General features: G+C 46.5%; 48 protein-coding genes and 1 tRNA gene (2 of these 49 only partly in view). 28 read left to right on the top strand and 21 right to left on the bottom strand.

Annotation, left to right across the window (positions count from 1 at the left end):
* From EXU57_RS13220 to EXU57_RS13175, 10 genes are all read left to right on the top strand, one after another.
* Positions 1 to 608, top strand: the final stretch of a protein-coding gene (locus EXU57_RS13220) for a sulfite reductase flavoprotein subunit alpha (RefSeq protein ID WP_133268689.1). The gene continues 1,102 nt to the left of window position 1, outside the view; the window shows 608 of its 1,710 coding nt (coding positions 1,103-1,710); its start codon lies beyond the left edge, outside the window; the stop codon is at positions 606 to 608.
* Positions 609 to 790: 182 nt separating this feature from the next.
* Positions 791 to 2,449: an NADPH-dependent assimilatory sulfite reductase hemoprotein subunit gene (locus EXU57_RS13215; RefSeq protein WP_133268688.1), complete on the top strand. Its 1,659-nt coding sequence runs from the start codon at positions 791 to 793 to the stop codon at positions 2,447 to 2,449.
* Positions 2,450 to 2,594: 145 nt separating this feature from the next.
* A complete protein-coding gene (locus tag EXU57_RS13210) occupies positions 2,595 to 3,029 on the top strand; it encodes an RrF2 family transcriptional regulator (protein WP_133268687.1) in 435 nt (144 codons plus the stop codon).
* A 369-nt stretch (positions 3,030 to 3,398) separates the two neighbouring features.
* Positions 3,399 to 6,365, top strand: coding sequence for a TonB-dependent receptor (locus tag EXU57_RS13205; protein ID WP_133268686.1), 2,967 nt, complete (start codon positions 3,399 to 3,401; stop codon positions 6,363 to 6,365).
* A 9-nt stretch (positions 6,366 to 6,374) separates the two neighbouring features.
* Positions 6,375 to 6,445: transfer RNA gene (locus EXU57_RS13200), tRNA-Cys, on the top strand.
* Positions 6,446 to 6,636: 191 nt separating this feature from the next.
* On the top strand, positions 6,637 to 7,419 hold the full coding sequence (locus tag EXU57_RS13195) for a DUF2490 domain-containing protein (protein ID WP_165958132.1): 783 nt from the start codon (positions 6,637 to 6,639) through the stop codon (positions 7,417 to 7,419).
* Positions 7,420 to 7,467: 48 nt separating this feature from the next.
* Positions 7,468 to 9,003: a TSUP family transporter gene (locus EXU57_RS13190; RefSeq protein ID WP_133268684.1), complete on the top strand. Its 1,536-nt coding sequence runs from the start codon at positions 7,468 to 7,470 to the stop codon at positions 9,001 to 9,003.
* A 100-nt stretch (positions 9,004 to 9,103) separates the two neighbouring features.
* Positions 9,104 to 9,529 carry an OsmC family protein gene (locus tag EXU57_RS13185; RefSeq protein ID WP_133268683.1) on the top strand — a complete coding sequence of 142 codons (426 nt, stop codon included), beginning with the start codon at positions 9,104 to 9,106 and terminating at the stop codon, positions 9,527 to 9,529.
* Positions 9,530 to 9,571: 42 nt separating this feature from the next.
* The gene (locus EXU57_RS13180) at positions 9,572 to 10,741 is read left to right on the top strand and encodes a trans-sulfuration enzyme family protein (RefSeq protein WP_133268682.1); all 1,170 of its coding nucleotides are present in this window, start codon (positions 9,572 to 9,574) and stop codon (positions 10,739 to 10,741) included.
* 136 nt (positions 10,742 to 10,877) lie between these two features.
* Complete coding sequence (locus tag EXU57_RS13175; RefSeq protein WP_133268681.1) at positions 10,878 to 11,210, top strand: hypothetical protein; 333 nt, start codon at positions 10,878 to 10,880, stop codon at positions 11,208 to 11,210.
* A gap of 122 nt (positions 11,211 to 11,332) precedes the next feature.
* Here EXU57_RS13175 and EXU57_RS13170 read toward each other — a convergent pair whose 3' ends face one another.
* From EXU57_RS13170 to EXU57_RS13160, 3 genes are all read right to left on the bottom strand, one after another.
* Positions 11,333 to 11,785, bottom strand: a complete 453-nt coding sequence (locus tag EXU57_RS13170; RefSeq protein WP_133268680.1) for a DUF983 domain-containing protein — start codon at positions 11,783 to 11,785, stop codon at positions 11,333 to 11,335.
* A gap of 251 nt (positions 11,786 to 12,036) precedes the next feature.
* The gene (gene trxA / locus EXU57_RS13165) at positions 12,037 to 12,357 is read right to left on the bottom strand and encodes a thioredoxin (protein WP_133268679.1); all 321 of its coding nucleotides are present in this window, start codon (positions 12,355 to 12,357) and stop codon (positions 12,037 to 12,039) included.
* A gap of 72 nt (positions 12,358 to 12,429) precedes the next feature.
* Positions 12,430 to 13,704, bottom strand: a complete 1,275-nt coding sequence (locus EXU57_RS13160) for a UDP-N-acetylmuramoyl-tripeptide--D-alanyl-D-alanine ligase (RefSeq protein WP_165958131.1) — start codon at positions 13,702 to 13,704, stop codon at positions 12,430 to 12,432.
* Positions 13,705 to 13,955: 251 nt separating this feature from the next.
* Between EXU57_RS13160 and EXU57_RS13155 the strand changes: the two genes are divergently transcribed.
* From EXU57_RS13155 to EXU57_RS13140, 4 genes are all read left to right on the top strand, one after another.
* Positions 13,956 to 15,512 carry an SUMF1/EgtB/PvdO family nonheme iron enzyme gene (locus tag EXU57_RS13155; protein ID WP_133268677.1) on the top strand — a complete coding sequence of 519 codons (1,557 nt, stop codon included), beginning with the start codon at positions 13,956 to 13,958 and terminating at the stop codon, positions 15,510 to 15,512.
* A gap of 1,477 nt (positions 15,513 to 16,989) precedes the next feature.
* Entirely contained in the window at positions 16,990 to 18,345 is a 1,356-nt protein-coding gene (locus EXU57_RS13150; protein ID WP_133268676.1) for a DUF1080 domain-containing protein, read from the top strand.
* Between the two features lie 98 nt (positions 18,346 to 18,443).
* Entirely contained in the window at positions 18,444 to 19,799 is a 1,356-nt protein-coding gene (locus EXU57_RS13145; RefSeq protein ID WP_133268675.1) for a Gfo/Idh/MocA family protein, read from the top strand.
* 38 nt (positions 19,800 to 19,837) lie between these two features.
* On the top strand, positions 19,838 to 20,884 hold the full coding sequence (locus EXU57_RS13140) for a PmoA family protein (protein WP_133268674.1): 1,047 nt from the start codon (positions 19,838 to 19,840) through the stop codon (positions 20,882 to 20,884).
* Between the two features lie 30 nt (positions 20,885 to 20,914).
* Here the strand turns inward: EXU57_RS13140 and EXU57_RS13135 are convergent, their stop codons facing one another.
* Positions 20,915 to 21,232 carry a hypothetical protein gene (locus tag EXU57_RS13135; RefSeq protein WP_133268673.1) on the bottom strand — a complete coding sequence of 106 codons (318 nt, stop codon included), beginning with the start codon at positions 21,230 to 21,232 and terminating at the stop codon, positions 20,915 to 20,917.
* Between the two features lie 333 nt (positions 21,233 to 21,565).
* On the opposite strand from EXU57_RS13135, the gene EXU57_RS13130 reads away from it, so the two are divergent.
* The 3 genes from EXU57_RS13130 (at position 21,566) to EXU57_RS13120 (ending at position 25,713) form a co-directional block, all read left to right on the top strand.
* On the top strand, positions 21,566 to 22,696 hold the full coding sequence (locus tag EXU57_RS13130) for a glycoside hydrolase family 88 protein (RefSeq protein ID WP_133268672.1): 1,131 nt from the start codon (positions 21,566 to 21,568) through the stop codon (positions 22,694 to 22,696).
* Between the two features lie 79 nt (positions 22,697 to 22,775).
* Positions 22,776 to 24,218 (top strand): hypothetical protein, encoded by a 1,443-nt coding sequence (locus EXU57_RS13125; protein ID WP_133268671.1) that lies wholly within the window; start codon positions 22,776 to 22,778, stop codon positions 24,216 to 24,218.
* A 46-nt stretch (positions 24,219 to 24,264) separates the two neighbouring features.
* Entirely contained in the window at positions 24,265 to 25,713 is a 1,449-nt protein-coding gene (locus EXU57_RS13120; RefSeq protein WP_207955474.1) for an arylsulfatase, read from the top strand.
* A gap of 342 nt (positions 25,714 to 26,055) precedes the next feature.
* Here EXU57_RS13120 and EXU57_RS13115 read toward each other — a convergent pair whose 3' ends face one another.
* From EXU57_RS13115 to EXU57_RS13085, 7 genes are all read right to left on the bottom strand, one after another.
* Positions 26,056 to 26,823 (bottom strand): DUF6250 domain-containing protein, encoded by a 768-nt coding sequence (locus EXU57_RS13115; protein ID WP_133268670.1) that lies wholly within the window; start codon positions 26,821 to 26,823, stop codon positions 26,056 to 26,058.
* Between the two features lie 74 nt (positions 26,824 to 26,897).
* Positions 26,898 to 27,518 (bottom strand): NUDIX hydrolase, encoded by a 621-nt coding sequence (locus tag EXU57_RS13110; RefSeq protein ID WP_133268669.1) that lies wholly within the window; start codon positions 27,516 to 27,518, stop codon positions 26,898 to 26,900.
* A 180-nt stretch (positions 27,519 to 27,698) separates the two neighbouring features.
* Positions 27,699 to 28,583 carry a sugar phosphate isomerase/epimerase family protein gene (locus EXU57_RS13105; protein ID WP_133268668.1) on the bottom strand — a complete coding sequence of 295 codons (885 nt, stop codon included), beginning with the start codon at positions 28,581 to 28,583 and terminating at the stop codon, positions 27,699 to 27,701.
* 15 nt (positions 28,584 to 28,598) lie between these two features.
* Positions 28,599 to 29,162 carry a gluconate 2-dehydrogenase subunit 3 family protein gene (locus tag EXU57_RS13100; protein WP_133268667.1) on the bottom strand — a complete coding sequence of 188 codons (564 nt, stop codon included), beginning with the start codon at positions 29,160 to 29,162 and terminating at the stop codon, positions 28,599 to 28,601.
* A gap of 19 nt (positions 29,163 to 29,181) precedes the next feature.
* Positions 29,182 to 30,648, bottom strand: a complete 1,467-nt coding sequence (locus tag EXU57_RS13095) for a Gfo/Idh/MocA family protein (protein WP_133268666.1) — start codon at positions 30,646 to 30,648, stop codon at positions 29,182 to 29,184.
* A gap of 94 nt (positions 30,649 to 30,742) precedes the next feature.
* Positions 30,743 to 32,419: a GMC oxidoreductase gene (locus EXU57_RS13090; protein ID WP_133268665.1), complete on the bottom strand. Its 1,677-nt coding sequence runs from the start codon at positions 32,417 to 32,419 to the stop codon at positions 30,743 to 30,745.
* A gap of 111 nt (positions 32,420 to 32,530) precedes the next feature.
* Positions 32,531 to 33,445, bottom strand: a complete 915-nt coding sequence (locus tag EXU57_RS13085) for a hydroxypyruvate isomerase family protein (protein ID WP_317130032.1) — start codon at positions 33,443 to 33,445, stop codon at positions 32,531 to 32,533.
* 657 nt (positions 33,446 to 34,102) lie between these two features.
* Here EXU57_RS13085 and EXU57_RS13080 point away from each other — a divergent pair.
* The 6 genes from EXU57_RS13080 to EXU57_RS13055 all read left to right on the top strand — a co-directional run bounded on the left by EXU57_RS13080 (position 34,103) and on the right by EXU57_RS13055 (position 39,126).
* Positions 34,103 to 35,263 carry a Gfo/Idh/MocA family protein gene (locus tag EXU57_RS13080; protein ID WP_243745588.1) on the top strand — a complete coding sequence of 387 codons (1,161 nt, stop codon included), beginning with the start codon at positions 34,103 to 34,105 and terminating at the stop codon, positions 35,261 to 35,263.
* Between the two features lie 58 nt (positions 35,264 to 35,321).
* Entirely contained in the window at positions 35,322 to 36,377 is a 1,056-nt protein-coding gene (locus tag EXU57_RS13075; protein ID WP_133268664.1) for a sugar phosphate isomerase/epimerase family protein, read from the top strand.
* Positions 36,378 to 36,412: 35 nt separating this feature from the next.
* Positions 36,413 to 36,814 carry a c-type cytochrome gene (locus EXU57_RS13070; protein WP_133268663.1) on the top strand — a complete coding sequence of 134 codons (402 nt, stop codon included), beginning with the start codon at positions 36,413 to 36,415 and terminating at the stop codon, positions 36,812 to 36,814.
* A 1-nt stretch (position 36,815) separates the two neighbouring features.
* Entirely contained in the window at positions 36,816 to 37,544 is a 729-nt protein-coding gene (locus tag EXU57_RS13065) for a DUF1080 domain-containing protein (protein WP_133268662.1), read from the top strand.
* Between the two features lie 179 nt (positions 37,545 to 37,723).
* Entirely contained in the window at positions 37,724 to 38,464 is a 741-nt protein-coding gene (locus EXU57_RS13060; protein ID WP_133268661.1) for a ThuA domain-containing protein, read from the top strand.
* A gap of 254 nt (positions 38,465 to 38,718) precedes the next feature.
* The gene (locus tag EXU57_RS13055; protein ID WP_133268660.1) at positions 38,719 to 39,126 is read left to right on the top strand and encodes a TlpA family protein disulfide reductase; all 408 of its coding nucleotides are present in this window, start codon (positions 38,719 to 38,721) and stop codon (positions 39,124 to 39,126) included.
* A gap of 174 nt (positions 39,127 to 39,300) precedes the next feature.
* On the opposite strand, the gene EXU57_RS13050 is transcribed toward EXU57_RS13055, so the two are convergent.
* The 5 genes from EXU57_RS13050 to EXU57_RS13030 form a co-directional block, all read right to left on the bottom strand.
* On the bottom strand, positions 39,301 to 40,377 hold the full coding sequence (locus tag EXU57_RS13050) for a branched-chain amino acid aminotransferase (RefSeq protein ID WP_133268659.1): 1,077 nt from the start codon (positions 40,375 to 40,377) through the stop codon (positions 39,301 to 39,303).
* Positions 40,378 to 40,543: 166 nt separating this feature from the next.
* The gene (locus EXU57_RS25635; protein ID WP_133268658.1) at positions 40,544 to 45,124 is read right to left on the bottom strand and encodes a PKD domain-containing protein; all 4,581 of its coding nucleotides are present in this window, start codon (positions 45,122 to 45,124) and stop codon (positions 40,544 to 40,546) included.
* 160 nt (positions 45,125 to 45,284) lie between these two features.
* Positions 45,285 to 46,124: a DUF2911 domain-containing protein gene (locus tag EXU57_RS13040; protein WP_133268657.1), complete on the bottom strand. Its 840-nt coding sequence runs from the start codon at positions 46,122 to 46,124 to the stop codon at positions 45,285 to 45,287.
* Between the two features lie 238 nt (positions 46,125 to 46,362).
* Positions 46,363 to 47,595, bottom strand: coding sequence for a carboxypeptidase-like regulatory domain-containing protein (locus EXU57_RS13035; protein ID WP_133268656.1), 1,233 nt, complete (start codon positions 47,593 to 47,595; stop codon positions 46,363 to 46,365).
* Positions 47,588 to 48,157, bottom strand: a complete 570-nt coding sequence (locus tag EXU57_RS13030; protein ID WP_133268655.1) for an RNA polymerase sigma factor — start codon at positions 48,155 to 48,157, stop codon at positions 47,588 to 47,590. The genes EXU57_RS13035 and EXU57_RS13030 overlap by 8 nt, the downstream gene beginning before the upstream one ends.
* 256 nt (positions 48,158 to 48,413) lie before the next feature.
* Between EXU57_RS13030 and EXU57_RS13025 the strand changes: the two genes are divergently transcribed.
* On the top strand, positions 48,414 to 49,469 hold the full coding sequence (locus EXU57_RS13025; protein WP_133268654.1) for a carboxypeptidase-like regulatory domain-containing protein: 1,056 nt from the start codon (positions 48,414 to 48,416) through the stop codon (positions 49,467 to 49,469).
* A gap of 18 nt (positions 49,470 to 49,487) precedes the next feature.
* Positions 49,488 to 51,413: a vWA domain-containing protein gene (locus tag EXU57_RS13020; protein ID WP_133268653.1), complete on the top strand. Its 1,926-nt coding sequence runs from the start codon at positions 49,488 to 49,490 to the stop codon at positions 51,411 to 51,413.
* Positions 51,414 to 51,639: 226 nt separating this feature from the next.
* On the opposite strand, the gene xerD is transcribed toward EXU57_RS13020, so the two are convergent.
* Positions 51,640 to 52,548, bottom strand: coding sequence for a site-specific tyrosine recombinase XerD (gene xerD, locus EXU57_RS13015; protein ID WP_133268652.1), 909 nt, complete (start codon positions 52,546 to 52,548; stop codon positions 51,640 to 51,642).
* Between the two features lie 90 nt (positions 52,549 to 52,638).
* Between xerD and EXU57_RS13010 the strand changes: the two genes are divergently transcribed.
* Positions 52,639 to 53,160: a YkgJ family cysteine cluster protein gene (locus tag EXU57_RS13010; protein WP_133268651.1), complete on the top strand. Its 522-nt coding sequence runs from the start codon at positions 52,639 to 52,641 to the stop codon at positions 53,158 to 53,160.
* Between the two features lie 654 nt (positions 53,161 to 53,814).
* Here the strand turns inward: EXU57_RS13010 and EXU57_RS13005 are convergent.
* A complete protein-coding gene (locus EXU57_RS13005; RefSeq protein ID WP_133268650.1) occupies positions 53,815 to 54,168 on the bottom strand; it encodes a YraN family protein in 354 nt (117 codons plus the stop codon).
* Positions 54,169 to 54,201: 33 nt separating this feature from the next.
* Here EXU57_RS13005 and manA point away from each other — a divergent pair, with 33 nt between their 5' ends.
* Together manA and EXU57_RS12995 are read left to right on the top strand one after the other, a co-directional pair.
* On the top strand, positions 54,202 to 55,398 hold the full coding sequence (manA, locus tag EXU57_RS13000; protein WP_133268649.1) for a mannose-6-phosphate isomerase, class I: 1,197 nt from the start codon (positions 54,202 to 54,204) through the stop codon (positions 55,396 to 55,398).
* Between the two features lie 83 nt (positions 55,399 to 55,481).
* Entirely contained in the window at positions 55,482 to 56,057 is a 576-nt protein-coding gene (locus EXU57_RS12995) for a DUF6580 family putative transport protein (protein ID WP_133268648.1), read from the top strand.
* A gap of 98 nt (positions 56,058 to 56,155) precedes the next feature.
* Here EXU57_RS12995 and EXU57_RS12990 read toward each other — a convergent pair whose 3' ends face one another.
* From EXU57_RS12990 to EXU57_RS12980, 3 genes are all read right to left on the bottom strand, one after another.
* Entirely contained in the window at positions 56,156 to 56,821 is a 666-nt protein-coding gene (locus EXU57_RS12990) for a diphthine--ammonia ligase (protein ID WP_133268647.1), read from the bottom strand.
* 87 nt (positions 56,822 to 56,908) lie between these two features.
* Positions 56,909 to 57,388, bottom strand: coding sequence for a ribonuclease HI (gene rnhA, locus EXU57_RS12985; RefSeq protein ID WP_133268646.1), 480 nt, complete (start codon positions 57,386 to 57,388; stop codon positions 56,909 to 56,911).
* A gap of 2 nt (positions 57,389 to 57,390) precedes the next feature.
* Positions 57,391 to 57,671, bottom strand: the 3' portion of a protein-coding gene (locus tag EXU57_RS12980) for a PhzF family phenazine biosynthesis protein (RefSeq protein ID WP_133268645.1). 502 nt of this gene lie beyond the right edge of the window; only the last 281 of its 783 coding nucleotides appear in the window; its start codon lies beyond the right edge, outside the window; the stop codon is at positions 57,391 to 57,393.

Below are 57,671 nucleotides of genomic sequence, written 5' to 3'. Positions count from 1 at the left end.
CACACAGTGGAGAAGTACATCTTACCGTTGAAAAGGACGAGTTTCACCTGGATGGTGAAGAACGTTATGGCTTATGCTCCACCTATCTCGGTGATATGGAGGCTGGTGCGGAAGTGAAATTTTTTGTCCAGAAAAACAAGCGCTTCAGGTTGCCTGCAGATGATAAAGACGTGATAATGGTTGGACCTGGTACCGGTATTGCGGCGTTCAGATCTTTCCTTGCAGAACGGGATGCAAAAGGCGCGTCGGGAAAAAACTGGCTCTTCTTTGGTGAACAACAATTTGCTACAGACTTCCTTTACCAAACTGAAATTCAGAACTGGGTAGACATTGGCGTGCTGAACCAGGTAAACGTCGCTTTTTCGCATGACCAGGCGGAAAGGTTATATGTGCACCATAGGATGTTGCAGCATGGGGCACAACTATACGAATGGTTGCAGTCGGGCGCTTACCTGTACGTGTGCGGACAAAAAGATCCAATGAGTGTTTGGGTTGAAAATGCCTTACTCGAGATCATTGAATTACATGGGCAGAAATCAAAAGATGAAGCTAAAGAATACTTTAACCAGCTGAAAGAAGAAGCAAGGTATTCGAAGGATGTATACTAATGCAGAGGTTTTACCGATCGCACATTGGTATTCTTTCAGCAAGGGTGGGGTTTTTACTATTGCAGCAGCCCGGATGCAAAATGAACAAAAAGTAGAAGTGAGTGACACAACGATGTTGCCCAAAGCACTATCGTTGGTCCCCAAAAAAAAGTACATGCCTGAAGGCAACTGAACATATAATCATGAGCAATTTATCGCATATAGAGAAAGTAAAGGAGAGCAGCCTGGGTTTGCGTGGATCGATTACAGAGAGTTTGTCCGATGAACTTACAGGAGCCATCCGCGAAGATGACCAGGCACTGATCAAGTTCCATGGCATGTACCAGCAGGATGATCGTGACAGACGCGAAGAGCGGGCTGCAAAAAAGCTAGACCGCCTTTACACGTTCATGGTACGCCTGCGTTTACCTGGTGGTTTCTTAACAGCTGATCAATGGATCGCAATGCACGACGTAGCCGGCGAACATTCAACCGGTGTGATCAAAATTACTACCCGCCAAACGATACAGTTACACGGCATCTATAAGTCGAAGATCAAGCCAACTATGCAGGCATTTAATGCGGCAAAACTTGATTCCATTGCCACCTGCGGCGATATCAACAGGAACGTTTTATGTAGTGCACATCCAAAGCAATCTGCTATTCACGAAGAGATTTTTGCTTATGCAGACAAGATTAGCACCTTGTTAATGCCGAAAACAAAAGCATGGTACGAGATCTGGCTGGATGATGAAAAGGTGTATGACCGCAAGGAAGAAGTTGACCCATTATACCAGGAAAGGTATATGCCCCGCAAGTTTAAAATTGCGATTGCTATACCGCCAAATAATGATGTAGACGTTTATGGAAATGACATAGGGTTAATTGCGATAATACAGGATAATCAACTAAAAGGATTTAACGTAGCAATCGGTGGAGGCTTGTCTACAACCCATGGTAATCCGGAAACCTATGCGCGACTTGCAACGGTAATTGGCTTTGTGGAAGCGGGCGATAAAACACTAAAAGCGATTTACGAGATACTTACTGTACAGCGTGATTACGGCAATCGTAGTGATCGCAAGATGGCCCGTCTGAAATATACGGTCGACCGCCTTGGTGTAAAGAAGTATAGAGCTGAAGTGGAAGAGCGTATGGGCTTTAAATTTGAAGACCCACGTATTGCGGAATTTAACAGCCGGACGGATTATTATGGATGGGAGCAAAACCATGAAGGCCTTTGGTACTATACCGTATTTGTAGAAAATGGTCGGATATTAGATGATGAGCAGGTTGCTTTAAAAGAAGCCCTGTTGCAGGTTGCAAAAACAGGGAAAGTAACATTCAGGTTTACGACCAATCAAAATGTAATCATCAGCGATGTTCAACCTGCTGATAAAGCATTGATCGATTCAATTTTACAGGAGTTCAAAATAATCGAACATACCAATGGTGCATCGGCATTACGTAAAAATGCCATAGCGTGCGTAGCCTTACCTACCTGCCCGCTTGCGCTTGCAGAGGCACAACGTTATTTGCCAAGCCTGCTTTCTAAAATAGAACCATTGCTTGAAAAACACGGGCTTACTAACGAGAACATTATTACCCGGATGACCGGCTGCCCAAATGGTTGCGGGCGGAGCTATATATCTGAAATTGGTTTTGTTGGAACAGGTCCCGGCAGGTATAACCTTCACCTTGGTGGCGATCATGAAGGCGAGCGCCTTAACCGGGTATATAAGGAAAACCTGGATGAGGAAGCAATCCTTCTTGAGCTCGACCAGGTTTTTGAGCGTTTTAGCCGTGAACGTTTTACAGCTGAGAAGTTTGGAGATTTTGCACGGAGAAAGCAGCTTGTGTAATATCTGAAAGCGTTGAAGCATACGATTGGGGGTCGTGGAGTAAAGGGTTGGAAGACGATGATTATGTTATAATTGATCGCTTACAACCATACACTGCATGAGATGTATTATATTTTGCTAATTTCCGCAGTTAAATTACCGGACTATGCTTTCGATGAAAACGCAATATGCTTTCCAGGCGCTAATGTACATGGCGCAGCAACAACACAACAGGCCGGTATTGATCGCGGAAATCTCTGAGCAAAAGCTTATTCCCATAAAGTTTCTTGAAAACATTTTATTACAATTGCGCAAAGCCGGTTTGCTCGAAAGCAAAAAAGGAAAAGGCGGAGGGTACTACTTTGCAAAGCAACCGGCAGACATCAAGCTCTCTTCTGTTATGCGACTACTTGATGGTCCGATCGCATTGCTGCCATGCGTGAGCCTGAACTGGTATACAAAATGTAAGGGCTGTGAAGAAACGTGTTGTGGTTTAAACAAAGTGATGAAAGATGTTCGTGATGCCTCGCTAGCCATTCTTGAAACAAGTACGGTTGCCGATATTGCGGGTACATCGCTGGCAAAAACACCGTGTATCTAGGCTTCCGTTTTAACCCTTTCTAATTTACCTTCCTGGTAAGGCGCGCAATGCATGCCTGCGTTAGTGTGCCCTCCTAATTAAATCGTTTCCCTCCATTTAATTTCTTACAAAAAACAATTCAACAAAAATCATAAAAAATTTTGCAGGAATACTTTTGGGCTATACATTTGTCTACCTAATTAGTAGACTTTATATCTCACTCCTGCTAACTAGTTGCTGAGCTGCCTCCCATGTGAATATGATTAGTTTCTATTACCAACGATAATTTCATATGTCTTCTATAACAAAGCTGTTTATTGTTTTTCCGCCCTGCTGTGGAAGCCGCGTTCTCTAGAAAATCATTCCCACCTTAAAAAAGCTTACAGTTACATGGAACAAAGTGCTTCAACAGCCAACACAACTTTAGACTTGCGCACCCATTACGTACAACGTATACTTGTTGCAGCCCTCAGTTTTATTGTTCTTAATTTTTGTACTTCTGTCGTCAGCGCACAGGGCACTAACATTATTGAAATCTCCGGTAAGGTTATTAATGAACAAAGCAAGGAAGCCCTTGGCGGGGTAAGTGTGCAGATTAAGGGTACCATTGCGGGTACAATCACCGGTAATTCGGGTGAGTTTGTTATTCGCACCAAAAATAAGTTTCCGCTTACGCTCGTCTTTTCTTCCATCGGCTTTCAGCAACAGGAGTTTGAAGTAACGAGTATAGCCTCTAAACTGAATATTGCTTTAGTTACGCAAACTATGCTTGGTAAAGAGGTCGTGGTTACCGCATCGCGTGTAGCAGAGAGCATATTGAAATCACCCGTTGCTATCGAGAAGTTGGATATCAGGGCAATCAGGGAATCTCCCGCACCCAGCTTTTACGACGCCCTTGAAAACGTAAAAGGGGTACAAATGACTACCTCGAGCCTGACGTTTAAAGTGCCCAATACAAGAGGATTCAATATCCCAAATAACTTCCGGTTTATGCAACTGGTAGACGGGGTAGACATGCAGGCGGCAACGCTTGGTGTTCCCCTGGGTAATGCAATTGGCCCGACCGAACTCGACATTGCCAGCGTAGAAATTACGCCTGGTGCAGCCTCAGCGCTTTACGGTATGAATGCGATAAACGGGATGGCAAACCTGATTACCAAAAGCCCGTTTTTATACCAGGGTTTAAGTATATATTCTAAAACCGGGCTTAACCACACAGGTGGTACCGGAAGAGAATTAAGCAATCTTACGGAGACCGCGATACGTTATGCAAAAGCGTTCAACAACAAGTTTGCATTTAAGATCAACGCCAGCTATATGCGGGGCACCGATTGGCTCTCGAACACCACCACCGACCAAAATCCTAACACCCTTAATACTGCCAATCCGGGTTTTCCTGAATTGAATGGCATTGAAAACAATCCTGCTTACGATGCATGGAACAAGTACGGCGACGACAATGGGAGCAACGCGGTAACCATTAGTGGTATCAACAATATTCCAGGTCGGGGCAGTAATCAAAGCATTATCGTTCGGCGGACCGGTTACTGGGAAAAAGATGTGGTTAGTCCAACCGTTGACAACCTGAAAGTCGATGCTGCATTGCACTACCGGCTTAATGATAATGCTGAACTTTCTTATACCTACCGGGTAGGTAAGATGGACGGGGTTTTTCAACGCGGAAACAAAATTCAGCTCGATAATGTAGTGGTTCAAAATCATAAGCTCGAGCTCAAGGGTCATAACTATTTTATACGCTCATATGTATCGGTTGAAAACACCGGGGACTCTTACAACATCAAACCGCTTGTTGATAACCTTGATATCAGCAGCGGCGGAACAAATGCTGTTTGGGCAGGCAGGTTTAAAAGTGCTTTACAAACCGCAATCAATAATGGCACCGACCTGGCTACGGCATTGAAGTTGGCACGGGCCGACGCAGACAATAGCCGGGTTGAACCGGGTACACCGGAATTCAACAGGTTGAAGAATACAATAGTTAAGATCAACAACTGGGACAATGGTGCGGTTATCGCCGGGGCCCCGGCAACCGGTGGAGCATGGTTGCGGCAAATGAGCCGGGTTTACCACACCGATGCACAGTGGGACCTTTCCAACAAGATCAAATTTTTCAATCTCCTGGTGGGTGCTGATGCCAGAATTTACGAGGTGATACCTGATGGAAACAATTTTGTTGATTTTAAACGACCCGCTGCAGACAGGAATAAGGCTTTGGCAGATGGAGGTTTCGGGGAAAATGTTTACTACAAGAAATATGGCGGGTTTGTACAGGCAACAAAAACTTTCTTCGATGAGCGCCTGAAACTTTTTGGATCGTTACGCCTCGATTATAACCCTGAGTTTGAACCAAAGATTAACCCGAGAGTTGCAGCAGTTTATACCATCGCACAAAAGCATAACCTGCGCGCCTCCTTTCAAAACGGCTATCGCTTTCCCGCCCTGTTTGAAGCGTTGTCTTTTGTAAACAATGGAAACATTCGCCGGGTTGGTGGATTGCCGTATATCAATGAAGGTCTTGGATACCTTGATAACTCTTATACCCTTACCTCGATCAATGAATTTAATGCGGCGGTAAATAAAGATCGTGCTGCTGGTCTCGCCGTAAATGATGCTGCGTTAAAAAACAGGAACCTGCTCGACCCCACGAACCTTACGGCAACCCGCCCCGAGCGAATCAATTCTTTTGAGGTAGGCTATAAAAGTGTGCTGCTGAATAACAAGCTTGTTCTCGATATCGATGCTTACAGTAATGTTTACAATGGTTTTCTCGGGCAGGTAGAAGTATCTGTTCCCAAAAATAATACGGTAAAGGTTGGTACTGACGAAGCGGTAATCGCGATGGTAGCAGCAAACCGCGACGCGCAGCAAACCCGTTACCGCGTATACACCAACGCAAGAAACAATTACCGGAATTATGGGTCATCACTTGGCGTGAACTATAACTTTTATAAGAAGTTCACCATTTCGGGAAACATCAACTACAACAACATCACGGAGAACAAGCAAAAGGACGTGTTTGTAACCGGCTTCAATACGCCAAAGTGGGCCACGAACCTCTCGGTTGGTAACCGGGAGATTGTAAAGAACTTAGGTGTTAATATCGTGTGGAGATGGCAGGATGCATTCTTATGGGAAAGCCCGTTGGTGAATGGGCAGGTAGACGCTTACAGTACCATAGACGCCCAGGTTACTTATCACATTCCCGACGTAAAAGCAAGTATCAAAGTTGGGGGAGCAAATCTTTTGAATCGTAAATATATCCAGTATGCAGGAGGGCCAACCATTGGAGGTTTGTATTATGCTGCTATAACTTTTGATGGTTTGCTGAATAAATAAATATCATACAGTTGCGTGGCCGAGTGGTTAGGCAGGGGTCTGCAAAACCTTTCACGGTGGTTCGAATCCACCCGTAACGTCTTCAATAAACGGCAAGCAATCGTTTAGCGGAGTGGTGTTTTTACACTACTCCTTTTGCGTGAATACAAGTGTTTGTTTTTTTATGCTCCCGGCAATCGAGCGCTATTTAGCATCGTTGCGTCGCACTCTTGTACGGCAAATCAATATGCATCGAACAGAATCTAATTATTTAACCAGAACCGTAAGATCAATGATTAAAACATTACTCCAGAATTTACCACGAATGAACCAGGTACGATTAGCCCTGCTATCCGGCCCTGCTATCATGCTATCCCTGACCGCCGGTGCACAAAAGAATACTGCGCATCAACAACAGGTGTGGCTTGGTTACTTTAATCAAACACGACTAACAAATAAATTGGGTTTTTGGCTGGATGCTCACCTGCGTACAAAAGAAGATTTCTTTACCGACCTTTCGCAGGCTATCGGCCGTGTTGGTGTTACGTATTACATCAACGACGCTACTAAGTTAACGGCCGGATATGCGTTTGTTAATCATTTTCCCGCCGATAACCACCGAAATATCTCGCAACCCGAACACCGGGCATGGCAACAGGTGCAGTGGCACACGAAGTATGGTAATAAGCGCATGATGCAATGGATCAGGCTGGAGGAAAGAAACAGGCGAAAAATACTAAACGACTCTACCCTTGCTGATGGATACAGTTTTAATTATCGTATCAGGTATAACCTGATGTATGAAATTCCGCTGACAAAAAACGCCAGTTTACCAAACAGTACTTCTTTTATAATAAATGATGAAGTCCATATAAATTTTGGCAAACAGGTAGTATATAATTCTTTCGACCAGAACCGTTTTTTTGTTGGATTTAAATACCAGGTAAATAAAACCGATAACCTGCAGTTTGGATATATGAACCTGTTTCAGCAATTGCCCGCAGGTAACAATTACCGGTCGTTACATACCGGAAGAGTTTTTTATTTTCACAACCTTGACCTCCGAAAGAAATAAATTTGCCATTGCCAACAAATCAGGTTGGGAGCGGCACCAATTAGTTATATGAACGAAATTAATTCAGCAACCGTGGCAGAACAGGTTAATCTAAGTACAAGTGAACCGGGTAATAACCTGTTCCCTGTTTTTATCAAACTCGAGAAACTTCGTTTGCTGATTATTGGCGGAGGTTATGTTGCACTGGAGAAATTACATGCTGTATTGCAGAACTCACCGGCGACACAAGTTACCATGGTAGCTACGCTATATAGCGACGACACGAGAAAAGCAGCTGAAGCGCATGAGAATGTAGTCATGATAGAACGCCCTTATGAAACCGACGACCTGGAAGGCGCTGATATTATCATCGCGGCTGTAAATGACATTCCCACGAGCGAGCGTATACGCCTGGAAGCGCATGCATTGGGCAAGCTCGTGAATGTTGCTGATAAACCCGACCTGTGCGATTTTTACCTGAGTTCCGTTGTAAAAAAAGGAAACCTTAAAATTGCGATCTCTACAAATGGCAAGTCCCCAACGATTGCTAAAAGATTAAAGGAAACTTTCAATGAAGTACTGCCGGCAGAACTAAATGAAGTGCTGGATAATATGGAAACCATCCGCAACAAAATGCGTGGCGACTTCACCACCAAGGTAAACAGGCTGAATAAAATTACCAAGGTGCTGACGACGGAAGACGAGCAGGACAAAAAAGGGGAGACCCGTTGGCGGCGTATTGCATCCTACTTTGTTTTTGCATTTTTCTTTATGCTGCTTGGTCACATAGTATTGTCGTTTGTGCCCTTTCGTGATATCTGGGGAGGGCTGGTTGATGTCTCCCAAAATCTCGACAAACATTTTTACCTGATGATCCTTGCCGGCTTTCTGGCCCAGTTGGTCGACGGTGCTTTGGGTATGGGCTATGGCGTAACTTGTACAACAGTGCTGTTGTCGATTGGGATCAACCTCCCCGCAATAAGCGGAAGCATTCACACGGCTGAAATGTTTTCCAGTGCCGCTTCAGGTTATAGTCATTACCGGTTTGGGAACGTGAATAAGAAATTGTTTAAGGTTCTGCTCATACCAGGGATAATCGGGGCGGTGGTTGGCGCCTGGTTACTCAGCAAGTTCGGTGATGAGTATGCACCTTTTATCAGGCCCATATTAGCTAGCTACACATTGATACTTGGACTGAAGATTCTATTTACCGCTTTCAGGAAGAAAAGAAAACCAACTAAGGTTAAACATGCAGGCTGGCTTGCGGGGGCAGGTGGTTTCCTGGACTCGTTTGGCGGTGGTGGCTGGGGACCTCTGGTAACAAGCACCCTGATATCAAAAGGCAGAACACCACGTTATGTAATTGGAACAGTGAGCATCACTGAATTTTTTGTTACCCTCTCCAGTGCCATAACATTCTTTTCTTTAATCGGGCTGAGTCATTGGCAGGTTATCCTGGGGTTGATTATTGGCGGTGTGGTCGGTGCACCCTTGGCAGCCCGGTTATCGGGTAAACTTCCACTAAAAACGATGTTTATCTGTGTTGGTGCAATGGTCATATTATGGAGCCTGCGTATACTTTTTAAATCCATGGGAATTTTCTAGCACCTGGGCTAAAGTCAGGTTTATATGATATACGATTAATATTATTGGCTGCCCCTTTAAATGGTTCCGATCGAATACATTTGCAAAAAATGCCTACCAGATGGTTACGATTTCAATAAACAGGGTTGAAGGTGACTTTGGCTTTGAAGCATCGGATACAAACGGTCATGTAGTTCGTCTTGACACCAGCGCCGAAACTGGCGGTAACAATTATGGTGCACGCCCGATGCAAGCGGTGCTGATGGCACTCGGTGGCTGCAGTGGGATTGATGTTGTTTCAATCTTAAAAAAGCAGCGGCAGGTTATTGAAGGTTTTGCAATGCGGATCGAAGGTGAACGGGAGAAAGGGAAAGAACCTGCATTGTGGGAGACGGTAAATATCGACTTCGAACTTAGCGGCAACATAGATGAGGATAAAGCTTACCGCGCATGCGCATTATCCATTGATAAGTATTGTTCGGTTGCCGAAACACTTCGCCGCGGCGGAACAAAGATTACCTGGAAAGTTCAGGTAAACAAACCTTAACTAGCCCTGGCAAGGCTTTTCACTAAAGACTTTTTCACAAAGATGGAATTACACCCGATTACCCAGGCTATACGCATACAAACGGAACGTTCAGGTCAAAAGGAACACTCAACCCCACTGTTTTTAACCAGCAGTTTTACTTTCGACAACGCTGAAGATATGCGTGCGGCCTTTGCCGACGAAACAGATGACAACATCTATAGCCGGTTTAGCAATCCCAACGTAACAGAATTCATCGATAAAATAGTTGCACTTGAAGGCGCAGAAGCAGGCTACGCTACCGCTACCGGTATGGCGGCGGTTTTTGCGTCTTTTATGGCCGTGTTAAAGCAGGGCGATCACCTGCTTTCGTGTAATGCGGTGTTTGGCAGTACCCATAATATCATCAAAAAGTGGTTGCCACGCTATGGCATCGAGGCTAGTTATGTAAGCGCAAACAACCCGGCTGAATGGGAGGCTGCAATCAGGCCTAATACAAAGATGATCTATCTGGAAACCCCAACTAATCCGGGGCTGGAATTGATTGACCTTGAATTTGCAGCTGCGCTTGCAAAAAAGCACAACCTGATATTAAATGTCGACAACTGCTTTGCTACACCGCTTAATCAACGGCCCATCGACTTTGGTGCGCACCTGGTAGTGCATTCTGCCACCAAGTGGATCGATGGACAGGGTAGGGTACTGGGTGGAGTAATCGTTGGTGATAAACAACTGATACACGATATCTATCTTTTTTGCCGGAACACGGGCCCTGCTCTTGCGCCCTTTAATGCCTGGGTGCTTAGCAAAAGCCTCGAAACGCTTGATGTGCGTATGGAGCGCCATGCAAAAAATGCCCTGCATATCGCCTCTGCGCTCGAAAGTCATCCCAAAATTTCCTGGCTCAAATATCCCTATCTGCCCAGTCATCCTCAACACGAGATTGCACTAAAACAGATGAAAAATGGCGGCGGCATATTGTGTTTCGAACTCAAGGGTGGTCTTGAAAGCGGCCGTACCTTTCTGAATAGCCTTAAGCTTATGACGGTGACTGCCAACCTGGGGGACAGCCGAAGCATCGCTTCACATCCGGCAAGTACCACTCATGGCAAGCTGACCGACGAAGAACGGCTTGAGGTTAATATTACTCCGGGGCTGATCCGAATTTCCGTAGGTCTTGAATATGCTGACGACGTGTTAAACGACATATTACAGGCACTCGAAAGCTGCTAGGACCTGTTTACTTAAGTCCCGCGAAAATCTCATTGATATCAGCATTCTGATGAGCTCAATCAATGTGGGTTTAAACCCTTTAATTGAGGAGTAACAAATTGTAGACAATACTGCACTTTGGTGCAGCAAGCCTTTTATGCCTGTTAAAAAGAAGCGTTCGCCGGTACCCTATGCATTTGCATCAGTACTTTGCCTTGTTCCCCCGATGCTCATTCAATTTCTTTGGATGAATTCCACCGGTGAGTCTTTGGGCATCAGCAGCCGGATAGGGGAGTTTCTCTCATTTTTCCCCATTTTCCTGCAACGTTTTACAACAATTAACTTTATCTCAATTGCTTTTTGTGCAGGTGGGATACTACTGGCGTGTATAGCGTTTCGTAACCGGGCCGCGTCATCCACGGCACTTGCCATGTTGTTGGTTACAACAGGGCTGATCCTGATGATCCTGTCCGTATTCAGGTTGTTGTAAGGCTTAAAAGTGTAGTTCTTTTTCTTCAAGGAGAATTCAGAATAACAACCCCTTAATGCATTGAATCGTTGAGGCTTAAATTGAAGTGGTAATTGGTTCTGCCTTCTCATTACTGTCTGCCCTTACCAGTTATTCATATGTTCTTTATTGATCCGCTCGTATTTGTCCAGCTCTTTCTGCTTCCAATCCGGATCATATTTCACAAACCAGCTTAGCCACAGGCTTCGCGATAACCGCATAAGCGGCGGTTGAAGTACAATCAGCAGTACCGCATTTACCCCCAGGTAATAAAACAAGCTGTTGTCGGATATTGAAAACCCGAGGATTACCCACCAGGCTACAAATAACGCAACCGAGAGGGCTACACCAAGTGCATAGCTTACATAACTGGTACCATAATAAAAACCAACTTCTATTTCTGTTGGCTGGCCACAAACAGGGCAGCTTTCATTCATTTTCACGCTGTGCTTCAGCTCATATGCACTCTTCGACACAAATAGATCGCCCTCCCTGCACCTTGGGCACTTATTGGTTAGAACACTCCAGATATATGGAGGTTTGCGGGTATTGCTCATAAGCGTGTATTAGAACTCATTCGGGTAGTTATTCAAAAATGTTTGTACACTACTTCTTACAAAAGAATGGATGACACGGTTCTATTTGTGTAAACAACAGAATACGGTTTAGAAGACAAGGCTCAAACAGGATAAGGATACAAAGTAATCTTAACGGACCGTTTTAGTCAATTATCCTTGTTAATCCGGACTTTGGCCAATCCTTTTTGTACGTCATCGACTGGGCGCCTGCTTACCGCCGCGCACTGTATTTAGGCGAGTGCTTTTTGTTGAATGATGCTTTCGAGTTGCCGGGCGTTTACAACACCGGATTGCCGCCACAATTGTTGTCCCTTCTTATAGAGTATCAATGTGGGCACCCCGGAAATCTGTAGCGAATTTGAAATCGCCTGGTTACGATCGATGTCAATTTTCAATATCCTTATTTTATCACCCATCTTTTGCCGCAATTCTTCCAGCACTGGTTTCATCATCTTGCAAGGGCCGCACCATTCTGCATAAAAGTCCACCAGAACTGGCGTTTCGCCCTGGATTATATCGCCGAGTGTTTCTTTCTTTGGAACAGTAGACATAAAAGGTGTTTAGGTTAACCAGCACAATTTCCATACCTGTAAACAGGAGGTGACAGAAAGCGCAAATAGAGGTTATTGCAGGATCTTTTCCATCTGCATACTTCGGCTGCCTTTTACCAAAAACCATGTGTTTTCAAAACTTTGCCCCTGGTACCAGCTTTTTGCCAGCATCACATTGTCAAAATACAGGAATGGGTGTTTTACCTGGCTAAAGTCGCCACCAACAAGTACAACCGTACCCGGGTTCAGGCTAACGAGCAGGTCTGCAATCTTCTGGTGCTCTATTATACTTTCTTCGCCAAGCTCCATCATGGCCCCCAGCATCACTACTTTGTTGCCGGCGGAAATGGTAGCAAAGTTCTCAATTGCAGCTTTCACGCTTGTTGGGTTGGCATTATACGCGTCAAGAATGTACTTGTTTGAGCCCGTCTCAACCAGTTGTGACCGGCTGTTGGTTGGAGTATAATGCTCAATGGCCGTTTTAATTTTATGGCCAGGTACGTTGAAGAAAGCGCCGATTGCTACAGCACAAAGCACGTTGGGGAGGTTGTATTCGCCCACCAGCCGGGTTTCAATATGGGCTGCCCCGTCAACAGATGTGGCTACGGAAAGAAAGGGATGGTTGGCGGTTACCCGACCGGTCAGCTTTGCATTGCCTGACCCATAAGTAAATACGTTTTGAATTCCTTGTGCCATCTCCTGCAGGTAGTCGTATTCATTATAGATGAAAGCAGTTCCCCCGTTTTCACGGAGAAAGTCGAACAGCTCGCCCTTACCTTTTCGTACACCTTCAACACCTCCAAACCCCTCGAGGTGGGCCTTCCCGCAATTGGTTATAATGCCATGGGTAGGTAATACGTATTTACAATAGCCGGCGATCTCGCGAAGGTGATTGGCGCCCATTTCTATAACCGCCATCTCAGCATCTGAGTGAACCCGCAGTAATGTTAAAGGAATACCAATGTGGTTGTTCAGGTTTCCAACGGTGGTATAAGTAAGGTAAGACTCTGATAGTACGGAGCTGACCAGCTCTTTTGTTGTTGTTTTACCATTGCTGCCGGTAATGGCGATAAAAGGGATATTGAACTGCAGGCGGTGATGTTTAGCGAGTTCCTGCAAGGTTTGCAATGCATCGGGCACCCGGATGATGCGCTCATCACCCGAACCGAGGTCCTCATCAACGATCGCATAAGCGGCGCCCTTTTCAAGCGCTTGTTGCGCAAACTGGTTTCCATTGAAATTGGGCCCGCTAAGGGCAAAAAATAGGTCACCATGTGCAATCTTGCGCGAGTCGGTTTGTACTGAGGGATACTGAACGAATAAGCGGTAGAGCTGTTCGATGTTCAAGAGGGTAGGTTTTAAGACAAAAATAAGGTTTAGCATGTCTCGGAACGACTAACTTTTCAGCTCCAACAGGTTGTAAATGGGGGCCTGCGGCTGTCTGATTAGGGATTGATAATATTAAGTTTTCAATAACATGGCAGCCATTTAGGCATTAGATTTATATTTCCTTAATTCAGCTATATTCGCATTCTTAACCGCGGGAGAACACAATATTTAAGCTGTTTTCCCGTTCATTCTAGGATAAATTCTTTCAAATGCAAAAAGTACTGGGACTGAAAAATTTCACTTTGCTGCTGGGAGTCATTGCATTAATGGCTTCTTGTAAAAATGGTGGTATTTTCAAGAAGAAGCCACAGAAGTCGGAGATGACCGGTTGGAACTACAATGATAAAAACATGGGTGGTTACAATGTGGCAAAGGCAAAAAATATGAAAACCGGTCCGGGATTGGTGTTCATACAGGGTGGTACTTTCACTATGGGAGCGACTACTGAAGACATCATGGGCGATTGGAACAATATTCCACGCCGTGTAACCGTGAATTCGTTTTTCATGGATAAAACCGAGGTTGCAAACGTGCACTACCGGGAATACATTAACTGGATTGAAAACGTTTTTTCTGATCCGCAATATGCACAGGTGGTTGAAGGTGCAAAGCCTGACACCCTGGTATGGCGCAGCGAGCTCGCCTATAACGAGCCCTATGTAGAATATTATTTCCGTCACCCATCGTATAACTTTTACCCGGTTGTTGGTGTAACCTGGAAACAGGCACATGACTTTTGTATCTGGCGTACCGACAGGGTTAACCAGAATGAACTCATCAAAGAAGGCTACCAAAATAAAAACGTCATCAAAACAGAACTTGGTGGTGGTGGCCAGGACAACTTCAACACAAAAGCATATTTGATGGGTGAATACGCAGGTATGCCTGGTAAACCCAAAAAGGATGCCTTGAAGGATGCACAGGGCCGTCCGCGTACAAACGTAAGGTTCGACGATGGTATCTTGTTGCCAGGATATCGCTTGCCAACTGAAGCAGAGTGGGAATATGCAGCCCTTGGCTTAATCAGCGAAAACCCACAGGCTCGTTCAGGCGAGAAAAAGCGTGGTGAAGAGTTGATTGCAAACAAGCAGATCTATGCCTGGAAAAACGATGGCTACGACAACCTGCGTGCAACCCGCCGTGGATCATGGCAGGGTAGTTTCCTTGCAAACTTCAAACGCGGTAGCGGTGATAACATGGGTGTTGCGGGTGGTTTGAACGACCGTTCAGCAATTCCGGCAGAAGTAACAGCATTTTTCCCGAACGGATTTGGTATCTATAACATGAGTGGTAACGTGAGCGAGTGGGTTGCCGACGTTTATCGTCCTTTAACCAACATTGAGGCTGATGACTTCAACGCCTTCCGTGGTAACCGTTTCCAAAAAATTGATATGAGCGGCGGCGAAGGAAATCTCAGAGACAGCATCGGTCGTATCAAGATGATCGACGAAGCCGACTCTTCACTTCGCAAACGTCGTAACTACCAGCGTTCATATGCCATCAACTTTATGGATGGTGACTCATTAAGCGGCGTGTCTTATGGTTATGGCCTGACTACACTAGTTTCCGACGAGTCAAGGGTTATCAAGGGTGGTAGCTGGAACGACCGTGCTTATTGGTTGAGTCCCGGTAACCGCCGTTTCCTTGAGGAAGGACAAAGCAGCAATACGGTAGGTTTCCGTTGTGCCATGATTGCCCCGGGTTCGCCTGAAGGCAATAACCGCAAAACCGGTAACTTCTTCCCGAAGCGCAGACAAAAAAGATAAGGTAAAGGTAAATACAAGAAAAAGCCATCCCATTTGGGTGGCTTTTTTCGTTTGGGAAAGTCGAAGACAAGAATTTCAAATGTGAAATTCAAAATGTAAAATGCAGAATTCAAGAGGCAAAAAGTCAAAAATCTCAGCCCTGAGCCGGAGGACCCATCTCTCTAAGTCAATACATAAAACTCATATCTGCCTACACGCTTAACTCATAAATCTTAACACTTAATTCTACACTCATCGCTCATAATTCCATGTCGTTTAGTTAACAAGTTTGTTTTTGGACCCGGCATAAGAACGCCTATGGAACATCGTTGCCCGGCCGGCTGCGCCAGTCGGACGTCCGCCCGGCTGAAGCCATTCGGACGGGGGCGTCGCACTCTTGTACGGCTGAGCTTTATTGAGCAAATTCCATCCGACAAGCGGCTTAACTAAACGACATTGACTCATGATTCATAAGTCTGCAATCAATGCCGTTTAGTTAAGCAAATTTTTATGGACCCGGCCACAGGAATTCTATAGGACATCGTTGCGTCGCACTCTTGTACGATTGGAAGTAGCTGGGCAAACAAATTACATAATCGGCTTAACTAAACGACATTGAGTCTGCTATCATAATTTACAACTTTACACTCAAAATACAACACTCATCGCTCCAAGTCATTTAGCTAAGCAATTTATTTTGGAGACAATTACAGGATTTCAATTGTAAATCGTTGCGAGCCCGGCTGCGCCAGTAGTACGCCCGCCCGGATGAACCGGGTTGGGCCGGGGCATCGCACACTTGTACTGCATAGCATTATTGAGCTAATCACTTGCCAGGCGGCTTACATACACAACATCCACTCATAACTCATCATTCCTATTTTCAACCTCTTTCTCACTCATATCTACCTGCACTCTTCAGTAATAATGCTAAAATCATAACTCTTCAAGTGTTCAATAGCCTTGTTGCCGTAAAAGTGAGTGACACAACCGGAGTCTCACAAGGGTACTTCCGCCGGCCTCCAAAAAACTATCACACACCGGTACCTCAGCTATGATTCTACATCCAACATATCGCTTTGATCCTGCATTCATCACTCACAATCATTCCTCAAATAACATTCAATGTTGTTTACTTAAGAAAATTTTTGGTGGCCAGCTATGCGGATTCTATTTGCCATCGTTGCCGCCCGGATGAACCCTGTTCGGACGCCCGCCCGGATGAACTCGGTTCGGAAGGGGGTGTCACTCCCTTGGGCCGCATCGCTTTATTCACCAAATTCTGCCGCTCACCTTAATTAGACGACGTTAATATAACATTTAGCATTCAACATAGTTAGAGACTCCTGCTTTCATAGTTCATCATTACTTCGAATATTCTTCTTCAATTCATGCAGCGCATGTATCTTTAAACCGTTGTTCCTGCCTGATTAAAACCGGGCCATTTTTGGCATCAGGCATACCGTGTGTGTGCGATTGTTAACTTGTAAGTCCTTGTATGAAATTCAAACTTCTCCTTTGCTCTGCGTTGTTATTTTCTAATTTTTACTTATCTGCCCAAAAAAATGCCGGCTGGAAAAATCTCTTCAACGGTAAGGATCTGTCGGGCTGGAAACAGCTAAACGGTCAGGCCAAATACGAAGCAGTAAACAACGAAATCGTGGGCACCACGGTGGCAAACCAACCGAATTCCTTTTTGACAACAGAACAGAACTACGGCGACTTTATACTTGAACTCGAGCTGATGGTGGACACTTCGATGAACTCGGGAATACAAATCCGGAGCGAGAGTAAACCTGACTACCAGAACGGTCGGGTACACGGTTACCAGGTGGAAATTGATCCTTCCAAACGGGAATGGAGCGGTGGACTTTATGATGAAGCAAGACGTGGATGGCTGTATACCCTTGAGCTAAATCCTGCCGGGAAACCCGCTTTCAAAAACAACCAGTGGAACAAGTATAAAGTGGAATGTATTGGCAATACCATTCGCACCTGGATAAACGGAAAACCTACGGCCCACGTGATCGACAATATGACCCCTACCGGTTTTATTGCCTTGCAGGTGCATTCCATCAGCGATGCAAGCCATGCTGGAAGAAAGATCAGGTGGCGTAACATTCGCATTAAAACCACTGATCTTAAGCCTTCGCCTTATGATGATATTGCGGTTGTAAACCTGGTTCCAAACGATCTGTCGGCACAGGAGAAAAGAAACAATTTTATGTTGCTGTGGGATGGCAAAACAGGAAAAGGCTGGCGTGGAGCATATAAAAGCAAGTTTCCTGAAAAAGGATGGAATATTGGCGATGGCGTACTTAGCGTCGAAAAGTCAGCAGGCGCAGAGTCGACCAATGGGGGAGATATTGTTACGGAAGACCAGTTTGGCGCATTTGAGCTGAAGTTTGACTTTAAACTAACGGAAGGTGCAAACAGTGGGGTAAAGTATTTTGTGACGGAAAAGGAGAAAAACCCGGGCTCGGCCATTGGGCTCGAATACCAGGTTCTTGATGACGAACGCCACCCGGATGCAAAAATGGGCGTAAACGGCAATCGTACGCTTGCTTCCCTATACGATCTGAAGACTTCAACAAAAATACCCGCTGCAACTAAGAAGATTGGCGAATGGAACCAGGGCATTGTGCGGGTTTACCCCGATAACCGGGTTGAGCACTGGCTCAATGGCTACAAAGTGCTAGACTATGTTCGGGGTTCGGCGGAGTTCCTTGATCTCGTAAGAAAGAGCAAATACAAGGATTGGGAAAACTTTGGTATGGCAAAAGAAGGCCGGATACTCCTACAGGATCACGGCGATCGTGTTTATTACCGCAGTATCAAAATCCGGAAGCTTTAACCTGCCATATAGCAGGCTCATTGCCCATAATTAACAGCACACATCATCTTATCATTATATACTGAAAGGAACTTTCATTTCTATTAAAACGATTCGTTATGCCACAAACACGTCGCGATTTTATACAACAGGCCGCTTTGGCCGGTGCAGGGGTTTTAGTTGCACAAACCGGGTGGAGTGCTAAGAGTTACAACCGGATCATCGGGGCGAACGACAGGGTTCGGGTTGGTGTTGTTGGTTTCTCTGACCGGCACCGGAGTTCGCATATGCCATGTTTTATGAATCACTACAAGGAGCTGAATTTTGAAGTAGTGGCTGTTTCCGACATCTGGAACAAACGCCGGGAGGAAGGTGCCCGGATGTGGAAAGAGAAGATGCAAAACGACGTAGTTGCTTGCAGGAATAACGAGGAAATGTACAGCAAGAAACTGGTAGACGCGGTTTTTGTAGGGACTGCAGATTTTCAACATGCCTTACACGCAATTGAAGCTGTTAAAGCAGGTTGCGATGCCTATGTAGAAAAGCCATTTGCGGAAACGATGGAGGACAACCGGGCTGCCTTGAAGGCGATTAAAGCAACGGACCGGATTGTTCAAATCGGATCACAACGCAGGAGCGGCTCAAATTACCATGCTGCCCATGAGTTTATTAAGTCGGGCAAGTTCGGGCCGATTACCATGGTTGAACTTACGTGGAACGTAAATCAACCCGGCCGGTGGAGACGTACGGCCCTGCTTAACCAGATCAAAAAAGAAGATACCGATTGGAAACGATTCCTGATGAACCGGCCTGATGATTCGTTTGATCCGCGTAAATACCTCGAGTTCCGTCTTTTCTGGCCGTATTCCTCAGGTCTTCCCGGCCAATGGATGAGCCACCAGATTGATACCGTGCATTGGTTTAGCGGCATAGAGCACCCGCGCAGTGTGGTTGCTAATGGCGGCATCTACATGTGGAAAGACGGGCGCACAAACTGGGATACGATTACTGCTGTGTTCGATTATGGTCCTGCTAACGATCCGAAGACGGGCTTCCAGGTAACCTTTGGGTCCCGTATGCACAACGGAGATGAGAACCCGGCTGAAATATACTATTCCAACGGTGGTGAATTGAACCTGAACACCAATAAGGTTTCACCAAGAGGTGGTTTAACCAGGTCGAAAGCTGGCGAGATGAATATGCAGGAAAACCTGTTAAAGGAAATGAGCCTGTCGGAAGTTGAGCAGGTAATTGCGAGTGCTAACACCGGGGGCGACCGACTTACCTCCAACCACGTACGTAACTGGATGGAATGCGTTCGAAGCCGTAAACAGCCGAATGCACCGGTTGAAGCAGGATACAGTCATTCAATTGCAACCATCATGACCAATGCTGCGGTACATACCGGGGCTAAAGTAACGTTCGATGAAAAAACCCAGGAGGTTATGGCGAATGGCAAACCGTTCAAATACTAAGAAGTGGGCAGCCCCTGGGCCAACAAATACCATTACTGATGTTGAAAGTAGCACGTGTAATTGCACTGGCGGTGATTTGTACCGCGAGCTTGTTGGTTGCACATGCCCAGCGGCGTGAGCTTATACGACTGGTTAAGGAGTCCAAAACCAATAAGATCAACATCTTTGTAGGCGAGAAACTTTTTACCAGCTTCCTATATCCCGACACACTCGAGAAGCCGGTCTTGTATCCCGTGAATGCATCCAACGGAGTTGCAGTCACCCGCGGCTTTCCTTTAAACACGAAACCCGGTGATCCGATTGACCATCCCCACCACATTGGAATTTGGTTCAATTTCGAAAATGTAAACGGTCTTGATTTCTGGAACAACTCCTATGCTATTCCTCCGGAAAGAAAACCAAAATATGGCTGGGTGAAAACCGACAAAATACTGGAAACAACGGGTGGTCAAACGGGGGTCCTGGCGTACCATGCAAACTGGACCGACCATAAAAACAAAGTGTTGTTGGAAGAGACTACACGTTATGAATTCAGCGCAAGCGGGAGCCAGCGGATCATTGACCGGTTTACAACGCTTACCGCCAGCACCGAAGTGGTATTTACCGACGTTAAAGATGGTCTATTTGCAATACGTGTTGCGCACGAACTGCAAATACCTACGGACGAGGATCAGAAGTTTACGGATGACAAGGGCAATGTCACTGTGGTAAAAGGTGGAACCGACAAGGTTGCCAATGGAAATATGTTGTCGAGCGCAGGTAAAGCTGGCAATGAGGTTTGGGGTACAAGGGCAGCCTGGGTGAAAATGTTTGGAAAAATGTCGGCTGACTCAGTTACGGTAGCCATCATCGACCATCCTAAAAATGTAAACTACCCCACTTACTGGCATGCCCGGGGATATGGGTTATTTGCAGCTAATCCCCTAGGTGAAAAGGTTTTTACCAATGATCAAAAGAGTACCAATCTAAAGCTAAATAAGGGTGAGTCGGTAACATTTAAGCACCGGTTGGTGGTTGATAACGGAAGTAAAAGCATTTCGCCTGAAACGCTTAACAAACTTGCATCATCTTTTGGTAAGATGTAAAACACCAATTTAAAATTTTGAAAGGCGCGACTAATCCTGTTGAGGTTTCACGAGGTAAGCCAGCGCGTCGATGTTTGCTTTGAGCTCACTTCCGGCACACTCAAATGCATGCACCTTTTCTGAGAGTTCCGTTGCGTCTACCGAACGTTGTATGTTATCCCTGATAGAGGTGATATCGTGGTAATACCATTTGGCAACGGTTTTGTAATGATCGCTGTGGCTGCTAAGGTTATGAAGCACGTTGGTGTATTGGCTAAGCACACGATTAATTTCGCCGTAGCCATTACATGAATTGAATTGTAACGAATGTTGCCGGAGATTGATTAAGGTTTGGAAGTGCTCTTTCATGTTGGTTTGCATTAGAATAAACGGAATATGTAACTTTTTTCCTTAAAGCTGCTAAAAACACCAGCTTTGTTTGTAAAAGTAACCAAATAATCTTCACATTGGTATAAAGTAACCAGACTAATCTGCTGGATTGTAGTAAAATGGGTTAGTGGCCATTTAAGCATTTAAAAATTCAAGGCTCTTATTGCACCGCTGTTTGAACATCCGGGTAGCTGCAAAAGCTGTATTTATTCCTTTCCCGGTAGTGGTGGGATTGGTATATTCACAGGATACTACAGGATGATTACTGTTGCTATATCAGCTAACATAGTGGCATCTAAAAATCGCTTGCTAATGACTTCCAGAAAATTTTTTCTCACCCTGCTTTTTGCTTCGGCATCGTTGATTCGAGTTGACGCTCAACGTCTTCCTTCATCAAAGAAAATTTTAAAGTCACTCCGGCTGACAAACCAATATTTCATGAATACCTGGCCGGATCCGGGCAAACCTATTGTTACAAACCGGGAAAGGCCCAGTAATATCTGGACCCGGGCAGTGTATTACGAAGGTTTAATGGCACTGCACGCAATTGATCCTCAAAAGAAATATTATGACTATGCCGTAAGCTGGGGTGAAAAACACAACTGGGGTCTTCGCAGTTCGCCAACCACCCGGAACGCTGATGACCAGGCTTGCGGTCAGACCTACATCGATTTATACCGGATCGATAAGAAACCTGAAAGGATAAAAGACATAAAAACGTCTATCGACCTCATGGTGAAAAGTGAGAAAAACGACGATTGGAACTGGATAGATGCGCTTCAAATGGCGATGCCGGTATTTACCCGACTGGGTGTGCTGTACAGCGATACCAATTACTTCAGGAAGATGTACGACCTGTACGCGTTTTCGAAATACCAGCATGGTGGAAAAGGCTTGTATAATCCTGCTGATCGATTGTGGTGGCGCGACAAAGATTTTGTTCCACCCTATAAGGAACCCAATGGCGAGGACTGCTACTGGAGCCGGGGAAATGGTTGGGTATTCGCTGCTTTGGTGAGAACCCTCGATATGCTCCCGGAAAATGATCCGCACTACAATGAGTACATGACGGATTTCAAAAACATGGCAGATGCACTGATCCCGCTCCAGCGCAAAGATGGTTTCTGGAATGTCAGCCTGCACGACTCTACGAACTTCGGCGGTAAAGAAACGTCAGGAACAGCTTTGTTTGCCTATGGGTTTGCCTGGGGTTTAAACAAGGGTATCTTTGATCGCAAGACCTATTATCCCGTAGTAGTAAAAGCATGGAAAGCAATGACAAAAGATGCTGTTCATCCAAACGGTTTCCTGGGTTATGTACAAGGTACCGGCAAAGAACCAAAAGATGGTCAGCCGGTTAGTTATACAAGTAAGCCCGACTTCGAAGACTATGGTCTCGGCTGTTTTTTGCTCGCGGGAACGGAGGTATATAAACTAAAATAGGTTATCTTAAGCCACCTTTTCGGCCGAATGGTTGTATGTTCAGGATGATCAAACGGGGATTATACGAAAGTAGAAAACAATGAGGAAGCTGTATACCAGTGTAGTGGCTGTTCTATCCCTGTTGTATTTGCCGGCAGCAAGCCAGAAGATTCAATACAGCAGGCAGTCTGCCATTGTCAATTACCCCGATGCAATGCAGTTGGTGTCCAACATCGGAGGTTATCATCACCTGCTGGGCCTCGCTTATAAAAAGAAACCCGCGATCTACATTTTTGACCAGCAGCTAAAATTCATTTCAAAGAAAGAGTTCCCTTTCAAGCTCGCTAGCAACGCAGATTTTAAAGTTATCCCGATCGCAGATTTTTATTACCTCTATATCCATATTCCTAACACTACATTACACGAACTCTGGAAAATTGACCGGGAGGGGAATGCCAGGTCGTTAACCCCCGCTTTCAAGCAAGTGATCAGTGCTGAGTTTGTAAAAGGTAATGGAAGTTTGCAGCTAACAGCAATGGATTCCCACCTCTGTGTGGTTTCGCATACTTACTACAAAGCGCTTGAGAAGGTTGCCAGCATACTGATACATGTGGATACCGCTATGACAGTGACCTGGAAAAAAAGCGTTTCTTATGTCTTCGGGAGTTATGACCGGCTTCAGCAGGTGAATGTTATTAGCAAGCGCGAAATGCTGCTGCTGAAATCGTCGCGTGATGGAATAAACTTCGCACTTGAAATGCTAAAGGTCAACCTTGACTCAGGGGTTGTAATCGGCACCACGTTTAACAGCGTGGCAAACATGTACACGCAGGCAAACTTCAACTACAATCGCGACGACTCAAGCGTTACTGTTTATGCGCTGGTGCGCGACAGCTACTATGGTGGGCGGGTGCGAACAATTTTTATCAGTCAACTCGATAAGTATTTACACGAAAAAAAACCACTCGTCACCCTTCGAACCCAGTTCAGGAACAATACCAACACAAACTTTCTTCTGCTAAACGGATCGTCTCCCCATTGGATACCTATGAATGGCGGCCCCATGGGGATACCAACCGTTATCAACCAGGTTAACCGGAGCCAGTTCGACAATTATGTTGACTATATCGCGGGTGGTGGACAACCAATGCTATCCGGAAACCGGTTTGCAGTCCGGGGTGCACCGGCTATTCCCACGGCTGTTCGGTTTAGTTTACTCGATGAGCAGTTGAAGGTGGCTTCTGACAGCCTGTTTGCCAACGACAAAGACAAGTATAACCTGGAGCCAAGAAGATTTACCCGGTTTATGGTCAGAAACAAGAGTTACCTGCTTGTTGGTCAACACTTCACAGGAAATCGTAAAGGCTTGTTTATGGTTTCCGGATCGGCCGCAAATATGCTGGAAACAACGGATGTTCGGGTAAATGACAAGTATGATTATATGCTCAACCAATTGCAGCCGTTGACCGAAGACGCGGTGATCATGCCCTATTTAAGTAAGCGGGAAGCCGGTTTGGTGAAACTTACGTTTAATGAGGAGTAATCCGGGGGATTGCCATTTTAATCACCCTATTAAAAATTGAACTGTCTTGAACATACATTTTGCAAACACCTTTTCAAGGCTTTTTTTTCGTTTTGCCAACCTGCTGATTGCGCTTATCACGCTAGCATCAGCCGCTGCGCAGGAACGTCCAAATATCATATTTATCCTGGCAGATGACCTTGGTTATGGCGACCTGGGCTGTTATGGTCAGTCGAAGGTGAGGACGCCAAACATTGATCGGCTTGCGAAAGGAGGATTGAAGTTTACGCAATTTTATGCGGGTAGCACCGTGTGTGCACCTTCACGCGCCAGCTTGCTTACGGGTTTACATACGGGCCACACGGCCGTAAGGGGAAACAAGGGGATGAAACCAGAAGGACAATTTCCCTTACCTGCCAGTGCAAAAACATTCCCCAGCCGGCTTCAACAATTGGCGTATACAACCGCCGCATTTGGCAAGTGGGGTATGGGTTATATCACCACCACGGGAGACCCGCAGAAGCAGGGCTTTGATGAATTTTACGGCTACAATTGCCAGACACTTGCACACAATTACTTTCCCGATCATCTATGGCACAACCACGAAAGAATAGACCTGGCAGGTAATCTCAAAACAGACTCAGTTTATTCTGCAGACCTCATCCAGCAACAGGCTATGGCGTTTCTTGCTAAAAAGCAAAGCCGGCCATTTTTCCTTTACCTGCCTTATACCCTGCCGCATGCCGACGTAGTGGTGCCCCACGACAGTGTGTACACATCTTACGTAAAACAATTCAATGAAGCACCCGTAAAGCCGCCAACCGGCAAGGGTGATGGGGAAGTCCACCATTACGACGAACACCCGCATGCTGCCTTTGCATCCATGGTGTCCCGGCTCGATAGTTACGTTGGCCAGATCATGACCCAGCTCGAAAAAAGTGGAATGGATAAAAACACACTGGTGATTTTCAGCAGTGATAACGGACCGCACAAAGAGCATGGCGGAGATCCTGAGTTTTTCAATAGTAGCGGCGGCTTGAAGGGAATTAAGCGTGACTTGTTTGAAGGCGGAATTAGGGTACCGTTTATCGCTTCCTGGAAAGGAGTAATTAAGCCGGGTGTCACCAGCCAGCTTGCTACTTTCTGGGATATGTATCCTACGGTTGAAGAAATTGCAGGCGGCAAGCCTACAAAGAATATCGACGGTATCTCCTTCCTGCCCGTGTTAAAGGGGTTGTCGCAAAAGGAACAACGACCTTATTTGTACTGGGAGTTTCATGAGGGTACTGGTAAGCAGGCAGTGCGCTGGAAAAACTGGAAGGCAATCAGGCTAAATGCAAAATCACCGAACAGTCTCATAGAACTTTACGACCTCTCTTCAGATCCGGCAGAACAAAAGAATGTTGCCGGTACCAATAAAACAATTGTTGATAAGATGAGCCAGCTCATGCAGGAAGCGCATGTGCCCAACGCTGATTGGCCTTTTCTTGCTGGCGAAACCGCTAAAAAGCAATAACCAGCGGCAATCACGAACAGGGCGTGGAATTTTCTGAACCGGCTTTTGGAACAGCCATTGGACTTCGGTTGCCCGCCCGAACCGAAGGGCACGTTCGGGCGTCGCACTCTTATACCGATATCTTTATTCAACAGGATTCCAACTGCCTTTAAGAGGGAGTTTGGGTATTTTGGATTAGCGGATTAGCGGATTGCGGATTGGCGAATTGCGGATTGGCCAAGTGCGTATTAGGATTTGAGGAGGTAGAAGGGGATTGGGTATTGAAGTATTGGGTTGGGGAGTTATGCATTTAGATTGCGATTCGGCCGCGAGATTGTACGACGTTGGATTAGGCTGGATTAATCAACGTAAATGGTGCACCTTGAAGTTGTCGATTGCCTGCCGTGATTTGGTGGAGCGAAAACCAAAGTAGCCCGACCTTAAAGGCTTTTCATCTGTATAATCTACGATCATCTTTCCGTTTACAATTACCTGAATCTGTTTGCATTTAACAGATATTACGACATGGTATTGTTTATTCGGTTCCAGCAAGTGCTCCCGGTTTGTGTATTCCTGCAACAACGTTCGTTGACCATTGCCTTCGTATTTGCGAAAACGTGTAGTGCTGTTGCTGTTCCCGCCCATGCCCAGGTAGTACAATCGTAAGGAGTCGTACGACTCGAGTACACCATCTCTTCTAATTTCCCTGTCGTTGCGGGGATCGGTGGCCATCCAAAACATATTCAGGTCCGACAAGCGGTCGTTGATGCCCGTATCCACCAATACCGTCCTTGTAAATTCAATACGGTTATTCCCGGTTAGTTGATGTTTAAACCAGACGGTAACGCCTCCCTTGGTGTCGAGTACAAGGCGACCTTTTCGCGTATACACTGATGAATTTCCCACTGGTGCAATTTCCACCTGCCATTTCGAAGTGTCAAGGTCTTTGCTAAAGTTGTCGGAGTAGACCAATCTTTGTTTTGCCTTCAATTGTGCATTCACCGGGCTAATATTCGTAACGGCACCACAAACAAGCATAGCTGCTGATAACAGCATCGACTGCACGTTTTTTCCCATTGCCCTCAAACGGTGCAAGCGGATGGCTGACCAAAGGCTTAAATGAGTCATCATTTCGGCGAATTGGGTTAGGTGAGTTATCTCAACTATTATTTGGCAATCGGCTAAGGCGTAAACGAGTACGTCTCTTATTCGAAGTACGCTTCCCGATCGCCATCAATTGCTTTATGGTAAACCAGTTTAAGCTGGCTTTCGATGATCCTGTCCCTGGAAAGTTCGGGTAAGTCATCAATGTCAAAGTAAGCAACGTCCAGCATATCAAATCCGGCTGAAAGTTGCGAGGAGGTTGGCTCGCAGAGGAAGATGAGCTTATAAACATAGTGGGGCTGCGGCGGGTGTGGGTGCATCCGTTTATCGAAAACCGCCAATAACCTTGTTGGTATTACGTCCAAACCCGTCTCTTCGATGCATTCTTTGATTGCGGTTTCTTTTGGCGTATACCCGATATCGGCCCAGCCTCCCGGGAGGGTCCACTTCTGATCAACACCTTCTTTTACCAGCAGTATCTTTTTATCCGGCGATAAGATCAGCGCCCTCACATCGACCTTTGCAGTAGGATAGTCGTCAACAATGGAGAAAACCTGCTCCAGCGTTTCAACAGGTTTACCCGTTACAGCACTCATCATCCGCATGCTGATTGCTTTCAGTTCCAGGTAGCGCTCACGGTCAAATTCGTTACCGCAGTATAGTAGGCCTACTTCAGCGATAGACCTTGTTTTTTTGATCTCTTCCAGTAAGGGGATTTCCATGCTGCTAAATTAAGCGTTGAGCTCCATGGTGCGGCATTGGGAATGCAGTAAAAAACTTGTAACTCCTTCAACATTAAAATAAAGCAAGACAAAAAGAAAGCGGCTGTGCAGAACTGGGTTCTGCACAGCCGCTTAGTATTATGACCCAGCTTAGGTGACTCCTGGTTTACCGTTTTCCGTTTAAAGCAGGTGTTGCCGGATGTAAAGGGCACTCTCCTTAGCTGCTGCAAGCGGGGTAGTGTTGTCGTACCTTTCCTGCTCTACAATATAATACTGCATGCCTTGTTGCCCGGCTGTTTTCAGGATTTTAGCAAAGTCTATCGCCCCGGTTCCCACGGCCACCGATGCATCAATGTCTGTTGCGGGAACATCTTTCTTCCGGTCTTTAATGTGACAAAGCCTGAAACGGTTCGGGTATCTTGTAAACCATTGTTCAGCGTCCTGCCCGGCAGTAATCACCCAGTAAATGTCCATTTCAAAGTCAACCAGGTCCTTATCTGTTTGTTGCATTAACACATCCTGGGGAAGTTGACCATTGAGTGGTTTAAAGGTATAATCATGGTTGTGGTAGGCAAACCGGAGGCCGGCCTTTTTACATACTTGTCCGAGTTGGTTAAACCTTTCTGCGTATCGCTTATAATCGTCCAGGGTTTTTTGCGGGCCAATATGAGGCGAGAGCAGGTATTTCATGCCGATCTCAGCCGACTCAGCAGCCTTACGCTCAAAATCCTTGTTAATATCGCAATGGCTCGATACTATACTCATCCCAAGTCCGCCAATGTACTTTTGAAATTCTTTGTTGCTCATTCCCCAGAAAATGCCCTGGCCGCCTTCAAAACTTTCCAGCTGGGTATAGCCATACGACGCAACCTGCTTTAAAACCTCTTTTGGATTTTTGGGCAAATCATCCTTAAGGGTATATAATTGCAGTCCCAGCGGTTTAGCCCCTGTTGTCGCTTTCGCAGCTGACTTGCAGCCAGCTAATTCCCCGGCTATTGCAGTAAGCGCCAGGCCTGAACTAAGCGAAGCGGCTAATTTTAAAAACGAACGTCTCTGGTACGGCATAGTAAAGTTTAAAGTTTAAATAGCCCAGGCCTTATCGCCCTTGGCATAAGGAATGCAGCCTTCATATTTTCCGGGGGTTTCAACATAGCGACGAGCCTGTTTACAACCTACTTCCGAGGTAAAGTAACCCAGCATGGTCAGTTCCTTCATCTGCCTGAAATAATGGGCAGGATCATCGGCCTTCTTTGTTTTCTGGTATTGCTTCTGCTCATTGTCAAGTTCAATCAATAACTGTAAACGTTGGTCAGGTTTAAGCTTCAAGAATTCGCTGTCAAACTTCTTTTCGGCGGCATCGTTAAGCTTATTCATTCCTTCATGAAAAATCTTCTGATCCTTTTCTTCGTAACAGTCGTTGACCATAATCGTCATAAACTGGCCCACATTCGCGGCTTTTGCTCCAGGGGTACTTGTTGCCGGTAAAATGGTATCAGCAATCTCGTTGAGGTAAGCAATATCCGCTTCACTGAATGTTTTAGCAGTGCCCGTTTTCGATTTACATCCCGTTAAAAACGCATTTCCGCCAATGATTGCACCGCCCAATAAAAGAGAAATATGTTGTACGGCTTCCCTTCTGTTCATACACTTGATTTGAAAATTATTATAAATTAAGGCTGTAACCTGCCGGGTAAGTACGTTTTACAAACTGGTTCACGTCTTCGAAATTGGTTACCCGCATATTATCATTATCCCATAGCAGTTTAAGGTACCTGCCGGGGTAATCAAAACCATTGCCGGTAGCCCTTGGCTTTCGAATGTCGTAAGCCCGGATCGCTAGATTAGCCATCAACAAGGCCTCAGTTAAAGGGCCGCCGATTGAAAAAGGTGAGCTAACTTCTTTGTTGCCAAATCCCGCAATACAGGCCTCTACCCATTGGGCATAGTGCCCGTTTGCACCACCAGGCACACGCTCAAACTTTTGTTTCACTTTTTCTTGTGCGGTACGGCTGAGTGGCAGTAAGCGTGCATCTGCACCATAGGTACTACACATCATTTTTCCTTTGGTGCCAACAAACAAACATCCGTTGCCACCATCACCAAACATTTCGTTGGGCGCAAGTTCTTCGGGGCGTTCCGGCTGAATGCCACCATCCATCCAATGCAGGGTAACAGCGCCCTTTGTTTTTTTGCTCTTTGGGAAGGTAAGCGTAACATGGCTTGAAGGCGGAAGACTCTCTGGAAAGTATCCGCGCTTAAACTCGTCAACATATACACTTCCTACACTTGCCTGCACATCCGTAGCATATTGAAGGTCGAGCACACGAAAGGCAGGTTCGATCAGGTGACAACCCATGTCGCCCAATGCCCCTGTACCGTAGTCCCACCAACCGCGCCAGTTAAAGGGAACAAGCTTATCGATGAAGTCTTTTCGTGGTGCTGTTCCCTGCCAAAGTTCCCAGTCGAGTGTTGCAGGCACGGGTGCTTTTTGTGTTGACCAGGGAATGCCCTGTGGCCACACGGGTCTGTCCGTCCAGCAGTAAACGGTATGCACCGATCCGATCTTGCCGGCATCGTACCATTCCATTAGCTGGCGAACACCATCACCCGAGGCACCCTGGTTGCCCATTTGTGTAACCACCTTGTATTTCTTTGCGGCGTCGGTAAGTACGCGAGCTTCATAAATATCGTGGGTAAGCGGCTTTTGTACATATACGTGTTTGCCAAGTTGCATTGCAGCAAGTGTAGCTACGGCATGATTGTGATCGGGAGTTGAGACCGAAACAGCGTCAAAGCTCTTCCCGGCTTTGTCGAGCATCTCCCGCCAGTCTTTGTGAAAGGTTGCTTTCGGAAAATTCTTCACCGTGTTGGCAGCACGTTTTTGGTCTACATCGCAAAGGGCAACAATTTCAGCTTTGCCGCTCTTGTAAAAATTGGCGATGTCGCTTTCGCCTTTTCCGCCCACACCAATACCTGCGATCAACAATTTGTCGCTTGGTGCAGTATAGCCACGACCCCCCAGCACATGACGGGGTACGATCATAAATCCTGCTGCGGCTATGGCAGTGTTTTTAATAAAGTTCCGCCTTGAAGCGTCGGCAAGCACTACTTTTTCTTCGGGTTTGCTCATACAGGAATGTGTTATGTTAGTAGTGGTTGTTGCAGGTTTTAAGTTGCAGCAACCGTAGATTCGATGATTTTAATTATTTGTAGACTGACCTTTTTTACAGGTTTTGTTTTTTTAGTTCACCAACCGCAAAATCAACCGCGCGCGCAGTTAGCGCCATATAGGTGAGGGAAGGGTTTACACAATTTGCCGACGTCATACATGCGCCATCCGTTACAAATACGTTTAAGGCATCCCAAACCTGGTTGTTTTTGTTGAGCACCGAAGTTTTTGGATCCTTGCCCATACGAGCGGTACCCATTTCATGAATACCTTGTCCCATACCGTAGCCTGAGTCAAAGGTTTTTACATCCTTCATACCGCCAATCTCCAGCATTTCTTTGGCATCAGCCATCATGTCTTTACGCATCTTTATCTCGTTCTCTTTGATCTCGGCGTCTATGGCAAGAACGGGCAGGCCCCATTTGTCTTTGGTGTTTTTGTCAAGGGTCACTTTGTTCTCGTGGTACGGAAGTATTTCACCAAAAGCGGTAAAGCCTATCGACCAGTTGCCTGGTTCAGAAAGCGCATCCTTTAACTCACCGCCGATATTCATTTCCGCGATTTCCCGGTTCCAGCCCGCGCGGCTCGCACCGCCCTGGTAGCCAAACCCGCGCAGGTAATCCCGCTTATCACCGAATACATTTCTAAACTGGGGAATGTACGGACCCGTTGGTCGGCGGCCGTAATAATATTTGTCGTCGTAACCTTCGGCGTTACCACGTGCACCACACCTGAAATGGTGATCCATGAGGTTGTGACCAAGTTCGCCGCTTGCACTTCCCAGTCCGCCCGGCCATATATCGGTAGCCGAATTCATCAGCACCCAGGTAGAATTTAGTGCAGAAGCGTTTACAAATATGATTTTAGCGAAGTAATCGTAAGTCTGGTTGTTTTCAGCATCAACTATTCTTACCCCTTTTGCTTTTTTGGTGTTTTTGTCGTAGATGATCTCTTTTACAATCGACCAGGGCCGCAGGGTAAGATTACCCGTTGCCATTGCCGCGGGCAGGGTAGAGGATTGGGTACTGAAGTAGGAGCCAAACGGGCATCCAAGTGAACATTTGTTACGGTACTGGCAGCTGGTCCGTCCCTGCAAATTGGTAGTTGCATTTGCCGTACGGCCCATAATGATCCGCTTGGATCCGTAATGGGCGTTAACCCTTGCAACCAGGTCCTTCTCCACGCAATTCATTTCCATTGCGGGCAGAAATTCTCCGTCAGGTAATTGTGCAAGGCCTTCGCGGTTGCCTGCAATGCCGGCAAATTTTTCTGCATGGCTGTACCATGGTGCAATGTCTTTGTAGCGGATTGGCCAGTCGATTGCTATGCCATCTTTAGCATTGGCCTCAAAGGCGATATCACTCCATCGATACGATTGTCGTCCCCAGGTTAGCGAGCGCCCGCCCACGTGGTAACCGCGGTACCAGTCGAACCTTTTTATTTCAGTATACGGGCTTTCTTTTTCATTTACCCAGAAGTCGAGATTGGTTTCACTTAGGGGATAGTCCCTTTTCAACACCGGGTATTCATTGATCATTTTTATTGTACGTCCACCATGATGCGGAAACTCCCACGGGCCTTTGGTAGCATTGATGTAGTCTTTTACGTGTTCAACATTCCGGCCGCGTTCGAGCATGATGGTTTTCAATCCTTTTTCCGTCAGCTCTTTTGCAGCCCAGCCACCGCTGATACCTGAGCCAATAACAATTGCATCATAAGTATTATCTGCCATGAGTTAATCCTCCGCCTTAATCTTTTGAAGAAGGCTGTTTTTATTATTGTTGCTAGTTTATAATCCTGTTTGTAGTAGTAGAGCTATCCGATGAGTCAGAGAAAAGAAAGCTTATACATCACAGATCTGAATAGCCTCTTTTAACGAAGCCAGCTTGTCGGCCTTTGCCGGAATAAACTCCTGCGCCAGGTACCCTTTAAAACCGGTTGATACGATAGCTTTAATGATGGCAGGGTAGTATAGTTCCTGGGTATCGTCAATTTCGTGGCGACCTGGTACACCTGCCGTATGGTAGTGTCCAAGATAAGTATGATAGGTTTTAATCGTGCTGATCACATCTCCTTCATCAATCTGCATATGATAAATGTCGTACAGCAACTTAAAATTGGGCGAACCTAACCTTTTACATAACTCAACCCCCCACGGCGTTTTATCGCACATATAATCTTTGTGGTTCACTTTACTGTTGAGCAGTTCCATTTGCAAAATCACACCTCTTTTTTCTGCCAGGCCAATAACCTGTTTTAGTCCCTGCACACAGTTTTTTAAACCGGTCTCGTCGTCCATGCCATTGCGGTTACCACTAAAACAAATCAGGTTATTATAGCCGGCTTTTGCAACGAGGTCAATATGCTCCGTATAATGCTTGATTAAGGTATTGTGGTATTGGGGATCGTTCCAGCCGTTTACCAAGTTGATTTCTGCACCATTGCACATGCTCGAAAAAACGCCATGTTTCTTTAGCGTATCCCAGTCTTTCGGACCTACGAGATCGATCGCACTAAAGCCCAGTTTTTTTACTTCTGTGCAAAGCTCATCAACCGACAGGTTATTGAAGCACCAACGGCAAACCGAGTGATTGACGTTTCCTTTCAAAGCAGAAGATTTTTTTTGAGCAGGCTGACCAAAGGCCATACCGGCTAATGGAAGTACACCAAGGGCGGCTGTACCTGCAGCAAGGTTCTTTAAGGCGTTACGCCGGGAGTTGTTGTTGGGCATATGGCAAACGATGGAAGAAAGGTACAAACTTTATGGTTTAAACCCGGCACCATCATAACAAGTTTTTGTTTTCGCAAATAAATACAAATTCCCGAAAAATGCTACGATCACAAACCATCCGGGCGTTGGTTGCCTTTGGTTTATCGCGCTGGCATTAAGCTGGGTGATCACATCTACTCTTGCCTGCGCAGTATCGTGTGCTGAACCATACCTGTGCGTGCTTGCACGCCAGGAATATCTGTGACCATTTGTTAACCAAAAATTCACCTATAAAGACCTTGTACTTGTATACGCAACAGTGCTGTATGGCCGGTTCATGTGCGCTTACCAGCACCAGCGATGGGGTGTATCGAACACTCCATCATCATTCTATAGAGCGGCCACGCAGCTGCATCAAATGACCAAGGATAGATTGGTACGGGTTACCCCTTTTCATTTTACAGAAAACTTAGCGGCAGCAAGATAAACACCATAACAATCGCTTACATTAGCGACGGTAATTTGGCGAACCGCTTTATTAACCTGGAACATAATAAGTGCTGGATGTTACTTTGGATCTGATCGTGATCCGGCTCGTTTTGTACAGCTCCACAATGAACTAAAAGATGAACGGACTGCGACGCAACGATGCCTCATCGGAGTTACATCGCCCGGAACAAAAAAAAATCACCATAGTATAAGCTTATGAGAAAATTACGAATGGGAATGATTGGCGGAGGCCGAAACGCCTTTATTGGCGGGGTACACCGCATAGCCGCCAACATGGACGGTTTAATTGAACTGGTTTGTGGCGCCCTTAGCCAGGACCCTGAAAATGCAAAAGCTTCGGGTCGTGACCTGTTCCTGAACGAAGAGCGGATTTATACTTCGTACACCGACATGATTGAGAAAGAACGGGGTTTGCCCGAAGACGTTCGAATGGATTTTGTTTCCATTGTAACGCCAAACCATGCGCATTTTGCACCTGCAATGGCGGCGCTTGAAAATGGCTTTCATGTAGTGATCGATAAACCGATTGCCTTTACACTCGACGAAGCCAAACAGTTACAGCAAAAGGTATCTGAAACAGGTTTGCTATTGTGCCTGACACATACTTATTCGGGTTACCCGATGGTTAAGCAAGCCCGTGAGATGTTTAAAAACGACGTCTTTGGAAAAATTCGCAAAGTGTATGTAGAATATCCCCAGGGCTGGTTAAGTAAGCTCTCCGAAAAAGAAGGCAACGCCCAGGCATCGTGGCGCACCGATCCGTCGCGTTCCGGCAAAAGCGGTTGTATGGGCGACATTGGAACGCACGCCGCACACCTGGCCGAATTCATCAGTGGTTTAAAGATTACAAAGCTTTGTGCCGACCTGAGCATTATGGTTGAAGGCCGGGCGCTTGATGACGATGGCAACGTGTTGCTGCGTTTCGACAATGGAGCAACAGGGATACTCGTTGCATCGCAGGTTGCCGCTGGCGAAGAAAACGCGTTAACCATTCGGGTATATGGAGAAAAGGGAGGCATTGAATGGGCGCAGCAGGAGCCAAATACCTTGTTGGTTAAGTGGCTCGATGCACCAACACAGGTTTACCGCGCAGGTGCAAACTACCAACACCTGTATCCTGTTGCAAGCCAAAACTGTCGCACACCTGGTGGTCACCCCGAAGGATACCTTGAAGCATTTGCCAACATCTACCGCAATTTCGCACTGGCACTTACCAGCCGTAACGATGGCACAGAAGCCGGCAATAATGCGTTTGAATTCCCGGGTGCTGCCGAAGGGGTTCGTGGCATGGCATTTATCGATACAGTTGTTGCCTCGTCAGCAGCTGAGCAAAAATGGACTGATTTTGTTGTCTAGACCAACAGGTACTTAAAAAGCAATAACCCGAATAAATCATTACCGAACACAACACCATATGCAAACACTAAAAGGCCCGGCGATTTTTCTTGCACAGTTTCTTGGCGATAAGCCGCCCTTCAATGAGCTTAAATCCATTTGCGAATGGGCAAAATCACTGGGGTACAAAGGGGTTCAGATACCTACCTGGGATAGCCGTTTGATTAACCTGCAGCTCGCTGCCGAAAGTAAGACCTATGCCGACGAGTTGAAGGGAATAGTCGCGGATGCGGGTCTTGAAATTACTGAACTGTCAACCCACCTGCAGGGCCAGCTTGTGGCTGTGCACCCCGCATACGATGCGCTATTTGATGGGTTTGCACCGGCAAAAGTGCATGGCAACCCTAAAGCAAGAACCGAATGGGCCGTTGCTCAACTAAATTATGCCGCGCAGGCCTCGCAAAACCTGGGCCTGAATGCACATGCAACCTTTAGCGGCGCATTGCTCTGGCATACCGTTTACCCATGGCCCCAACGGCCACCGGGCCTTGTTGAAACAGGTTTTACCGAGCTTGCGGCTCGCTGGCTACCAATCCTGAATGAATTTGATCGTTGTGGTGTTGACCTGTGTTACGAGGTTCATCCCGGTGAAGATCTTCACGATGGGGTGAGCTATGAACGCTTCCTGGAAAAAGTAAACGGTCATGCGCGTGCCTGCCTGTTGTACGATCCCAGCCACTTTGTTTTACAATGCCTCGACTACCTCTCTTATATCGATCACTACCACGACCGCATTAAAATGTTTCATGTTAAGGATGCCGAGTTTAACCCAACCGGTAAACAAGGTGTATATGGCGGGTACCAGCCGTGGATCGATCGTGCGGGAAGGTTCCGGTCACTCGGTGATGGACAGGTAGACTTTAAAGCGGTGTTTAGTAAACTTGCACAATACGACTTTAAAGGCTGGGCCGTGTTAGAGTGGGAGTGCTGCATTAAACATCCCGAAGATGGTGCGCGCGAAGGGGCTATCTTTATACAGGATCACATTATTCACGTTACCGAAAAAGCTTTCGACGATTTTGCTGCAACAGGGTCAAATGAAGAATTCAACCGCAGTGTACTTGGCCTTTCGTAGTGCAGCACTACATCAACGATTAATAAAGTAGTAATATGAAAAAAGTCTTTGTCATCGGCTTTATCGCTATTGGGGTTTACGCGTGCTCCGGCTCCGAAACAAAAGAAGAAAAAACACAGGAGCTGGCCACTGAAGCAGCCCCTGCTGCGGCAGCGGCTCCAAATACATCGCCGGATTACGAAAAGGGCTTGTCGCTGATCGCGCAAAACGATTGCCTTACCTGCCATAAGGTAGATGAAAAAGTTACCGGCCCTGCTTACCGCGATGTTGCCAATAAATACCCTGATAACGAGGAAACGATTGACTACCTGGCTAACAAAATCATCAAAGGCGGGGCCGGTGTTTGGGGCACTGTTCCAATGACTCCCCATCCCACACTGTCTGACCAGGACGCGCAAACAATGGCCCGATACATTCTACTCCTGAAAAAGAAATAACATGAAAAAACTTGCCGTACAATTTGTTGCTTTTGGATTGCTTGCCTTGTCTGCTGTTGCTCAACCAAACGCAAAAGCCATGAATAAAGCCAAATCGAAAAAGGCCGATGCCAAATGGGAAAAGATATTCGATGGTAAAACCACTTCCGGGTGGCATACCTATGGACAAACGGATGCGGGCGCCGGATGGGATATTCAGAACGGCGCCTTGCACCTTAAACCAGGTGGGCAGGGCCAGACTGGCCGGGGCGACCTGGTGACCAATGACGAATACGGCGACTTCAACCTTAAACTGGAATGGAAGATTTCCAAAGGTGGTAACAGCGGGGTGATATTTTATATTAAAGACGACAAACAGAAGTACCCGCAAACTTATAATACCGGGTTGGAAATGCAGGTCCTCGATAACGATGGTCACCCCGATGGTAAAATTCATAAACACCGCGCCGGCGACCTTTACGATCTTGTACCATGCACACCTGAAACCGTAAAGCCGGTGGGAGAATGGAACCAAGCTGAGGTGATCTCTAAAGGTGGCAAACTGCAATTTATTCTAAATGGTACGCCGGTAGTGGCCACCACCTTGTGGACCGACGAATGGAAGCAAATGGTTGCTGCAAGTAAGTTTAAAACAATGCCGGACTTTGGTACCTATAAAACTGGTAAGATATCGCTGCAGGATCATGGCAACGAAGTTTGGTTCAGGAACATCATGATCCGGAAATTATAATCGCATACCTGGGGCTATGTACATCGGTACTGGTTGAGCTGTAGCCCGGGCTTCTCCGGGCTGCGCTTCGCTTCGGCCCCGCCCCAAATGGCGTGGCTACCCCTGCGTATCCCGCAGCCGTTCAGCTTCTTTGCTTTGTTCGGCTGTTGACCGCCGTTTTTACAAATACCTTCTTGCTTATGAAAACGCTCCTTAGTGTTGTATTGGTTGCGATTGTTGCTATGTGTGTGTATGCTACGGCACCAAAGAAACAACGCGCAAAATCCCCTGCAGTGTTGGTATTTTCAAAAACAAAGGGCTTTCGGCACGAGAGCATACCTTCCGGGATAGCTGCAATTAAAAAGCTTGGTGTTGAAAACAATTTCACTGTTACGGCTACCGAAGACTCCAGTATGTTTACCCCCGACACGTTAAAAAACTACCAGGCAGTTATTTTTTTAAGTACTACCGGCGATGTTTTAAATACGGGCCAGGAAGCAGCTTTCATGGCTTATATGCGTAAGGGTGGAGCGTTTGTTGGCGTACACGCCGCTGCCGACTGCGAATACAACTGGGAATGGTATGGCAAACTCGTGGGAGCATATTTTAAATCGCATCCAAGACAGCAAATGGCAAAAGTGCGGGTTGTTGAGGGTAAGCATCCCTCAACAAAAGGACTGCCGCTAGAATGGGAGCGTTACGACGAGTGGTACAATTACAAAAACATCAATCCCGAAGTTAAGGTGCTGATGAAGCTCGATGAAACCTCTTATAAGGGCGGTGAAAACGGCGATAATCACCCGATAGCATGGTGCCATAATTACGACGGTGGTCGTGCTTTTTATACCGGTCTGGGGCATACCAACGAGTCATTTACAGAGCCGAAGTTTTTAGCCCACCTCCTCGGTGGCATCGAGTACGCACTCGGCCGTAAAAAGTAATCGGCGTACGTACCTCCTTGTTTAATATCGTGCAGTAATGCGGCCTTCATCAATTCGCTGCTATAGCAAAACTACTTCATGAAAGTCTCGTTCCTTTTTAACAGTCTTCTTGTTCTAATGCTGTTGAGTAACTATAGTTGCAATGAAAGAACCAATAAAGCCGACCAACGATCGGAGTTAAAAGAAAAGTCTTTGCAAACAAAGGTTGGAGAAAGGTTTGTCGTCGGAGATATCATTGACTCTCCGGGAAATCAGTGCAATTAGATTTTACTCAATATGACCGGACGGTAATAGATTTCTGGTTTAGTGAATGTCCACCTTGCATAGCCGAAATGAAGCAGTTTGAAAAACTGCTAAGGGGCAAAGAAAAAAACCTCCAGGTAATTAGCATCTCAATTAATAGGTATGGCTTATGGAAGTCTATCTTGGAAAAACCTACAGGTACATTTTTTTTTCTTTCTGCAGATGTTGACAATTGGAAGCATTACAATTTGCGTTCATCACAAGATGAACGTTTGAAAAACGACATCCCTTTGGACAATAATGAACAGCTCCAAAAAAGATTGAATGTCACTTTTTATCCAGCCTACTTTGTCGTTGACCGCTCTGGTGTTATTATAGCAAGACCAATTAGTGCCGTTGACTATATTAAAGATCTTTAATGACCTTATCCGAAACGAACAGCGGCTAATAGTTGTGTTTATCAAATTGGATCTATGTTACTAACCTAACTTCAAATCGCTACTTTAATCTTGTGGTTAATCGAAACTGAGGTTTTCAAATGCCACAACTTCATAAACACTTTTAGCCAGCCGCTACGCTGAAACGAACCCCGGTTATGCCTGTGCACTCACAATGTAATTCCACCCATAAGTATCTGCTTCGGCCCCGGTACGAATATCTCCAAGTCGCTGTTTAAGCCTGAACATCAGGTTGTTGCTGCCGTATTCCGGCAGGTGGTAATCAACCCCGTCGATTGCGATCACGGCGATGGGTGCAACCACCGCAGCGGTTCCCGCGCCAAATGCTTCCGTAATCCGCTGCTCTTTAAATGCCGCTTGCAATTCTGTTATACTAATATCCCGCTCTTCTGTTTCTATATTTTCACCGCGGGCGATTTTTAATAAGGAGTCTCTCGTAATTCCGTCCAGGATAGAGTCTGAAAGCGGCGGAGTCACCAGCTTGCCATCGATGACAAACATGGCATTCATCATTCCAAGTTCTTCAACATATTCGTTTAACTTAGAATCTGTCCATAATACCTGGTCATAACCTTCATCCTGTGCCAACCGGGTGGGATAAAATGCACCTGCATAATTACCAGCACATTTTGCATAACCTGTTCCGCCCTTAGCCGCCCGGTTGTATTTACGTTCTACCTTAACTTTCAACGGCTCCTGGAAGTAATTCCCAACCGGCCCGCCAAAAATAATAAAGCGGTACTGGTTTGATATCTTAACGCCGAACCTTGCTTCACTGGCAAAAATGATCGGCCTCAGGTAAAGTGAACCACCTCCATCACCGGGTATCCAGTCGGCATCAGTAGCCACCAGCTTTTTTAATGCATTTACAAAGAGATCCTTTGGTACATGGGGCATACAAAGCCGGTCCAGCGATGCATTAAATCGCTCATGGTGTTTTTCTATCCTGAAAATGTTGATGCTGCCCTCAGCCATTTTAAAAGCTTTTAGCCCCTCGAACACCGTTTGGCCATAATGTAAGGCAAGTGTTGCCGGGCTCATGCTGATGTTTTCGAAAGGAACCACTTCCGCCTCACCCCATTGTCCGTTGTTGAATGAACAGGTAAACATATGATCGGAGATTAAGCTGCCAAACTGGGGATTGGCAAGGTTCACCTTTTCGAGGTTGGAGTGTTTGGTTCGGGTGACAATTACGTCAAGTGGCATTTCCATATTGAAGGCTTAAGATGAGTAGCATGTTGGGGAAGCAGCTATTGGTTGAATCACCGGCTGACATCAGCAGGCCAAACCACGTTTATGCAAGTTAACCAACCTTTCTTTTTGTATAGGGGCTAAGTAGAAAATGCTTGCAAGCTGTTAATCGAAAATAGAAACGCCGTTACTTCAGGATGGTAATCGATCCGCCAATGGGTTTAATCCCCTGGCTTCGCAACTCAATTACATAATAGTAAACAGCAACGGGGAGCGGTGCGCCCTTGTAGGTTCCATCCCAGGGCTGTTCGTACCCATCGGAATGAAAGAGTAGCTGCCCATGCCGGTTGAAGATATCCACCTTTGCATCCGGGAAATACTGCAGGTTACTAATCACCCAGGTATCATTAATACCGTCACCGTTTGGCGAAAACACGTTAGGGATATAAAGCTTCAACACCCTGATGGCTACATCGTCGCTGCTGCTACAGCCGCCAGCCCCGGTCACTGTCAGCCTGTAGAGGATATCTGCTTCAGGCGCAATTGCCGGTCGTAGAACCGAATCGTTCGACAAGTAAGTAGAAGGTGTCCAGCGGTAGCGGGCATCCGTTGCCGTTACGGTTGGATTAAGGGTGCCTTTCCAGCCTTGCAACACCACCTGGTCTGCACCTGCGTACACCCGGGGGTATTCGTAAATGGTCATCCTAACCCCGTTCGAAGTAGCCGTACGACTGGTCACGCAACGTTCACTGCTCGTTAATATGCACGTAACAATATCACCGTTCGCCAGGGAAGCGGTAGTAAAACTATCCGTGTTGTTGCCAACGTTCCGCCCGTTGATTTGCCACTGGTATGTAGGATTGGTACCACCATTTACGGCCACGGCCGTAAAGCTGACGGCCGTTCTGACACATACATTATTCGTACGGGCAGTAACTGTTATTGATGGAGTAACATTTGCAAAAACAGTCATCCGGATACCATTGGAAGGAGCCGCATTGGTGCTGATACAAAGGATACTACTCTTTAGTATGGCTGTTACCACGTCCTTGTCTGCAAGTGTGCTAATTACGAGGCTGTCGGCCGCGGTACCAACATTTTTACCATTTACCTGCCATTGGTATTGCGGTGCCGTGCCACCATTAACTGCCCGCGCTTTAAATACTACCGGGCTTCCTGCACAAATGATCGAGTCAGATGCAGTAATGGTTACGGAAGGTGTTACCGTTGTGTTTACCACGATAAAGTTGGGCGAAACAATGCTGTCGCTACAGCCAAACAAGGAAGAGGTTACAACTAGTTTAACGCTATAACTTCCACTTTTGCTGTAAAAATGGGCAGGATTCTTCAGGGTAGATGTGCCCCCATCGCCAAACGACCAGAAATAACTTAACGCTCCCATTGCGGAACTACTATCGGTAAACTGAACCAGCGAAGAATCGCATAGGATTGTCTTGTCGGCACCAAACTTCGGGAACAGCTTTTCGACTACAATGGAGTCTTTACCGTTTACCGGCACTTCGCAACCCCGTACGTCGCGCAACAGGATTTGAGGTAGAAATTTGCCACTCGACATGTAAACATTCGAGGTGACCGAGTCGGGGGTAGTAAGTGAATTTCCGTCACCAAAGTTCCAGATATATTCCACCCGCCTTGAGCTGTGGGCAGTAAAGGTTATGGGCAGGGGAGCACAACCTGTTAAAGGGGTATAGGTTAAGGTAGCATCCAGCAGGTCCACGTTAATCACCTTGATCGCAGAGTCCTGGCAACCACCGGGGCTTGTTACAACCAGCTTTACCTGGTAAGTCTTCGAAGAAGAAAATACGTTTACGGGGTTTTGCAACGAAGAGGTGTTTCCGTTATTAAAATCCCAGGCCCAGCTGCTTGCATAGGAACTGCTGTCGGAGAAGGTTATCTGAATGGGTTGGCAAATGAAACTGTCACTGGCGGAAAATTGGGCCCTGGGACTTTTTACGCTGATGTAGTTTGTCCTGGTAACTGTATCAAGACAGCCCCCTTCGCTTGTGATAACCAGGCTTACCGTATAATTTCCAGGTTGGGCATAACTATGTGCCGGTGTGGCGGCAGAAGACGTATTGCCGTCGCCGAAGTTCCATTGGTATCCGAGGTTTGGACCAGTTGATAAAGCAGAAAAATTTACCGGTGCACCGGGGCAGGTGAGGGTATCCGGAGAACTGAACCGGGCATCCGATTTTGCAACCGTAAGAACCGCGGGTTTAAAGGCGCTGTCTGTACAGCCAAAGCTATCTGTTACTTTCAAGGCAACGCCAAATACACCTGCAGTAGTATATGTATGCTGAAAAGGTGGAGTGGTGTAGGTCTGGCGGACCCCATCACCGAAATTCCAATCCCACTTACTAACCGGGTGTGTACCATCAGTGATCGTGGAATCGGTAAAGGTGACCGGTGTTGCGAAACATATTCCTGGTGTGGCGGCGCCAAATCCTGCGATCGGGCCATATATTTTCACCGGACCATTCAGGGAGAAGGTATCAATACAACCAACTGCATCCGTGGTGACTACTGAGGGTAGGTAGGAACCATTAGCGGTGTACGTATGTGCTGCCGGAACGAAAGCAGTTATTTTCGATAATGGGGTATTGATACCGTTGAAAAACCAACTGTACTTAACGAAATTGCTGGTATCAGCGTCTGCAAGACTGAAATTGCTGGAAGTACCCCGGCAGATCTCAGGTTTGTCAACCGCCAGTCTTCCCCGCTTATCCAGAACCTTAACCTGCTTTGCAAGCGTATCCGCGCAGGCGCCGTTGGTAACGATCAATTGAACCCGGTAATTACCCGGTGCCGCATAAGTGTGTGTCGGGCTTACCTGTGTGGTGGTCCCTCCATCGCCAAAGTCCCACCTCCATGTTTTCGCGTCAACTGAACTGTCAATAAACCGCCGGGTTAACCTGTCTGTACAAAGAAATGAGGTATCGAACCTGGCAACAGGCGGAATGACATAGATGTAATCTTTTTTTACCAGGGTGTCGCTACAGCCAAAACTGGTGGCAATGAGGGTAATTGATTGTTTACCGGTATCAGAAAAAACATGCCTTGGATTTTGAACAGTTGATGTTACCCCACCATCAAAAATCCATAGCCATTCGTTTACGTTGCCTGTAGAAAGATCACTAAAGTTTACCGGCAAATTAGCACATATGCTCAGCGGGTCAGCCGAAAATGCTGCTGTTGGTTTGTTGCCCACATTTGCGGCATTATTTACTACAAGCGTATCTGTGCAACCCGAGGCTGTACGGATGATGAGTTTAATGGCATAGAGTCCGGGTGTAGTATAAGTATGTCGTGGATTAGGATCTGTTGAAGTGTTTCCGTCGCCAAAGTCCCAGGAGTAGGAGGTGACCGGCTCTCCGGGCTGCATTACTACTGTTGGAGTGATCGTGTAGGGCAAACAACCTTTAACCGGCAAACCGCTGATGGATCGAATATTAGGAGGGCTGATCTGTACAAGGTCTTTCTGTACAGAAATGCCGTTACAGCCGGTTGGGTTAATCACATTCAACGTTACCGTATAAATCCCTGGTTTTGTATAAGTATGCGATGGATTAGGGCTGGTGGATGTTGTACTGTCACCAAAATCCCATAGGTATGTTCCGGTACTTACGGTGTTGTTGGTGAAATTAACGGTAAACGGAACCTGGCAACTTAGCGGGTTGGAAGAAGTAAAAGAAGCGGCCGGCTTTGAGGTAATTGTAACTGTTTTTACGATGGAGTCGAGGCAACTGCCAAAGTCATTCACCAGTTTAACCTGGTAAGTGCCTACTCTTGTATAGATTTTGGTTGGGCTAACTACGTTTGATGTGGTGCCATCGCCAAAGTCCCACTTAGCCGATACGCTGCCCGGGAGTGAAGTATTGGTAAAGGTTGCAGTGCTTCCTTCACAAGTGCCCGATACCGTAAAATCGGCCTTTGCAAACTGAACCGTAATCAGGTTGGTTTTTACGATTGTGTCTGAACATCCATTTGGATTGGTTGCGATAAGCTTTACAGAATAAACACCGGTGTTTGCATAGCTGTGCACCGGGGAACGCAAAGTTGAGGTGCTGCCATCGCCAAAATCCCAGAAAAAAGAGGATGCACCGGAGTTTTGTGAAGTATTGTTGAAAGTGACGGTTGCCGGTGGTCGGCATCCCTGGGTAATCGTATGTGTAAACGCTGCTGTAGGCGTCGGCAATAACCGGATGTAACTGGTTCGGGAAAACAGCTTTTCACAGCCTATGCTGTTGGTAACCTTAAGTGTGACTGTAAAGTTGCCCGAACCCCGGTAAACGTGCAGGGGGTTTTGTTGGGTTGAGGAGCCGCCATCACCAAAGTCCCAGCTCCAGCTTACGATATTGCCTGAGGTTGCAACGCTGCTGTCGGTAAATTGAACGGGAAGCGGGGAACAGCCGGTGGTGATTGAACCACCAAAGTTTACTACAGGTGGAAGGTTGACATTGATCAAACCTGTTCGCACTATAGAGTCGGCGCTACCCGCATTTTTTACGACTAGTTTAACTGAATAACTGCCCGGCGCAAAATAGGTGATGCTTGGGTTTTTTTGGATGGATGTTCCCCCGTTTCCAAAGTCCCAGAACCACGAAGTGGGATTGCCCGTTGATTGGTCGGTGAAGTTTACCACCAATGGTGCACAGCCCGCAACAGGAGTTGCATTAAATCTTGCAACAATTGTTTGCGAGAGGCTTATTAATGGCAGTAAAACCAACAAAAGAAAGCATCCCCTCATTATGGTGTTAATATGTATTCATGACCAATCCCTTTCCGTGCGGGTTACCGCAACCATATAGATGAAAATGGAACCTTTTTAGTTGCAGAGTGTTATCCGGGTCAAAAGTAGATAGCACTGCAAGGTTATTCCCTGCAGTGCTATTAAATAGTAATTAAATCTAGAGTGTTTTCACAAGCACCTTTGCGAAGGTAACGTAGTCTTCATTTTTGGCTTTCCCGGCTAACTCAATACACTTTTCGGCACTTGCGCGGGCACCTGCCTTGTCGCCCATATCTTTTTGAATCCTGGCTTTTGCGAGATACATGTAGTAGGCGTCAGGAGTTCCTTCAATTGCTTTATTGATGTTTTCAAGTGCTTTTGGATAATCTTTGTCCCACTCGTAATAAAAATTCGCTGCCTGGAAATAAGGCTTTCTATCACCTGCCATAGCAGTTGTGAGTTGGGTGCGAATGCGTTCTTTTATGTTCGTTGTTATGGGTATCTGAACTGCCGTGGTACCCCAGATCAATTCCAGTTCACAGCTTTCAGGCTTGACATTGCCAATTTGGATCGTGAAAGTTTCGGTGTTCTTTACCTTGGTCACTGGTACTTTAAAACGGGCAACGTCATCACTTTCTTTATAGCCATCAGTACCCCAGTTGCTTAATCCTTTATTCAGAATAACCTGCCATTGATCTTTTTCGGGAATGGTATAAAGCACATATGTTCCACTATCCACCGCGGTACCTGCAATTGAAACTTTATCTGTAAAGCGAATTCTTGTAGCTGAGTTTGCGCCTGTCCGCCATATTTTACCCAAAGGAGCAAGTTCACTCGAAGCCCCGAATAGTTGGCGTCCTCTGATAGATGGCCGGGAGTAGTTCACTTCTATCCTGCCCATTCCAAAATCCTGGCGGATCATCTGGGTTGAACTTGGTGCGGGAAGGTTAACCTGTGCAGTCGTGCACAATGCAGAGACTATAATGGTAAGCACCATCATTACTCGTGTTCTTAACATAATTTTTTTGGGCAAACGTACGCCATCGGCGCCTCAACTCAAAACTACCGGGATCGTTAAGGGGCTATTCTCAAGCACAAGCATTTACAGATGAGCTTTCTTGCCAGACAACTGCAGTTTAGACCTACTCATTTGAATATTAAGCGCTATAAAGAAGTGTAAACGCGTAAAAAACTGATGTTTATGGCCCCGCTGCAAAAAAGTTTTTAGGAAATGTTTAGCAGTCGCTTAATGCTCATCATAAGCGGATTCGCACCCTTTTTCCTGAATTGCCTGGTTGAACCATCCATTTAGGGCCCCGTTCGAGAATTAACCCCACCTGCACTTCCAGGGTTCTATTTACCAGAGTTGTCAATTTGATATCCCGTGGAGTGCCATCAGGGTCAACGCGAAATTCCAGCTCCATTTCGCCGGCACCAATTTGTTTGATACTATCGGCGGATGAACGAAGCTGGTTGTAAAAGTATGCTTGAAATTGCTCCCATCCGCCAACCGGTACGGCTGCAGTATCCGCCATAACTGCGGTTACTCTCCGGGAGCGTGCAACCGTGTTTTTCCGTCCTGACCCTATAACAACCTCGTTAAGCGCGGGCTGGGATTTTTGAAGGAGCACATTATTGTCGCTTTTCCCGTATAACTTTTTTTGTACTGTGGCATATCCTGCTGATGATACGGTAACGTCGACTGTTGAGTCTGGAACCCGAAGGCGAAAGTTGCCTGTGCTATCGCTGAGTGTTGCAGCCTGATCTTTAGGGGCAGCGACCGTAGCAGAAGTAACCGGATTACCAAGATTGTCAACTACTTTGCCGCGGAGTTCAAAACCCTGGCGATTGTCCTGGAGCCGGGGTGCTGCCGCTACCATGGCGTCAGCTTGTCTTCCTTCCTCTTTAATTGCTTCCTGCGTGTTCATCCGGGTAGCTTCAGTGGCCGTTAGGGCATCGGCCCTCATCATAGGGGGCGGCACCTGTTTTCTACCAGGTTCAAGCGGGGTTGACGAGTTTTGTTGTGTCGGAACCTTTGTTTTTAGGTTCCTCGCCAATAATTCGTTTACGCTTTCTTTTTGAGGTGTTGGAGCAAACGTCCCATTGGGCTTAATACTATCAGGAGCAACAGCAGCAACATCTGCGGCCAGTTCGCGTGACTCCGTGCCGTTTTCGGTTGCCCGGAACGTAACGAGGGCTGCCCCGGCAAGCACAACAATTACAACAGCAATTTTCAGCCAGGAAGACCTGGCGGGGCGTGTAATCGGAACCACCTTCGCCCTTTCCTTTTCACCTTTTATCGCCTTTTCGATTTCAGCGAGGTGATCTTTCGTAGTCTCATTGTTAGCCAGCTGGTAGCCGTCCAATGCATCTGCAAGGAAAGGGTCATTCATCATTGCCTTCTCAAATAGGTGCATCTCCTCCGGGGTCATCTGCTGCCCGAGATAACGCCGGATGTCGTTGTAATTATATGGTTGTTTTTCAGCCATCCTTTTCCATGCAGATTTTTAGGTTTCTCCGCCCATTTTGAATCAGGCTGCGAACCCTGTTCCACTCCAGCCCGGTGATTTCAACGATCTCGTTGTAACATTTGTTTTCGAGGTAGAACAATTGTACGCTCCGTTTTTGTTCATCATGCAACTGCTCTATACATTTATTTAACTGCGATAATTGGGCTTCTTTTTCAAGTACCTTCTCCAGATGCAAAAAGTCTTCGGATTGCACAACAGCTGTATCTAACGATCTAACGGGCATTTGCTTGTTTTTTCGCAGCTTCATCAGGCAGTGATTCCTTGTAAGCACATAAAGCCATCCTTTGAAGTTTTCGACCTCGTGCGCCTTCAGTTTGGTGAGCAATTCCTGGTAGATATCCATGACGGCGTCCTTTGCCAGTTCCTGGTCCTCAAGAAACTTTAAACAGGTACCATATACAAGATCACTGTACCGCAAAAAAAGTTCAGCTACTGCTTCTTGCGACCCCTCCTGCCTTATGCTGTCGAGCAGCTCAGTGTCCGTTAACGGTGAAGCAGATATGTTTTTTAAAAGGGCCATCGTTGCGGGCTCAATTTACTAAATCATTGTTGTGATTATTATCTGTTGCCTTTCCGTCAGCAACCCCAAACGCCTAAATGGAAGATAAATCCAAATGCGAGGAGAACGCGCCCGGCAAGTCATTCTCGTATCAGCGCCGCCTCATCAGTTTGCTGACGTCGGAGCCTTCTATCCCGGTCTTCCCCCTGAACAAAAGATTTTCCCAGCTGCATATGTAATTCTAAAATAACAGGCATCCATAACTAAACAACCCTTTATGAGCAGTAAAATTGTACTCCATGTAGCCGAGCCCTGCCATCAGCGTTGGCACGAAATGTCGCCGGCGGAACAAGGCAGATTTTGTTCCGGATGTTCTAAAAAGGTGATAGATTTTACCGGGAAAACAGATCGGCAAATTCTTGCCCTCTTATCGCAGGAAAGCGCTACCACCTGCGGCCGGTTTTCCGAATCCCAGCTCCAAAGACCGCTGAATGGTGATCAGCAATTTGCCATTAAACCTTACCGGTTTTTATTTGCCGCACTGGTGCCAGCATTTCTCTTTAACGGGCTCGCAACGGCACAACAAAAGGAAACGATTAAAAAGGGGTCAAATAAGCCATCCACAATAGAACAGGCGATCCTCATGGGCAACTTTACTCCGCGACGGGTAAACGAACCTGCAGGTGAGACGAAACCGATTACCATGGTTTCAGGCAAGGTGCTCAATGAAGAAGGCGAGCCTGTTCCATCTGCCCCTGTTTGGGTAACTGGTACCCAAAATGGTACTACAACCGACGAACATGGCCGCTTTATGCTTTCACTTTGGAAAGCAGCCGTAAGTGTGCCGCTTTCTGCAACAGCGATCGGCAGCAAGACTGTACAACAGCATGTTCAGGCCTCGGAGGGCACAACGGAAACAATATTCCGGTTGATCGATGAGCCTGTGGAAACCTGCAAAGCGCTAACGGGACGTGAAGCTTCAACGTGCATCGCCATCATGGGCGAGATCGCCATGGTGAAAAAACCCTCGATTGCAGACACCGTTAGGTCGATGGTTGCGCGGCTAACGGGTACACAAATGTTTGCTGTATTCCCTAATCCGGCTGTCGCTGGCGGCGAGTTCCACCTCGTATTTAAAACACCCGGAAAATATACGGTACGGTTATTCAGTAGTTCCGGCCACTTATACCATTCGAAAGCTTTTTCAGTAGGAGAATCTCAAAGAATCAGCTCGCTTAATATTTCGGGCGCAGTACCCAAAGGCAGTTATTACCTCGAAGCATCGGAGACGCAAACCGGCAAGCGTTATAGCACAAAAGTTATCGTTCAATAAACCCTTAAAGTCTACATCATGAAAACAGGCATATACCTCATTATACTTTTTGCAGTTGTTGCAACGGCTTTCACGTTCTCCAGTGAGTTTAAAGTATCCGGAAAGGTTGTTGACCGGGTTGGTAACCCCATTTCAGGAGCGGGTGTTGTGATTAAAGGAACTTCGACCGGCACTTCGACCGACTCTGAAGGAAAGTTTAAGTTGACAACACCATCAGATAAGTCCGTGCTGGTAATCTCTGCTGCCGGTTATGAACAGGTGGAGGTAAAAGCAGCTTTATCCCCGTTAATCATCTCTCTAAAACAGGCCAGGCTCGCCGTACAGGAAGTTGTTGTAGGTGCTTTGACCAAACGGAGAATGGTGGGTGCCCCCGTCAAAGATCAACTCGCCAGGCAACTGTATAATCCCGGCTATTCACGCATACAAAACGGGCTGGCACACGCCCCAGCTAACGCGACAACAGATACAAATGTATCGTCGGTTGAAGACAATGGGTTCGACCGGGAAGGGTATGGGCACATTGTAGAAAACCGGTTTCAGCGGGTTACCACAACCCCACTGTCGACGTTTTCGATAGATGTAGATGCAGCATCATACAGCAACGTTCGCCGTATGATTAACGAAGGACGCATACCACCGGCGGGAGCCGTACGATTGGAAGAAATGATCAACTATTTCAGCTATGATTACCCACAACCCTCAGGCAATGATCCTTTTTCGGTGAACACAGAAGTGGGCATTTGCCCATGGAACAACCAGCACAAGCTGCTGAGTATCGGCTTGCAGGGGAAGAAGATCGAAGCCACCCATCTCCCGGCGTCAAACTTAACCTTCCTAATCGATGTAAGTGGCAGCATGAATGACCCTGCCAAACTACCCCTGGTAAAAGCAGCTATTAAGTTATTAATTGATCAGTTGCGGGAGCAGGACCGCATTGCGATGGTTGTTTATGCAGGCAGTGCCGGCCTGGTATTGCCACCCACTTCAGGAACAAATAAGATCCGCATAAAAGAAACACTTGATCAACTCGAAGCAGGTGGGTCTACGGCTGGTGGGGCCGGGATTGCACTCGCCTACAAGACCGCAAAAGAAAACTTTATCAAAGGCGGTAACAACAGGGTTATCCTTTGTACCGATGGGGATTTCAACGTTGGGCTAAGCAGCGACGATGCACTGGTCCGTATGATTGAAGAAGAAAGAAAAAGCGGGGTGTACTTAACCGTACTTGGTTTTGGAACCGGCAACTACCAGGACAATAAGATGCAGCAGCTCGCCGATAAGGGCAATGGTAACCATGCCTACATTGATACCGAAGAAGAAGCGAAGAAGGTACTAGTTAAAGAATGGGGCGGAACCCTTTTTACGATAGCGAAAGATGTAAAACTGCAACTGGAATTCAACCCTTCCTTCGTACAGGCCTACAGGCTGATCGGCTATGAGAATCGCCTGCTTGCAAAAGAAGACTTTAACGACGATAAAAAAGACGCCGGTGAAATGGGGAGCGGGCATACCGTTACGGCTTTGTACGAGATTATCCCCGCAGGACTCAAAAGCGACTTTACCGATAGCGTAGATGAACTAAAATACCAGCAGCCCATAACAAACAGAACTGCGAAAAACTCAAGCAGCAATGAAATGCTCACGATTAAACTCCGGTATAAACAACCGAATGCCGATGAGAGCAAATTGTTGGTGCACACAGTAGCCGCTAACAAGGGTGTTTCGGTTACATCGTCGAACCTACGATTTGCGGCGGCGGTTGCTGAATTCGGTATGTTGCTGCGAAATTCCGAATACAAAGGCAATGGTACCCTCAGCCTGGTAAAAGAACTCGCTTCGGGCGCTCTTGGCAAGGATCAAGAAGGCTATCGCAAAGCGTTTATTGGACTTGTAGATAAAACAATGTCGCTGAATAAAAATCCTGATGTTTCAAAGGCCCGCTAATCAACAAACGACAGATAGCCGGGGATCATCAATGTAAGCTCGGAAGGGGTAACGATCTGCGAAAGCGTTCCGGTATTGGGTTCAAAAATCACGCTTAATCATCGACTTTCCCTGCGAACCTTCCTGAATGGAATGTCGTTTCGTTACGCCACTTATGCAATTAACCTGCCGAATAACGGTCCCGCCCGGATCAACCGGATCGGAAACGAAAGTGATTCTCAACTCATCAACTGCCTCCTTTAAATGCCGGATGAAATTGCTGCAGGGTGCTTCGCAAAAAGTCGCGATCGAGGTGGGTATAAATTTCAGTTGTTGTAATGCTCTCGTGACCCAACATTTCCTGCACGGCACGAAGGTCGGCACCGCCTTCCACAAGGTGTGTTGCAAACGAATGGCGAAAGGTATGTGGAGAAATGTTTTTTGTTATGCCGGCTTTTTTTGCCAGGTCCTTGATGATGTAAAAGATCATGATCCGCGAAAGTCCTTTGCCGTGTTTGCTTAGAAACAAGATGTCTTCGAAGCCCCTGTTGAGCTTTTGATGTACCCGTATATTCTTCCGGTAAAGCTCGATATACTTCACCGCATCGCTGCCTACGGGTACGAGCCGTTCCTTATCGCCTTTTCCGATGACCCTGATAAAACCTATGTCGAGATAAAGACAGCTAACCTGCAGGTTGATAACTTCACTTACCCGGAGGCCACAGCTGTACATGGTTTCGAGTATGGCTTTGTTGCGACCGCCTTCGGGTTTACTCAGGTCGTTCGCAGCGATGATGCGTTCAATCTCTTCGAAACTCAGGATGTCGGGCAACATCCTTCGTAGCCGGGGTGCTTCAAGTAACGCCGTTGGATCGTTGGTGATGATGTTCTCGATGCTGCAATACTTAAAAAAGGCTTTGATACCCGAGATGATCCGGGCCTGCGAACTGGCAATCATTCCCAGTTCCCCGATCCACTTTACAAATTGCTGAAGTTCTTTCAGCGTGATTTCTGCCGGGTTCTTTTTTTGATCGCTGATGACCAGGAATGTTGCCAGTTTTTCAACGTCGTGCAGGTATGCGTCAACCGAGTGATCGCTAAGCGATTTTTCGAGTTGCAGGTATGCCTTGAAACCGCTGATATAAGATTGCCACATGTGCTAAAGAAGTACTGGCTTTGTTTATTGGTAAAGAAAGGAATTACATTCGTTAAGATTTAACGTGCTTAGTGTATAACACCCATAATCATGAACCCTGTAAATCTTCGTTCGTTCCGGCGCAAGTTAAGCTATCACAAAAAAGCTTTTCACCGTTTCCTTGCCAAAGTTGAAAGAAAGCCGCCCGGGAACCTGCATGATGTTGTTGAAGCTATTGAGCGGGAGGTTTGGCAGGAAGTGGATTGTGTTACCTGTTCGAACTGTTGCCGCAAAATGACGCCCACGTTTACACCGGCAGATATCAAGCGCATCGCCGCATATACCGGGGTTAGCACCAGAGCTTTTCGCGACAAGTGGTTGTACCGCGAACCCGGTGATAAAGACTGGACAAATAAGAATCGGCCATGCCAGTTTCTTGAGCTTGACACCAACCGCTGTAGTATTTACGCGGTAAGACCAGGTGATTGTTCAGGTTTTCCGCACCTCGACAAGCGCGACTTCACCGATTATATCCATGTGCACCAGCAAAACATACTTTACTGCCCGGCAACGTATAAAATGGTTGAGAAAATGTTGGCAAAGCTGGTGGTTCCGAAAAGTATTCGTGAATAGGGAGTTAGGTATTGGGTATTGAGGTATTAAGGGGTTGGGTATTGAGGTTGAGGATTCAATGTTGTTTATTTAAGCCCTTTGCTGACGTAATTTGCCCAGTATTGGTAAATAGTACAAGAGTGCGACGCAACGATTTACAATTGAAAAACAGGGGCTTGGTCCAAAAAGATTCCTGAACTAATCAACATTGGTTAAGGATTGACGAATTGCAGCGTGGCGAGTTGAAGAAAGGTATTGGTATGAGGTAGTAAGACAAATGATTTGAGCAGCGCCAGTGATGCTGTTGGGTGCGAAACATTTTAAGTCCTGCTGTTTTTGGTCGCAAGCAGACGAATGCTATTGGACATCGTTGCCCGCCCGGATGAACCCCGCCAGAATGAATTCTTTCGGGCTGGCGGCCCGGAGGGTGTCACTCACTTGTACCGCATAGTTTTAAGCAGCAGTCAAAACGTTTTGGTCATCAATTCAATTTCTAATATGCAACGGCATCGTCCGCTCAATGCCAGAGTACCTTAATACCAAATACCTGTTACCCAACTCACAATCCGCAATCCACTCATTCGCAATTCGCAATTCGCCTTTATACCCAACACCTCTATACCAAATTCCCCTTTCTTCAATTCGTAATCCGGTAATCCGTAATTCGAAAATCCGTTACCAATAAACATCCTGGTTAAACCAGTAGTCTATTTTGCCCGACTGTATAAGAATTGCCAGTACATCGAACTGTATCCATTTAATTCCCGGATTCTTGTATTGGTATTGTTCAGCAGCATCCTTTAAGTTTTTCATCTTGTTTTTTGTGATACTTTCTTCGGGGTAGCCGAATTGCGTTGTGTGACGGGTTTTTACTTCGATGAAATGCATGGTATTGTTTTTCTCCGCAATGAGATCTACTTCAAGGTGTTTATATCGCCAGTTGAGTTCTTTAATTACAAAGCCATTTTTTACCAGCCATGTTGCAGCGAGCTTTTCACCGGTGCTGCCGGTTTGGTTGTGCTGTGCCATTTTTATGTATTTTCGATTGAATCAAAATACACAATGAATCCAACAAATGAAATACTAAAGCTGAGAGGCAAAGTGCAACATTATGCATGGGGTGGCTTCGATTATATTCCCGCTCTATTGCAGGTGGATAACCCGGAACATAAGCCCTATGCAGAGTATTGGATGGGTGCACATCCCGGTGCGCCATCGCTTGTACAACGGGGAGCCGACGAAGTGCCACTGAATACATTAATCGCATCCGATCCCGCGACTTACCTGGGACAAGAAGTATATGATGACTTTGGCGAATTGCCCTACCTGTTTAAGGTGTTGGACGTGCGAGAGATGCTTTCCATCCAGGTGCATCCTACAAGGGAGGAGGCCATTAAAGGGTTTGATGCCGAGGAAGCAGCAGCGATACCTATTAACGCAGCCGACCGGAACTATAAAGACCGGAACCACAAACCGGAGGTTATGGTGGCGCTAGGTGAATTTTGGTTATTACACGGGTTTAAAACGAGGGACAAATTACTTAAGGTATTGAATGAAGTTGAAGCATTTCATTTTCTGATCCCCGACTTTGGTGAGGGCTACTACCAGCTATATAAAACGGTGATGGAGTTACCACAGGAGCAGGTAGACGAAATCTTGCGGCCCCTCGTGCAGCAGGCATTGGCCAACGACGACACTTTGCCAGGGCAACCCGCTTACTGGATCAGGAAATTGTATTCGACCGGCCAGGAGCTTACGAATATTGATCGGGGCATCTTTTCCATTTACTTTTTTAATATCGTTCAGCTGCAGGCAGGTGAAGCAATCTTCCAGGGAGCGGGGGTGCCGCATGCGTACCTGCAAGGGCAAAATATTGAGCTCATGGCAAATAGCGACAATGTATTACGTGGAGGGCTCACACCAAAACATATTGATGTGCCGGAGCTGCTTAAACACACCCTTTTTGAAGGCATAGAACCAAATGTTTTGAAAGGCGAGGTGCTGAGTGGGGGCGAAGTAAATTATCCATGCCCCGTGAGCGATTTTGCCATTAGTAAAATTGACCTTTTACCCGAATTGCGGCACACGGCCACCAGTAATTCAGCGGAGATATTTATTGTAACCGAAGGTGAACTCCGCACCGTAAACGTTTACCACCGGTTCAAAAAAGGCGACTGTTTTTTTGTACCGCCAGCCACCAGCTATGAGTTGGAGACTACATCGGGCTGTACACTTTTCAAGGCATTTGTACCTGCATGATCCGGGGTGTGGCTCCAAAATAAATCAAATCCTTTGCTGGAAAGGTTCTTTTTTTCGGCTACTTTTGCGGGATAAATTAGCTTATGAACAGACAGAATACCAGCATGTTTGCTGCAGCTCTTCTCATCCTTTTTGCTGCATTAACCAGGCTTTTTCCACATTATCCAAATTTTACCGCTATCGGGGCTATGGCGATTTTCGCCGGAACAACAGTAGCCGATAAGAAGATGGCGTTTCTGTTTCCATTAGCCGCGATGTTTTTCGCAGACGTTTGCCTGGAATTATTCACCAGCGTTAAGGGGTTCTACGGTTATGGTCAGCTTTTCGTGTATGGCGCATTCATGCTGATTACCTGGTTATCAACTTATATCCGTAAGAAGAACGTGGCGAGTATTGGCTTTGCTGCAATCTGGAGCGGTATTATCTTTTTTATTCTTTCAAACTTTGGTGAGTGGTTGTTTAGTCCCGTTAACCTTTACCCGCACACGTTCGCCGGGTTAATTGAAGGTTATGTTGCCGCAATACCTTTTTATAAAGGCGAATTATTTGGAAGTTTCTTTCTGAATACCATTTTCGGCAACCTGTTTTTCAGCGCTTTGCTTTTCGGCAGTTACTACCTGATCACACGCGGCCTGAAACAGGATAAGGTTTATGCTTAATCATATAAAATGACAATAGAGATCCTGCCAAATGGCGGGATTTTTTTTGCCTCTAAAAACTCGTTTATATTTTGTAAGTGCAGAAGTTCGCCGGGTAGTTACGGTGAAAGTTGAAGATTGGTAAACCAGTAATTATCGTGCTTTATCGCTCCTGTCGATTGCACGTTCAGGTGTTCTTTAAACAATGGACAATGAGTAACCAGGGTATGGTATTCACCATTTTCTCCACAAGGGTCGATGCCGATGCGTTCCAATTCACTGACAAGTTCCCGCGAGAGCTGCCGGCCAAGAAAACGTTCACCCATGATGTGGTTACAGCTAACAATTATGGTTTCGATCCCCCAATCCAGCATCTCTAAAATTAGTTGTTTACGGTCGGCATGCCAAAGCGGTAACACTGCTGTTAGGCCAGCTTGCTGGCAAACTTTTTCTTCCCAGTCGCGATGCGCCTGGAGGTCAATATCGCCAAAAGCCATATGACTTAGTTGGTATGCTTGCCTCAGATCGTTCAGCGCAGCCGTAAACAATCGCTCATAATCCGCCCAACTGCTGCTGATAAGGTGCACGGGCAATCCCAGTTGTTTGGCCTGGGCGCGGATGATGGCCGAAGGGATCCCATGACTCCGCGTGATTTTGCCCTGCTCGTTCAAGACATTCAGCAAAACTGCAGGCACCAGGCCTGTATTCCTGGCTTTCATCAACGCATAACAGCTGTCTTTGCCGCCGCTCCAGCTTACGCCGCAGCTGCCTGTTGCAATTGTCATGGTTGGCTTATCATTTATAAGAATTCTTGTTTATACAGCAGTTCAGCCGCACACCGGGTTGGACTGATGCCCATAGGTGCAGCAGTTTTACTGACCTACACCGGTTTCATAACCTACATCAATCAACAGGTTGCCGCCATCAGCGGCACTTGTCGCCAACTCATCGCACCGGTTATTCAATGGATTGTCGGCATGGCCTTTCACCCACTTGAAAGTAATCTTAAACTCCTTTGACAACTGGTAGAACCGCATCCAGAGGTCCTTGTTTTTCTTTCCACCTTTGAAGTCGGTCTTAATCCAGTTATCAAGCCATTTTTGCTGTACCGAACGGACAATGTACTGGCTGTCTGTATAGATGGTTAGCGGTATATGCTTACGGTTCAACGATTCCAGCGCTACAATTACGGCAAGAAGTTCCATCCTGTTGTTGGTCGTAAGCCGGTATCCCGCAGAAAGCTCTTTTCGCTTGTCTCCCCACATCAGAATAGCGCCATATCCTCCTCTGCCGGGATTGCCCCTGCTGGAGCCATCGGTATATATGATGAGCTGATTGCCTTGTTCTGCCATAGCTACAGGTAATATTCTCCTTTCATATACAGCACTGCTTTACCGGCCATTAGAACCCTGTCGCCCGCTTGTGTGCAGGTGAGTTGTCCGCCACGTGCGGAAATTTGCCTTGCTGTTAAAGTCGTTTTGTTGAGTTGCCCGCTCCAGTAAGGGATCAGGTTACAATGCGCCGATCCGGTTACGGGATCTTCGCCGATTACGGAATTGGGAACAAAAAAACGGGAGACGAAGTCAACATCGCGGCCTGGTGCAGTAACGATAATGCCTACACAATCCAACTGGT

Origin of the sequence: Segetibacter sp. 3557_3, from assembly GCF_004354985.1 — a bacterium.
Lineage (GTDB): Bacteria > Bacteroidota > Bacteroidia > Chitinophagales > Chitinophagaceae > Segetibacter.
Note: the sequence above shows the minus strand (reverse complement) of the source record. Positions and strands in the feature narration are given on the sequence as shown.

Coding starts and splice junctions, on each gene's coding strand:
- EXU57_RS13215 (WP_133268688.1), top strand. CDS start 791: ATGAGCAATTTATCGCATATAGAGAAAGTAAAGGAGAGCAGCCTGGGT.
- EXU57_RS13210 (WP_133268687.1), top strand. CDS start 2,595: ATGCTTTCGATGAAAACGCAATATGCTTTCCAGGCGCTAATGTACATG.
- EXU57_RS13205 (WP_133268686.1), top strand. CDS start 3,399: ATGGAACAAAGTGCTTCAACAGCCAACACAACTTTAGACTTGCGCACC.
- EXU57_RS13195 (WP_165958132.1), top strand. CDS start 6,637: ATGATTAAAACATTACTCCAGAATTTACCACGAATGAACCAGGTACGA.
- EXU57_RS13190 (WP_133268684.1), top strand. CDS start 7,468: ATGAACGAAATTAATTCAGCAACCGTGGCAGAACAGGTTAATCTAAGT.
- EXU57_RS13185 (WP_133268683.1), top strand. CDS start 9,104: ATGGTTACGATTTCAATAAACAGGGTTGAAGGTGACTTTGGCTTTGAA.
- EXU57_RS13180 (WP_133268682.1), top strand. CDS start 9,572: ATGGAATTACACCCGATTACCCAGGCTATACGCATACAAACGGAACGT.
- EXU57_RS13175 (WP_133268681.1), top strand. CDS start 10,878: ATGCCTGTTAAAAAGAAGCGTTCGCCGGTACCCTATGCATTTGCATCA.
- EXU57_RS13170 (WP_133268680.1), bottom strand. CDS start 11,785: ATGAGCAATACCCGCAAACCTCCATATATCTGGAGTGTTCTAACCAAT.
- trxA (WP_133268679.1), bottom strand. CDS start 12,357: ATGTCTACTGTTCCAAAGAAAGAAACACTCGGCGATATAATCCAGGGC.
- EXU57_RS13155 (WP_133268677.1), top strand. CDS start 13,956: ATGCAAAAAGTACTGGGACTGAAAAATTTCACTTTGCTGCTGGGAGTC.
- EXU57_RS13150 (WP_133268676.1), top strand. CDS start 16,990: ATGAAATTCAAACTTCTCCTTTGCTCTGCGTTGTTATTTTCTAATTTT.
- EXU57_RS13145 (WP_133268675.1), top strand. CDS start 18,444: ATGCCACAAACACGTCGCGATTTTATACAACAGGCCGCTTTGGCCGGT.
- EXU57_RS13140 (WP_133268674.1), top strand. CDS start 19,838: ATGTTGAAAGTAGCACGTGTAATTGCACTGGCGGTGATTTGTACCGCG.
- EXU57_RS13135 (WP_133268673.1), bottom strand. CDS start 21,232: ATGAAAGAGCACTTCCAAACCTTAATCAATCTCCGGCAACATTCGTTA.
- EXU57_RS13130 (WP_133268672.1), top strand. CDS start 21,566: ATGACTTCCAGAAAATTTTTTCTCACCCTGCTTTTTGCTTCGGCATCG.
- EXU57_RS13125 (WP_133268671.1), top strand. CDS start 22,776: ATGAGGAAGCTGTATACCAGTGTAGTGGCTGTTCTATCCCTGTTGTAT.
- EXU57_RS13115 (WP_133268670.1), bottom strand. CDS start 26,823: ATGATGACTCATTTAAGCCTTTGGTCAGCCATCCGCTTGCACCGTTTG.
- EXU57_RS13110 (WP_133268669.1), bottom strand. CDS start 27,518: ATGGAAATCCCCTTACTGGAAGAGATCAAAAAAACAAGGTCTATCGCT.
- EXU57_RS13105 (WP_133268668.1), bottom strand. CDS start 28,583: ATGCCGTACCAGAGACGTTCGTTTTTAAAATTAGCCGCTTCGCTTAGT.
- EXU57_RS13100 (WP_133268667.1), bottom strand. CDS start 29,162: ATGAACAGAAGGGAAGCCGTACAACATATTTCTCTTTTATTGGGCGGT.
- EXU57_RS13095 (WP_133268666.1), bottom strand. CDS start 30,648: ATGAGCAAACCCGAAGAAAAAGTAGTGCTTGCCGACGCTTCAAGGCGG.
- EXU57_RS13090 (WP_133268665.1), bottom strand. CDS start 32,419: ATGGCAGATAATACTTATGATGCAATTGTTATTGGCTCAGGTATCAGC.
- EXU57_RS13080 (WP_243745588.1), top strand. CDS start 34,103: ATGAGAAAATTACGAATGGGAATGATTGGCGGAGGCCGAAACGCCTTT.
- EXU57_RS13075 (WP_133268664.1), top strand. CDS start 35,322: ATGCAAACACTAAAAGGCCCGGCGATTTTTCTTGCACAGTTTCTTGGC.
- EXU57_RS13070 (WP_133268663.1), top strand. CDS start 36,413: ATGAAAAAAGTCTTTGTCATCGGCTTTATCGCTATTGGGGTTTACGCG.
- EXU57_RS13065 (WP_133268662.1), top strand. CDS start 36,816: ATGAAAAAACTTGCCGTACAATTTGTTGCTTTTGGATTGCTTGCCTTG.
- EXU57_RS13060 (WP_133268661.1), top strand. CDS start 37,724: ATGAAAACGCTCCTTAGTGTTGTATTGGTTGCGATTGTTGCTATGTGT.
- EXU57_RS13050 (WP_133268659.1), bottom strand. CDS start 40,377: ATGGAAATGCCACTTGACGTAATTGTCACCCGAACCAAACACTCCAAC.
- EXU57_RS25635 (WP_133268658.1), bottom strand. CDS start 45,124: ATGAGGGGATGCTTTCTTTTGTTGGTTTTACTGCCATTAATAAGCCTC.
- EXU57_RS13040 (WP_133268657.1), bottom strand. CDS start 46,124: ATGTTAAGAACACGAGTAATGATGGTGCTTACCATTATAGTCTCTGCA.
- EXU57_RS13035 (WP_133268656.1), bottom strand. CDS start 47,595: ATGGCTGAAAAACAACCATATAATTACAACGACATCCGGCGTTATCTC.
- EXU57_RS13030 (WP_133268655.1), bottom strand. CDS start 48,157: ATGGCCCTTTTAAAAAACATATCTGCTTCACCGTTAACGGACACTGAG.
- EXU57_RS13025 (WP_133268654.1), top strand. CDS start 48,414: ATGAGCAGTAAAATTGTACTCCATGTAGCCGAGCCCTGCCATCAGCGT.
- EXU57_RS13020 (WP_133268653.1), top strand. CDS start 49,488: ATGAAAACAGGCATATACCTCATTATACTTTTTGCAGTTGTTGCAACG.
- xerD (WP_133268652.1), bottom strand. CDS start 52,548: ATGTGGCAATCTTATATCAGCGGTTTCAAGGCATACCTGCAACTCGAA.
- EXU57_RS13010 (WP_133268651.1), top strand. CDS start 52,639: ATGAACCCTGTAAATCTTCGTTCGTTCCGGCGCAAGTTAAGCTATCAC.
- EXU57_RS13005 (WP_133268650.1), bottom strand. CDS start 54,168: ATGGCACAGCACAACCAAACCGGCAGCACCGGTGAAAAGCTCGCTGCA.
- manA (WP_133268649.1), top strand. CDS start 54,202: ATGAATCCAACAAATGAAATACTAAAGCTGAGAGGCAAAGTGCAACAT.
- EXU57_RS12995 (WP_133268648.1), top strand. CDS start 55,482: ATGAACAGACAGAATACCAGCATGTTTGCTGCAGCTCTTCTCATCCTT.
- EXU57_RS12990 (WP_133268647.1), bottom strand. CDS start 56,821: ATGACAATTGCAACAGGCAGCTGCGGCGTAAGCTGGAGCGGCGGCAAA.
- rnhA (WP_133268646.1), bottom strand. CDS start 57,388: ATGGCAGAACAAGGCAATCAGCTCATCATATATACCGATGGCTCCAGC.